This is a genomic window from Flavobacterium flavipallidum, from assembly GCF_038289905.1.
Lineage (GTDB): Bacteria > Bacteroidota > Bacteroidia > Flavobacteriales > Flavobacteriaceae > Flavobacterium > Flavobacterium flavipallidum.
Genome location: NZ_JBBYHU010000011.1, coordinates 1 through 57,671, shown reverse-complemented (window position 1 = coordinate 57,671; position 57,671 = coordinate 1). Strand labels below are relative to the sequence as shown.

Annotated in this window: 43 protein-coding genes, 3 tRNA genes and 1 pseudogene (1 of these 47 running past the window's edge); 9 read left to right on the top strand and 38 right to left on the bottom strand. The window is 34.3% G+C overall.

The features are described 5' to 3' along the window. Both AAEO59_RS07610 and AAEO59_RS07605 read right to left on the bottom strand, forming a co-directional pair. On the bottom strand, positions 1-48 hold the 5' portion of the coding sequence (locus AAEO59_RS07610; RefSeq protein ID WP_341700136.1) for a right-handed parallel beta-helix repeat-containing protein. 1,296 nt of this gene lie to the left of the window's left edge; the window shows 48 of its 1,344 coding nt (coding positions 1-48); it begins with the start codon at positions 46-48; its stop codon lies off the left edge, out of view. A 99-nt stretch (positions 49-147) separates the two neighbouring features. Then, a complete protein-coding gene (locus AAEO59_RS07605) occupies positions 148-1,272 on the bottom strand; it encodes a glycoside hydrolase family 88/105 protein (protein WP_341700135.1) in 1,125 nt (374 codons plus the stop codon). Between the two features lie 302 nt (positions 1,273-1,574). Between AAEO59_RS07605 and AAEO59_RS07600 the strand changes: the two genes are divergently transcribed. Then, positions 1,575-3,152, top strand: coding sequence for a glycoside hydrolase family 28 protein (locus AAEO59_RS07600; RefSeq protein WP_341700134.1), 1,578 nt, complete (start codon positions 1,575-1,577; stop codon positions 3,150-3,152). 84 nt (positions 3,153-3,236) lie between these two features. Here the strand turns inward: AAEO59_RS07600 and AAEO59_RS07595 are convergent, their stop codons facing one another. Next, complete coding sequence (locus AAEO59_RS07595; protein ID WP_341700133.1) at positions 3,237-5,975, bottom strand: glycosyl hydrolase; 2,739 nt, start codon at positions 5,973-5,975, stop codon at positions 3,237-3,239. 179 nt (positions 5,976-6,154) lie between these two features. Beyond that, positions 6,155-6,236, bottom strand: a tRNA-Leu gene (locus AAEO59_RS07590). Positions 6,237-6,349: 113 nt separating this feature from the next. Between AAEO59_RS07590 and AAEO59_RS07585 the strand changes: the two genes are divergently transcribed. Continuing rightward, the gene (locus AAEO59_RS07585; protein WP_341700132.1) at positions 6,350-7,738 is read left to right on the top strand and encodes a dipeptidase; all 1,389 of its coding nucleotides are present in this window, start codon (positions 6,350-6,352) and stop codon (positions 7,736-7,738) included. Between the two features lie 154 nt (positions 7,739-7,892). Then, positions 7,893-8,639, top strand: coding sequence for an energy transducer TonB (locus AAEO59_RS07580; RefSeq protein WP_341700131.1), 747 nt, complete (start codon positions 7,893-7,895; stop codon positions 8,637-8,639). Positions 8,640-8,683: 44 nt separating this feature from the next. On the opposite strand, the gene AAEO59_RS07575 is transcribed toward AAEO59_RS07580, so the two are convergent. Further along, positions 8,684-10,042 carry a saccharopine dehydrogenase family protein gene (locus tag AAEO59_RS07575; RefSeq protein ID WP_341700130.1) on the bottom strand — a complete coding sequence of 453 codons (1,359 nt, stop codon included), beginning with the start codon at positions 10,040-10,042 and terminating at the stop codon, positions 8,684-8,686. Between the two features lie 458 nt (positions 10,043-10,500). Between AAEO59_RS07575 and AAEO59_RS07570 the strand changes: the two genes are divergently transcribed. The 3 genes from AAEO59_RS07570 to AAEO59_RS07560 all read left to right on the top strand — a co-directional run bounded on the left by AAEO59_RS07570 (position 10,501) and on the right by AAEO59_RS07560 (position 14,229). Continuing rightward, positions 10,501-10,887 carry a DUF423 domain-containing protein gene (locus AAEO59_RS07570; RefSeq protein ID WP_341700129.1) on the top strand — a complete coding sequence of 129 codons (387 nt, stop codon included), beginning with the start codon at positions 10,501-10,503 and terminating at the stop codon, positions 10,885-10,887. A 79-nt stretch (positions 10,888-10,966) separates the two neighbouring features. Beyond that, complete coding sequence (gene pckA, locus AAEO59_RS07565) at positions 10,967-12,568, top strand: phosphoenolpyruvate carboxykinase (ATP) (protein ID WP_341700128.1); 1,602 nt, start codon at positions 10,967-10,969, stop codon at positions 12,566-12,568. 560 nt (positions 12,569-13,128) lie between these two features. Continuing rightward, positions 13,129-14,229 (top strand): DUF4407 domain-containing protein, encoded by a 1,101-nt coding sequence (locus tag AAEO59_RS07560; RefSeq protein ID WP_341700127.1) that lies wholly within the window; start codon positions 13,129-13,131, stop codon positions 14,227-14,229. A 121-nt stretch (positions 14,230-14,350) separates the two neighbouring features. Here the strand turns inward: AAEO59_RS07560 and AAEO59_RS07555 are convergent, their stop codons facing one another. The 24 genes from AAEO59_RS07555 to ruvC form a co-directional block, all read right to left on the bottom strand. Next, entirely contained in the window at positions 14,351-15,205 is an 855-nt protein-coding gene (locus tag AAEO59_RS07555) for a tetratricopeptide repeat protein (protein WP_341700126.1), read from the bottom strand. A gap of 445 nt (positions 15,206-15,650) precedes the next feature. Continuing rightward, entirely contained in the window at positions 15,651-16,709 is a 1,059-nt protein-coding gene (locus AAEO59_RS07550) for a phytase (RefSeq protein WP_341700125.1), read from the bottom strand. A 221-nt stretch (positions 16,710-16,930) separates the two neighbouring features. Next, positions 16,931-19,744, bottom strand: a complete 2,814-nt coding sequence (locus AAEO59_RS07545; RefSeq protein ID WP_341700124.1) for a TonB-dependent receptor — start codon at positions 19,742-19,744, stop codon at positions 16,931-16,933. 203 nt (positions 19,745-19,947) lie between these two features. Further along, the gene (locus AAEO59_RS07540) at positions 19,948-20,631 is read right to left on the bottom strand and encodes a PH domain-containing protein (RefSeq protein WP_341700123.1); all 684 of its coding nucleotides are present in this window, start codon (positions 20,629-20,631) and stop codon (positions 19,948-19,950) included. A gap of 330 nt (positions 20,632-20,961) precedes the next feature. Beyond that, positions 20,962-21,273, bottom strand: a complete 312-nt coding sequence (locus AAEO59_RS07535; protein ID WP_341700122.1) for a response regulator — start codon at positions 21,271-21,273, stop codon at positions 20,962-20,964. Positions 21,274-21,315: 42 nt separating this feature from the next. After that, the gene (locus AAEO59_RS07530; RefSeq protein WP_341700121.1) at positions 21,316-21,606 is read right to left on the bottom strand and encodes a hypothetical protein; all 291 of its coding nucleotides are present in this window, start codon (positions 21,604-21,606) and stop codon (positions 21,316-21,318) included. 502 nt (positions 21,607-22,108) lie between these two features. Then, positions 22,109-22,546 (bottom strand): glycerol-3-phosphate cytidylyltransferase, encoded by a 438-nt coding sequence (locus AAEO59_RS07525; RefSeq protein WP_341700120.1) that lies wholly within the window; start codon positions 22,544-22,546, stop codon positions 22,109-22,111. A gap of 309 nt (positions 22,547-22,855) precedes the next feature. Then, complete coding sequence (locus tag AAEO59_RS07520) at positions 22,856-23,578, bottom strand: LytR/AlgR family response regulator transcription factor (RefSeq protein ID WP_341700119.1); 723 nt, start codon at positions 23,576-23,578, stop codon at positions 22,856-22,858. Between the two features lie 11 nt (positions 23,579-23,589). After that, a complete protein-coding gene (locus AAEO59_RS07515) occupies positions 23,590-23,907 on the bottom strand; it encodes an Hpt domain-containing protein (RefSeq protein ID WP_341700118.1) in 318 nt (105 codons plus the stop codon). Next, positions 23,907-24,932 (bottom strand): sensor histidine kinase, encoded by a 1,026-nt coding sequence (locus tag AAEO59_RS07510; protein ID WP_341700117.1) that lies wholly within the window; start codon positions 24,930-24,932, stop codon positions 23,907-23,909. Before AAEO59_RS07510 ends, AAEO59_RS07515 begins: the two co-directional genes overlap by 1 nt. Next, complete coding sequence (locus AAEO59_RS07505; protein ID WP_341700116.1) at positions 24,932-26,059, bottom strand: FIST signal transduction protein; 1,128 nt, start codon at positions 26,057-26,059, stop codon at positions 24,932-24,934. Before AAEO59_RS07505 ends, AAEO59_RS07510 begins: the two co-directional genes overlap by 1 nt. 3 nt (positions 26,060-26,062) lie before the next feature. Next, positions 26,063-28,360 carry a PAS domain S-box protein gene (locus tag AAEO59_RS07500; RefSeq protein ID WP_341700115.1) on the bottom strand — a complete coding sequence of 766 codons (2,298 nt, stop codon included), beginning with the start codon at positions 28,358-28,360 and terminating at the stop codon, positions 26,063-26,065. Between the two features lie 3 nt (positions 28,361-28,363). Further along, a complete protein-coding gene (locus tag AAEO59_RS07495) occupies positions 28,364-28,906 on the bottom strand; it encodes a heme NO-binding domain-containing protein (protein ID WP_341700114.1) in 543 nt (180 codons plus the stop codon). Positions 28,907-28,915: 9 nt separating this feature from the next. Then, the gene (locus AAEO59_RS07490) at positions 28,916-29,329 is read right to left on the bottom strand and encodes a response regulator (RefSeq protein ID WP_341700113.1); all 414 of its coding nucleotides are present in this window, start codon (positions 29,327-29,329) and stop codon (positions 28,916-28,918) included. Positions 29,330-29,533: 204 nt separating this feature from the next. Further along, complete coding sequence (locus tag AAEO59_RS07485) at positions 29,534-31,105, bottom strand: sodium:solute symporter (RefSeq protein WP_341700112.1); 1,572 nt, start codon at positions 31,103-31,105, stop codon at positions 29,534-29,536. 11 nt (positions 31,106-31,116) lie between these two features. After that, positions 31,117-32,262, bottom strand: coding sequence for a four-carbon acid sugar kinase family protein (locus AAEO59_RS07480; RefSeq protein WP_341700111.1), 1,146 nt, complete (start codon positions 32,260-32,262; stop codon positions 31,117-31,119). 5 nt (positions 32,263-32,267) lie between these two features. Beyond that, entirely contained in the window at positions 32,268-33,311 is a 1,044-nt protein-coding gene (gene pdxA, locus AAEO59_RS07475) for a 4-hydroxythreonine-4-phosphate dehydrogenase PdxA (protein WP_341700110.1), read from the bottom strand. After that, positions 33,311-34,240, bottom strand: a complete 930-nt coding sequence (locus AAEO59_RS07470; protein WP_341700109.1) for a dihydrodipicolinate synthase family protein — start codon at positions 34,238-34,240, stop codon at positions 33,311-33,313. The genes pdxA and AAEO59_RS07470 overlap by 1 nt, the downstream gene beginning before the upstream one ends. Before the next feature lie 9 nt (positions 34,241-34,249). After that, positions 34,250-35,392, bottom strand: a complete 1,143-nt coding sequence (locus AAEO59_RS07465; RefSeq protein ID WP_341700108.1) for an iron-containing alcohol dehydrogenase — start codon at positions 35,390-35,392, stop codon at positions 34,250-34,252. A 101-nt stretch (positions 35,393-35,493) separates the two neighbouring features. After that, positions 35,494-36,501: a LacI family DNA-binding transcriptional regulator gene (locus AAEO59_RS07460; protein ID WP_341700107.1), complete on the bottom strand. Its 1,008-nt coding sequence runs from the start codon at positions 36,499-36,501 to the stop codon at positions 35,494-35,496. Between the two features lie 133 nt (positions 36,502-36,634). Beyond that, complete coding sequence (locus AAEO59_RS07455; RefSeq protein WP_341700106.1) at positions 36,635-37,003, bottom strand: MmcQ/YjbR family DNA-binding protein; 369 nt, start codon at positions 37,001-37,003, stop codon at positions 36,635-36,637. Continuing rightward, complete coding sequence (locus AAEO59_RS07450) at positions 37,003-37,401, bottom strand: GNAT family N-acetyltransferase (protein WP_341700105.1); 399 nt, start codon at positions 37,399-37,401, stop codon at positions 37,003-37,005. Before AAEO59_RS07450 ends, AAEO59_RS07455 begins: the two co-directional genes overlap by 1 nt. A gap of 413 nt (positions 37,402-37,814) precedes the next feature. Then, positions 37,815-38,963 (bottom strand): radical SAM family heme chaperone HemW, encoded by a 1,149-nt coding sequence (gene hemW / locus AAEO59_RS07445; protein WP_341700104.1) that lies wholly within the window; start codon positions 38,961-38,963, stop codon positions 37,815-37,817. A gap of 64 nt (positions 38,964-39,027) precedes the next feature. Continuing rightward, the gene (ruvC, locus tag AAEO59_RS07440; RefSeq protein WP_341700103.1) at positions 39,028-39,582 is read right to left on the bottom strand and encodes a crossover junction endodeoxyribonuclease RuvC; all 555 of its coding nucleotides are present in this window, start codon (positions 39,580-39,582) and stop codon (positions 39,028-39,030) included. Positions 39,583-39,638: 56 nt separating this feature from the next. Here ruvC and AAEO59_RS07435 point away from each other — a divergent pair. Together AAEO59_RS07435 and AAEO59_RS07430 are read left to right on the top strand one after the other, a co-directional pair. Then, positions 39,639-40,581: pseudogene (locus AAEO59_RS07435) on the top strand (hypothetical protein). Continuing rightward, positions 40,581-41,672 (top strand): glycosyltransferase family 2 protein, encoded by a 1,092-nt coding sequence (locus AAEO59_RS07430; RefSeq protein WP_341700102.1) that lies wholly within the window; start codon positions 40,581-40,583, stop codon positions 41,670-41,672. Before AAEO59_RS07435 ends, AAEO59_RS07430 begins: the two are co-directional and overlap by 1 nt. 132 nt (positions 41,673-41,804) lie before the next feature. Here AAEO59_RS07430 and AAEO59_RS07425 read toward each other — a convergent pair whose 3' ends face one another. The 7 genes from AAEO59_RS07425 to dnaE form a co-directional block, all read right to left on the bottom strand. Further along, entirely contained in the window at positions 41,805-42,281 is a 477-nt protein-coding gene (locus AAEO59_RS07425) for a hypothetical protein (RefSeq protein ID WP_341700101.1), read from the bottom strand. 153 nt (positions 42,282-42,434) lie between these two features. Then, positions 42,435-42,508: transfer RNA gene (locus tag AAEO59_RS07420), tRNA-Asp, on the bottom strand. A 267-nt stretch (positions 42,509-42,775) separates the two neighbouring features. Continuing rightward, a tRNA-Asp gene (locus AAEO59_RS07415) sits at positions 42,776-42,849 on the bottom strand. Between the two features lie 86 nt (positions 42,850-42,935). Next, entirely contained in the window at positions 42,936-43,862 is a 927-nt protein-coding gene (locus AAEO59_RS07410; RefSeq protein WP_341700100.1) for a DUF58 domain-containing protein, read from the bottom strand. Then, on the bottom strand, positions 43,859-46,429 hold the full coding sequence (locus AAEO59_RS07405) for a M1 family aminopeptidase (RefSeq protein WP_341700099.1): 2,571 nt from the start codon (positions 46,427-46,429) through the stop codon (positions 43,859-43,861). Before AAEO59_RS07405 ends, AAEO59_RS07410 begins: the two co-directional genes overlap by 4 nt. Before the next feature lie 82 nt (positions 46,430-46,511). Further along, positions 46,512-46,829: a thioredoxin gene (gene trxA / locus AAEO59_RS07400; protein ID WP_026708908.1), complete on the bottom strand. Its 318-nt coding sequence runs from the start codon at positions 46,827-46,829 to the stop codon at positions 46,512-46,514. A 334-nt stretch (positions 46,830-47,163) separates the two neighbouring features. Continuing rightward, entirely contained in the window at positions 47,164-51,702 is a 4,539-nt protein-coding gene (dnaE, locus tag AAEO59_RS07395; RefSeq protein WP_341700098.1) for a DNA polymerase III subunit alpha, read from the bottom strand. Between the two features lie 308 nt (positions 51,703-52,010). Here dnaE and AAEO59_RS07390 point away from each other — a divergent pair, with 308 nt between their 5' ends. Beyond that, on the top strand, positions 52,011-53,225 hold the full coding sequence (locus tag AAEO59_RS07390) for a S8 family serine peptidase (RefSeq protein WP_341700097.1): 1,215 nt from the start codon (positions 52,011-52,013) through the stop codon (positions 53,223-53,225). Between the two features lie 65 nt (positions 53,226-53,290). Here the strand turns inward: AAEO59_RS07390 and AAEO59_RS07385 are convergent, their stop codons facing one another. Then, on the bottom strand, positions 53,291-54,112 hold the full coding sequence (locus AAEO59_RS07385; protein ID WP_341700096.1) for an outer membrane beta-barrel protein: 822 nt from the start codon (positions 54,110-54,112) through the stop codon (positions 53,291-53,293). Positions 54,113-54,187: 75 nt separating this feature from the next. Continuing rightward, positions 54,188-57,671 (bottom strand): MBG domain-containing protein (locus AAEO59_RS07380; protein ID WP_341700095.1); only part of this gene is annotated, 3,484 nt, incomplete at its 5' end.

Genomic DNA, 57,671 nt, shown 5'->3' with positions numbered 1-57,671 from the left:
AAGAATGCTATTTAAAAAAATGAAGACGAGTAAAATTCTATATTTCATAATCATACGAATTAATAACATGGAGATTATTTTTCATTAAAAAGGGAAGTTTTCACAACCTCCCTTTTTAATCTCAATTCTCTTGCTTAGAAAACCGTTTTATTTCATCTTATAAATTTCAGATCCTGCTAACAAGAAACACCCCAATCCATAATCTTCAAAATCAGGGATTTTATCATACGATAAAGGTTGTCCGTCTTTTGGTTCTTTCCCTGTAGATTGTAAAAATCCTAAAAAACCATCTTTATGTAAACTCTCTGTCGTTAATGCTTTCCAAGCTTTTTCAATAACTGGTAAATATGTCTTTTTATCTAAAATACCATTGTTAATTCCGTAAGCAATTCCATAAACAAACAATGCTGTTCCAGAAGCTTCCTTCTCTCCAAAGTTAGTTGGATCATGCAAACTCACATTCCAGAAACCATCTGCACGTTGAATAGGCACTAAAGCTTTTGCCATTGCTTTTAAATCTTTTACATATTGTTCTCTGTGCGGTGCATTTTCAGGAATAATGGTTAATACTTTGGCCAATGCAGCAATTACCCAACCATTCCCGCGGCTCCAGTAACAATCTTCTCCGTTTGGTTCTTTGTAAGGAGGATCAAAGTCAGCATCACGCCACCATAAACCGTCTTTTGGATTAAACAATCCGTGGTCTCCATGGTTATTTCTGGAATACATATACATCTCGTACATTTTCTCAAAATAACGATTGTCTTTCTCTAAAACTCCCATTTTTGCAAAAACAGGCATCCCCATCTGAATGGCGTCAATCCATGACCAATCATCGTTTTGAGGTGTATTCAACAACATATTGATACACTGCTTGGTGTTTTTTAACTTCTTAGCATCTGGTTCAATATTGTACAAATCAATATAAGTTTGAGCTGCACAATAATCATCAGCATTTCTATTAGCATTCCCATTTCTAAAACCCCATTTATGGAATTCTGACCAGGAATAAGCATAATCATAATAAGCTTGTTTTGGATAAATTTCATGCAAAGCCATTAATCCTTCATAATACACACCACGTGTCCAAATATTACTTGGACGCTCTTTATTGGTCACAATTGTTTTACCAGTATCCGGCCATTTGTCCATGAAATATTTATTAGCCAATTCCATTTGCGACAAAACCTGCTTTTTATCAAAAGTGCTTTGTGCGTTCAAAACAGAATTAGATAACAACACAGCTGTAAAAATTAAAAGCAATTTTTTCATTATATCTTCTTTTTATATTAACAATATTTTCTCAATTTAAATTCAAAATAAAAAACAATCTGGTAAAAATAACTTTGAAAAGCCTATTTCCCATCCTGTTGCATCCTGCTAAATTAAAATTAATAATTAGTTTTTAAAGCCAGTACTGGATTGCTTAATATTTTATCAAATAAGCCCAACATAAAAACCACTTGAAATCAAACATTTGAGCAATTAATTTATAAAATAGTATTTTTACCTCAAATAAATTAGCATGCTTTTTGTGAATCAGAAAAAACATAAAAAGAATCAAATTCAATTAAATGAAATTAAAAACGATAACCGCAACAAGTTTAGCAATTCTAACATTATGGAGTTGTAAAACCAATAAAAACACAACCCCAACACACAAAGTAGCAATCCCTACCACAAACGAAGTAGGAGTAAAAATGCTTCCTGACGAAATCAAAGCTGTAAAAGCTCCTTTTAAAACAATCAATTTTACAAAACCTACATTCCCTTCCGAAAAAGTTGTACTAACATTATCAGCTACTGAATTAAACACAATCCGAATTCAAAAAACTATAGACGAATTAAGTGCTAAAGGCGGCGGAACTATTGTTGTCCCAAATGGAAAATGGATGACCGGAAGAATCCAATTGAAAAGCAACATTAATTTTCATTTGGAAAACGATGCTCAGTTAGTTTTCAGTGGCGAAATAAAAGATTTCCTTCCTGTGGTTTTTACCCGTATTGAAGGAATCGAAGTAATGTCGTTAGGCGCCTGTATTTATGCAAATAGTGCCACAAACATTGGCATAACCGGAAATGGGAAATTGATTGGCCCTCAAAAAGGTTCCATCCGTGATAATATTTTAACAAAAGATTTGATTGACAATGTTATTAATCCCAATACTCCTGTAACCGAACGAATTGTTGACGGAAAGCAACAAAACTGGATTTTTCCTCCTATGTTTATTTCGCCTATCAATTGTACAAAAGTGTACATCGAAGGAGTTTCATTAGAAAATTCGGCTTTTTGGAATGTTGTCCCTATTTATTGCGACAATGTAATTATCCGTGGTATAACCGTGAATTCGGTCAACACGCAACGTGGCGATGGAATTGACATTGAATCCAGCAAAAATGTATTAATCGAATACTGTAATTTAAGCACCGGAGATGATTGTTTTACCATGAAAGCAGGAAGAGGTGAAGACGGCATCAGAGTTAACAAAGCTACCGAAAACGTTGTGGTTCGTTATTGCTTAGCTCTAAAAGGACATGGCGGAATTACCTGCGGAAGTGAAACAGCCGGAATGATTCGTAATCTTTACGTTCATGACTGTGTATTTAACGATTCAGGTGTTGGTATCCGATTCAAAACCCGAAGATCTCGCGGTGGTGGCGGCGAAAACCTAATTTACGAGCGAATCAGAATGAATCTTGACCAAACAGCCATTAAATGGGACATGCTGGGCTCTTCAGGCAGTGTAGGTGACCTTGCCGAACGTTTACCGGCCAGAGCTATCAATAAACTGACACCAAAATTTAGCAACATTAGCATCAAAGATATTATTATTGAAAATTGCACGACTTTTGTAAAAGTTTTTGGAATTCCTGAAACCCCGGTAACTAATTTAACCATTGAAAACGCTACTGTAAATTGCAGCGAATTATTTAATGCTCAGGATCTTCAAAACGCCACTTTCAAAAACATAGACATTACGTCCAAAGACGCTACTTTATATTTCCTGGATGCGCGAAATATTGTTTTTGACCAAATCAATTTCAACACAAAAACCGCTCCGCAACTGGACGTTAAAGGCGACTTATCTAATTCCATTGTTGTTCGTTCGAGCAAAAACATGAAAGACACAAAATGGTTTAAAAAAGACTAATATTTTAAAAAGAAAAACTTCCTAAGCGACTCCATTCACAAGAGTACTTAGGAAGTTTTTTATTGTAAAAAATCAAAAGACAACTTAATTCTTATCGTTCTTTAAAGGCGTAATCGTAACCGGACCTTTTAATCCCGAAGGCATTGGAGCCCATTTAGTAGCATCAAATTTATTGTAATCTTTGTCTACCATATTGATTTCATAGAAAATCTTCCATTCTTTTCCGTGCATTTCCATATCACGGACTCTGTTAGCCGAAAGATTCGTTACCTGAATTTTTAATTCGTTATTTCTACTTTTCAATTTCCCTAATTCGATTGAAAATGGCACTGACCAAGCCGGACCAATGTATTTTCCATTCAGCCAAACTTTAGCACTTTCTCTCACATCACCTAAGTTTAGTTGCCAGTTTTTAGCTGCTACTTTTGGCTTATCAAATTGTAAAATATAAGTTGCCGTTCCCGAAAAAGCTTCGGCTTCCGGGCTTATTTTAGTCCAGGAATCTAACTTAGTTACTTTTGCAGAAGCTGGTAAAGCAGGCCCTCCTTTTTCAAAAGTTAAATTCCACTCTCCAGTCAAAGCAATAGGTTCCGATTGTGCTGTATAATAGTTCCAAGGTTTTTCTGAAGCGGTATTTTCTGTCTTAAGAAATAACGATTTCCCAGACTCTATCTTCACTTTAACCATGGTAATAGCTTCTTGTTTTTGAACTACCGCATTACCCGTTTTTCTGGTCAACGGATCTAAAATCAACACTTCTTTATTGGCCACAGCCAAAGGAATAAAACCTTCAATAGTTTTGGCAGTATGATTTACCAAATAGTAAATTTTCTCTCCGTTTAAATCTCTCTTAATAAATTTCAAACCAGTATTTACCAATGTTTCCGGCATTTCATTGGCTTCCGCCAAAGCCTTAAAGACATCGCTTACCGGCTCAACCATCATTGTATTAGAAGCAATCAAGTTGGCTAACTTTTGGTTTTGAGCTACATAATCTTTTAATCCCGGAACTGATTCTGGTAGACCTTCAAAAATCACCTTTGCTCCAGCTTTTTTCAAAGCAATTAATTTTTCTAAAGTAGCCAAAGGCATTTTATCACAATTAGGAACTACTAAGGTTTTATAGCTGTTCCCCGGCAAAACAATCAAACCATCCTTAACAGTAGCCTGAGCAATAAAGCTGTCGGAAATAAAATCTACTCCAAAGCCTTTTTCCATTAGCTTTTCGGTTGTATCATAAAATGAAGTTCCGTATAACCACTCTTTTAAAGAATGTATTTTGAACTGAAAAAATAAATTTCCTTCAAAACTTTTCCCCCAGGTATCATAAACCGGATAATACAACAAGGTACTATTATCAGGCTTTCCGGCTTGCAATAAAGATTGACAATTAGCAATATAAGAGAATAAGCCCGGAGCATCTTCCCAAATTGAATTATTCGCATTAAAATTTACCGAAGCATAGAATTTCCATCCCGGCCATTGGGCTTTTTTAGGAGAATAAGTTGAACCGTGTAGAAAAATATGGTTGATTCCGTTCAATAACAAATCTTCTGCTTCCGGTTTACATTGCGATAAAGCTGTTTTAAAGTGATCTCTCAACCAGGTAAAAGTTTCTGATGAAGTCAACGGCTTACCTGAAATATGAGCCGCCGAAGAAGAAAATTTCAACATCACCGGATCAGCATCACCATCTCGAATATCCTCTATTTCACGTCTAAATCCCGGGATATCATAAGGCATGGAGCCAAAAGTTTCACACTCAGGAATATCAGCCGAAGCATACAAATCAATCAAATTCCCAGGCGAACCATGAGCCTGCAACTTGGTTTTAAAATTTTTAGCATTCGCCCATTTGGTCCAAGGCACGTCAAATTTATTCAACAATAAATCAGAAATGGTTTCTCTGTAATCGCTTTTTACTCTGTTACCAATTTCCGATTCTTCTTTAACTAACAACTCTGGCAGGTATTTTTTCAAATCATAACCGCGACGTTTCTCAAATTCCTGTAAAAATAATGGAGTAAAATCGGTACCATAAACTTCAAAACTATCATTAAAAATGGCTCGCAACTTTCCTTCAAATCCCGTCAAGGCTTTATCAAAAGGAACCACATAAGCTTTAAGTGCTTCCTCTGAATAATGGTCTAAAGTATAGCCTTTCCCTCCAGGTGCAGCACGTTTTACCTGCTGCCCCGTTTTTCCGGCAAAAACAGCATACAAAGTATAAGATGTATTTAATGCTTCCCAATTCAATATATTCCCATTCAACTGTTTGGTTAAATCCACATAAGAACCATCAGCTCCAAAAGCCGTAACCGCTAGCAATTGTGCCGGTATTTTCTCTTTTTCCGGATTAGCTTTTATCTCTTTATTAAAAACTTCCTCTTTTTTAACATCATATTTTTCTACAACTAATTTAGTTGCTGCATAAGGAAGTGTTACCTGCGGACCTCCATAAGGCCATCCCGTACCCAGAACCATATCTACCTGTAATCCTAAACTATCAGCGGTTTTAATCGTATAGTTTAACATATCCATGTACTTAGGCGACAAATAATCGATAAAATTATTCTCTTCTCCTTTTACTCCATATATAGGCGTAATTTCCACTCCACCAATACCTACTTTTTGAAAATCAATCAAACTGGATTTTAAATTCGGTTTGTCTACCGCACTTCCCATCCACCACCATCTAGCCCATGGTTTATTTACATTTTTGATTTCCGGCCAGGCCGAACTAACTTCCTTTGATTGTGCAGTGGCATTTAAAGAAAATAGAACTCCAATAAAAAACGGGAAATAATGACTTTTAATCTTCATTGATTATATATTAAATGATATCGAACTGTAAATCATTTCAAAACAAAATACAGCTATCTGTTATAAATTTATTTAGCTTATAAAATTATTAAACGAGACTTTATCAAGTATCCTGTCCCGTCCTGTTAAAACCTGAAAAATAAAGGTATAAAAAAAGCCTCTCGATTGAGAGGCTTTTGTGCGGATAATAGGACTCGAACCTACACGCCTTGCGGCACCAGATCCTAAGTCTGGCACGTCTACCAATTTCGCCATATCCGCGCGTTATTGTGGGTGCAAATATAAGGATACTTTCGAATATTCAAAGCAAAAAATTAAAAAAAATTATAATTCTGTTTTTTGTATTTTTGAAACTATAAAACACATCTAAATCGATGAAAGAAATTAAAAATTTTATACACCAAAACAAAGAACGTTTAATCAACGAATTAATCGAATTACTTAAAATCCCATCCGTAAGTGCCGACACAGCTTACTCTCAAGATGTCATCGACACTTCTGAAGCGGTAAAACTAAGCCTTGAAAAAGCTGGCTGTGACAAAGTTGAAATATGTGAAACCGATGGTTACCCAATTGTTTATGGCGAAAAAATTATAGATCCTAATTTACCAACCGTTCTGGTTTATGGACATTACGATGTACAACCACCGGATCCTATCGAATTATGGACCTCACCTCCTTTTGAACCCGTAATCAAAACAACCGAACTTCATCCTGAAGGAGCCATTTTTGCCCGTGGTGCCTGTGACGACAAAGGTCAGATGTACATGCATGTCAAAGCCGTAGAATACATGATTGCTAACAACTGCCTACCTTGTAATGTAAAATTCATGATTGAAGGCGAAGAAGAAGTAGGAAGCGTGAACCTCAAAACTTTTGTAGAAAACAATACTGAAAAACTCAAAAACGATGTCATTCTGATTTCTGATACCGGAATGATTTCTAACCAACAACCTTCTATCACTACCGGTTTACGTGGTTTAAGTTATGTAGAAGTAGAAGTTACCGGACCTAACCGCGACTTACATTCCGGATTGTATGGTGGTGCGGTAGCTAATCCTATTAATATTTTAAGCAAAATGATTGCTTCATTGCACGATGAAAACAACCATATTACTATTCCGGGATTTTATGATAAAGTAGAAGAATTATCAATGGAAGAAAGAGCCGAAATGGCCAAAGCTCCTTTTGATATCGAAGAATACAAAAAAGCATTAGACTTAAATGATGTTTATGGAGAAGCAGGCTATGTTACCAATGAAAGAAATGCCATTCGCCCAACACTTGATGTGAATGGAATTTGGGGAGGTTACACCGGTGAAGGCGCTAAAACCGTTATTCCATCTAAGGCTTTCGCCAAAATTTCGATGCGTTTGGTCCCTAATCAGGACTGGGAGGAAATAACTGAATTATTTACCAAACACTTTCTGACAATTGCTCCTAAAGGCGTAAAAGTAAAAGTAACACCGCATCACGGTGGTCAGGGATATGTAACCCCTATAGACAGCATTGGCTACAAAGCTGCTAATATGGCTTACACCGAAACTTTTGGTATTCCTGCCATTCCGGTTCGCTCAGGCGGAAGTATTCCTATTGTGGCTTTATTCGAAAAAGAACTCAAAAGCAAAATCATCCTAATGGGATTTGGTTTGGATAGTGATGCCATTCACTCACCAAATGAGCATTTTGGAGTATTTAATTACCTGAAAGGAATTGAAACCATTCCTTTGTTTTATAAATATTTTGTAGAACTTTCAAAATAACACACTGTCAAATCGAGCGCAGTCGAGATTCATCATAGATTCAAAATCCGTTTATTCTTTTTAAGAGTAAGCGGATTTTTTTAATTCTTAAAAATAATTTTTTGTTGTTTTATTTGTTAAAATTGCAACTACAAATCCAATCAAAACCATAACAATGAAAACGGGAAAACTTATATTCAAAATCTTTTTTCTACTATCCATCTTACTAAGTTCTAAAAATACAATTGCACAATCTGACGATGTATTATACAGTACTGCCGGAATAGAAGTAAAACCAACCTTCCCAGGTGGAATAAACGAATTCTACCAATTCATTGGAAAAAATTTCCGAACACCTAAAGTTGAAGGACTACAAGGAAAAGTATATGTAACTTTTATTATCGAAAAAGATGGTTCAGTGACTGACATCAAAATTTTAAGAGACATCGGATACGGTACGGGTGAAGAAGCTGTTCGCGTACTTAAAGAATGCCCGAAATGGAATCCCGGCTTCCAAAACGGAAAAGCCGTTAGAGTTTTGTATTCATTACCTATAGCAATAAACACTGCAAACGAGACATCAACTAAGGGCCCCATCTACAATAAAGCTGGTATCGAATCACAACCTAATTTTATTGGAGGCGAGAAAAAACTAAACGAATACGTTAAACAAAATTTCAAAGTACCATCAGGTTGTCCTGAAGGCAAAATACCAGTAACTTTTGTAGTTGAACAAGACGGCTCATTATCAGACATCAAAATCTTATGGAATCTTGGAGTTGGTACAGGCGAAGAAGCTATTCGTGTACTTAAAAACAGCCCTAAATGGAATCCCGGATTAAAAAACAATCAAACAGTTAGAGTATTATATCATTTGATGATAACTGTAAAAGGAACTAAAACAACAACAACAATCTTTTAAAAAACAAAATCCGTTTATTCAATTGAGTAAACGGATTTGTTTTATCAACTATACTTATACCCCAAATACGGCATTGGCGTTTCTTTGAAGTGAATACCGTATTGTTCTAATTCCTTCAATACGGGTACATAGACTTCTTTACGTATCGGAATTTGAACGCCTGTAGTTTTTATTTTTCCGTTCAGGATTAATAAAGTTGCAATAGCAACCGGCAATCCTACGGTTTTAGCCATGGCAGTATAGGTTTGATCTTGTCCTATGCAAACCATTTGGGAATCCATTTGGACTTTTTTGCCGTCCAATTCATACCCAAACTTATGATACATCACAATCATGTCCTTGTCATCAGGCTGTAGTGTCCAACTATCGCCGAGTATTTTTTCTAAAATCTGAGCCGGAGTGGCATCTTTCAATCCTACGATTTTGTTATCATTGAATAAATCCAATTCCAATAATTTGTCCCACATAATATCGTCCTGATCGATTTTGAGTAACAAACGGGTTTTGATTTCTACGGAATCCGTAGGATGGTAAGGCAAAAAAGAATTCATAAACTGGCGGTAACTCATATTTTCGGAATTTTCCATTACATAAGAATCATCCGTCATGCCTAGTTGTACAAACATATTCCAAGCTTTAGAAAAACCTACTCTACGAATCGTACCGCGATAGAGTGTAAGCACATCGTCTAATCCATAAACACTTCGATATTTTAAAGAATCACGATTCGAGTAAGCTTCAAATTTCCCATAGCCTTCAACCTCTAAAAATTCGGTACGGCGAAACAAACTAGTGTACGGAATGTATTTATACGTACCTTCCTGAATAAATTTGGCTACTCCTCCCTGCCCTGCTAACACCACATTGCGCGGCGCCCAAGTAAATTTGTAATTCCAAAGATTCGTATCCGATTCGGGAGCTACGAGTCCGCCACAAAAGGATTCAAACAACAGCATTTTTCCGCCTTTTTCCCGGATTTCGTCAATCACTTTCATTGCGCTCATATGGTCGATTCCGGGGTCCAATCCTATTTCGTTCATGAAAATCAAATTGTTCTTTTTCACCTCTGTATCAAGCCCATGCATGGCATCGCTTATGTATGAAGCTGTCACTAAGTTTTTCTTAAAGTGAAGACAATCTTTGGCAATTTCGATATGCAAATGAGTTGGCAACATCGAAATGACAATAGTCGCTTTTTCAACTATAGCTCTTCGTTCTTTTTCATTAAAGATATCCAAAGCAATTGCAGTCGCATTAGGATGATTACTGGTTTTCTTTTGTGCCAGTTCCAAAGATAAATCGGCAATTACAAGATGCAATTGTTCTTCAGCTGATTTATTCAAAAGATACTGAATCAGCGAAGAAGCAGAACGACCGGCACCGATAATTAAAATCTGTCTCATAGCGGAAAAATTTAACTCAAAAATAGGGAAATGTTTATCGGAAGACAAATAACAATCATTTAAACTAATTTCCATCTATTAAACATCTAAAAAAAAATGGCTTAATTATTTTCTTTTTTGCTTGATCAAAAAAGAAACAAAAAAATCAAGTCTTACACTTCCTCGTCGGTCAAATAAGTTTTCGAAAGCTAAAAGAAAAGAACTGTTCATGAGTTAATATTTATTTTTTGGTATTCACGAATCTTCGATTTCGCTATCGCTCAAACAGCTTTTCTTTTTACGCATTCTTCAAACATTTGACACTCGACTGCGAAAGCTAAGGACGGCAGATATCATTTCAATTAATTTTCAAAAAAAATTCACAAAACTTTAGCATAATAACACCTAAACTAACCTCTGAAAAACTTTCGGATTCCTTTGATTTCAAATACATTTGTAGGTAACACAAACTTTAAAAAATGGACAAAAAAATATTTCAAACAGCGGCTTTATTAGGAATGATTGCAATTATTTTAGGTGCTTTTGGCGCACATGCATTAAAAGCTTTATTAAGCCAGGAACAATTAGCAACTTTCGAAACTGGTGTTCGCTACCAAATGTATCATGCTTTATTTTTACTACTCATAGGTAACATAACCACCATATCTGAAAAGACTAAAAAGCAAATCTACACTTTAGCGCTCACAGGGGTAATTTTATTCTCGGGCTCCATCTATTTATTAGCCACAAACTCACTAACACCTATCGATTTTAAAATTATTGGATTCGTAACACCTATAGGTGGTTTATTGCTAATTCTTTCATGGACTCGATTTTTTACGCATTTTTTTAACAAAAAATCATAAAATTGATTTTTTTACAACTTCAATAGTGTTGAAATAGCTACCTTTGTAGTACTAAAAACAAAACACATAAACAAGAACTATGGACAATAGCACTCTTTTCACGAAAACGATTTCGTTAAAAAATATCGGAATCGAAAACGCAAACGTTCATTATCAGTTAAGCGCTGATGAATTACATCAAATAACCATTGAAAAAGGTCAGGGAATCGAATCTTCAACAGGAGCTTTAGCCATCAATACAGGTGAGTTTACAGGTCGTTCGCCTCAAGACCGATTTATTGTTAAAGATGCTATTACGGAAAATGAAGTTTGGTGGGGAAATATCAACATTCCCTTTTCACCGGAAGCATTTGACAAATTATACAACAAGGTATGTTCCTATCTTACTAACAAAGATGTTTATGTAAGAGATTCTTATGTTTGTGCCGATTCTAATTACCGTTTAAATGTTCGTGTTGTAACAGAAACGGCTTGGGCAAATTTATTTTGCTACAATATGTTCTTAAGACCTGACGAAAATGAACTAGCCAATTTCACACCGGAATGGACCGTAATTTGTGTTCCAAGTTTCATAGCTGATCCTGCTGTTGACGGAACAAGACAAGGAAATTTTGCTATTTTAAATTTCACCAAAAAAGTAGCCCTTATTGGAGGAACAGGATATACAGGAGAAATGAAAAAGGGAATTTTTTCGGCTTTGAATTTCATTTTACCTGTTTTCAAAAATACGCTTCCTATGCACTGTAGTGCTAATGTGGGCAAAGATGGTGAAACTGCAATTTTCTTTGGACTTTCAGGAACTGGAAAAACCACGCTTTCTGCTGATCCAAACCGAAAACTAATAGGAGATGACGAGCACGGATGGACTAATGAAAATACCGTTTTCAACTTTGAAGGAGGTTGCTATGCCAAAGTGGTGAACTTAAGCGAAGAAAACGAACCGGATATTTTCAGAGCCATTAAAAAAGGAGCGCTTTTAGAAAATATTGTTTTCAAAGAAGCTTCTAATGAAGTGGATTATACTGATATTTCTATCACTCCTAATACTCGTGTGAGTTACCCAATTGACCATATCGACAATATCCAACCAGGATCTATAGGACAAAATCCTAAGAATATCTTTTTCTTAACTGCAGATTCTTTTGGAATCTTGCCTCCAATTGCCCGTTTAACACCAGGCCAGGCAGCTTATCACTTCATATCAGGATATACTGCTAAAGTTGCAGGAACTGAAGCAGGTGTAACAGAACCTCAACCTAACTTCTCAGCTTGTTTTGGAGCACCATTTATGCCGTTGCACCCAACAAGGTATGCAGAAATGTTAAGCAAAAAAATGAAAGAAGCTAACGTAAAAGTGTGGTTAATCAACACCGGTTGGACCGGAGGTCCTTATGGAACTGGTAGCCGTATGAAATTAAAATACACACGCGCTATGATAACCGCTGCTTTGAATGGAGAATTAGACCATGTGGAATATGAAAACCATAAAGTATTTGGAATTGCAAAACCACAAAGTTGTTCTAATGTACCTAGCGAAATCTTAAATCCAAGAGACACTTGGGAAGACAAAGATTTGTATGATATTAAAGCTGTAGAATTGGCACAAAAATTCAAAGCCAACTTTGCAAAATTTGAATCTTATGCAAATGATGAAATTTTAGAAGGCGCTCCGGAATTTTGAAATAACTTTTTGGATGAAATTATCAAAACGTCAGTTCGAGTGAATTTTCAGAAAATGCCATAGCTTTTTCTGAAAATTTGTATCGAGAACCATTTTTAAATAAAAATACCAATGGTAATTTTTTTCGCATAATGAAGTAGAGAGAAAAATTAGATTTATTAATTTTCTTTTTTGCTTGATCAAAAAAGAAACAAAAAAATATTCATACTTTATTATTGTTTTTTGGTATTTATGAATCTTCGATTTCAAGTCTTGCGCTTTCTCGTCGGTCAAATTAGTTTTCGAATGCTAAAAGAAAAGAACTGTTCATGAGTTAATATTTATTTTTTGGTATTCACGAATCTTCGATTTCGCTATCGCTCAAACAACTTTTCTTTTTACGCATTCTTCAAACATTTGACACTCGACTGCGGAAGCTAAGGACACACGAAAATTATCATCGAAAACAATAACAACTTTTCTCACCCAAAACACCATAACCAAATACATATCAATAATTTACACCAATATTCATTTTTTGGCGTTAAATTTGTAATCAATACAAAGCTAAAAAATCAATCATGTTAAAATCATTTTTCATCCTCTGCTCTGGAGCTGACAAAAACCTTCTTGAAGGCTGCTCTGAAGGGGAACAAACCAAATATGTAGGTATTGGTGCCACCGTATTTTTTACTGCAGTTATGGCTTTTTTGGCAAGTGCATATGCGCTGTTTACGGTATTTGAGAGTATTTATCCGGCTATAGCTTTTGGAATCGTTTGGTCTTTGCTCATATTCAATCTCGACCGATTTATTGTATCTACCATTCGGAAAAGAGAAAGTTTTAAAAGCGAATTGCTGCAGGCAAGTCCACGTATTGTATTGGCTATAATTATTGCTATCGTAATTTCAAAACCTTTAGAAATTAAAATTTTCGAAAAAGAAATCAATACGGTTTTGCTGAAAGAAAAAAACGCCATGGCTTTGAACAATAAAAAAGAAGTAGCCAATTATTTCAAAACGGATTTGGACAAAAACAAGGCGGACATCGACAGTTTGAAATCAGAAATTAGCAAAAAAGAAAAAGAAGTCAACGCCTTATACGAAACTTATATTGCAGAAGCCGAAGGAACGAAAGGCACGATGAAACTGGGTAAAGGTCCTGTTTTTAAGGAAAAAATTGCTAAGCATAATTTGGCTTCCGCCGAATTAGATACTATTCGAAAAAACAATTTGGCGAAAATTGCTGAAAAAGAACTGCTAAACAAACAACTCCAAGCCGATTTAGATAAAAAAGTAACCGAAACCCAACCCATCATTGATGGTTTTGATGGTTTGATGGCACGAATTAATGCTTTGAGCAAACTACCCTCATTGCCATCTGTATTCATTATGCTGTTATTCCTTGCTATTGAAACTTCACCTATTATTGCGAAACTATTATCACCAAAAGGTGAATACGATTTCAAATTGGAAGATTTAGAAACCGCTTTAAAAACAACTTTAGAACAGGATAAATACCAACGCAGTTTACTTGTAAAAACAAGCGCTGAAATGCACGATAAAGTATATGCTGACATTGCTAACGACAAGCAATTATATGATTTGCAACGAAAAAATGCCTCTGATTTACTCGAAATGCAATCCAACAATTTCTTAGAAAAACAAAAGAAAACTTTATAAAACACAGAACCCGATAACTGGAAAGTTTCGGGTTTTGTGGTTTTAGTTGTTTTTATTAGGATCGAACGCGAAAGGATTCGCGCACGAGCGGGGAAACTCTAGCTGTTTTGGGCAGTTTTTCTTATATACAATGTTCATTTATTCGTTCTTTTGCATATTCCGCACCGTTTTCAAATGCTTTATTCCAATTTTCACAAGCTCTCTTTTTGTCATTTAGGTTATAGTATGTGTTTCCTAAGTTAAAATAAGCTTGTTGTATTTCTTCTGCGTCTAATTTGTCAAGTTTTAAAACTGTTTCATAATCAGCAATTGCTCCTTGATAATCTCCATTTTCGTCTTTAAGACCACCGCGATTTATTAAAGCGCTTACAAATTTCGGAGCAATTTCTATTGCTTTATCATAGTCTTTGAGTGCAGATTTCCAAGTGTAAAGTTCGTTTTTGACTATGGCTCTTGAATAATAAGCATTTGGGTCTGTTGGGTCAATTTGGATTGTCAAAGTCCAATTAAATATTGCACCGCTTAAATCTCCATTATTGTAGCATTCTAATCCTTTGTCAAAATAGTAATCTGCTTTTGAAGAGTCAATTTCAGGGAATTTTTGGTCTTTCGGGTCAAAAGGACCACCATAAGCGTCAAGTTTTGCGTCAAACTCGTAACCTCGTTTATACATATCTAAACCCCAATAAAGTAGGTTGTCCGCTGTCATTGGAATTTCATTTGTCTCTCCATTTATTTCCCATAATTTTCCATATTTCTTTACTTCTTGAACACTGTATGGATAATGCGATTTAATAAATTCTCCAAGTTTTTGTAAGTTCTCTTTTTTGTCAGAGATGAAAGTGAAATCCATTTTGGTTAAGCAATTGTCTTTAAGTCCGCTTTTTACCATATTATCAAAAACGTCTTCGGCAGAAACCATTTCTTTGCCAAAACCGTCAACAAAATTGTCCCAAGTAAAAAATTTCTGTTCCATTTTCTTTTGTCCGCAAGCTGTTAATGTTGTTAGTAGAAGTAAAAAAATAAATATGCTGTTTTTCATTCGTGGTGTCGGTTTTTAAAATGGCTTATAACTCTTTTATACTACTGACACAATCAGACTTATCACCCTAATTTTGGGTGGATAGGTCTGACAAACGTCAGACTTTTATTTTTTCAAATATATAAATAAATCTTACAAAAAATACAGTTTATTTCAATTGCGTCTGGCTTTCGCCAGATGATGATAATTTGCAAAACAAAAGGCTTTAGCCAAATCCTTATTTAGATTTTGGCTAAAGCCTATGGAAAACTTTAATTTTAAAATGGCTTAAAAGCCATTTCTATTGATTTTTATAAAAGACTTTGTAGGTATTTAAATTTATAGAAACAGACCTACAAGGTTCTAAAAACCTTGCAGGAGTTCAAAAAGATAAAACAACTTACTTTTTAGCTGCATCAATCAACTGCTGAATACTATTCCAGCTATAATAATGAAAAGTTCTGCCGTTGCTCATCGCAACAAAAAGTCCGTTTTGAAATGCTCCTCCTAAGTTTACACTGGTTACATCAGCTCCATCACATTCTATGGTTGATGTTGGAATTTCGGATAGTAACGGATAGCTATTGGGATTCCCATTTACACCTTCTCTTGGATACACCATAAAGGTATTCGCCTGCTGATTGGATACTAAAATATAACCTTTACCATTTTCTTTTTTATAAATAGCAATCCCTTCATGGTCGGACTTGAAATCATTTTGACCAAAAAGCGCTAACTCCGCATTATCGTTTTCATCCGGATTGGCTTTGTATTTCCTGATTCCGAATTGCTCATCACAATAAATAATAGTTCCCAATTCGTTATCCACCGCAATTGCTTCTATTTCTTTTTTGCCACTGTAATTTCCAAATTTACGAACGACTTTACCGCCCACATTTCCGTTTCCGGCATCGGTCAATTCGTATTGCCATAAATAACTTCCAGAAGGTCCGTTCTTTCTTCCTACAACAGCAAATATTTTTTTGTCACTTGGACGAGTATACAATGCAATTCCCATTGGGTCGCGCATTGTTTCTCCTTCAAAAACCGGAATTCCTCCGTTATCAATAGGTTCTAAATCCGGCAGACTAAACACTCTTATTTTGTTATTTTCTCTTTCGGTAGTTACGGCAACATCCACTTTTTTACCGTTAATTATTAATCCGTAAGCGATATCAACATTGTTTGGTCTTTGTAAAGAAATTGATTTTTTTAAAATTTTTCCCTGCAAATCAAAAGCAAACAAGCCACCATCTGTTTCTTTATCTGTACCAATAATAATGCTTTTTGCAGCGTCTGTTGGATTTATCCAAATAGCGGGATCATCGGTATCATGGGCTGTTTTTTGCGTAACTGTAATCGGTTTTATAGCATCTTTGCGAACAGGTGCTAACGAACTTCCGCAAGAATTTAATGTCAATGCTGCTGTTACAGCTACAATGGTATATATAGTTTTCATTTTATTTCTTTTAAACGAAAAAGTGACAGGATAAAACTATCCTGCCAACTTTATCTTAAATTATTTATTTGTTATCCGTTGGGTGTAATTAATTTTTGATGATAATTTTTCGTCAGTTCGAGTGATTTTCGATAGAAAATCGTATCGAGAACAAGAAAAATTTCTTTAAAAACGGTTCTCGAAACTGACGTTTTTAATAATTACATCCAATGTATTTGTTTCTAAAAATCAAATTTTAATCCAAAATTAAAACGTGCCTGATAGTATTCTACCTGTTTGGTGTTGGATTCAATTCCCTGATAATAACGTAACGGTTGATTCGTTAAGTTATTTGCTTCCGCAAAAAGACGAATGTTTGGCGTGATTTTGAAAGCAGCATTAGCATCTAAGAAAAATTGTTTGTCATAATAGCTGTCCTGATAGCTATCTGCACCTAATTCATCTAAATAATCGGCTGCAAAGTTAGTAGAAACTCTGGCAGAGAAACGTTTGTTTTCCCAAGATAAAGAACCGTTAAACATGTGAGGTGCAGTTCCTGGAAGACTTACATTATCTCTTTCGTTTCCATCTTCATCAGCTATTCCCTTCGCTTTCGATTTGGTATAAGTATAATTTAAATAGATTCCGAAACCTTTTAAGAATTTACCTGGTAAGAAATCCAACCTGCGTTGTAAAGCTACTTCAAATCCGTAAACATCAACACTTTTTCCGTTTCTGGATTGTACAAATGACCAGTTTTCACCTGTTGGGATTGGGTTAAGCTGATTAGGAAAATCAGCAGCAAATTTTGCATCTGTGTATTGGTTATCGCTATAATTGTAGATAAAATCATTTAATCTTTTGTAAAAAACACCTCCTGAAAGTAAACCCACCGATTTGAAATAATTCTCAGCCATAAAATCATAATTGTGGGAATAAGTAGCTTTCAAATCCGGATTTCCGGCTGTAATTTCCTTATCAGATGCAATATTATTTACATACGGTGCTAAGGCATAATAATTAGGTCTTGCTAAAGCTGTAGTTGCTGCAGCTCTTAATATTAAATTGTCAGTAGCATTGTATTGCAATGAGATACTTGGCAAAACATTCGTATAGGTATTTTTTGTATTGATTTCTCCTTCTAATTCTTCTTCGTCTAATACGCGATTTCCGGTGTAATCGATGCGTGTAGTTTCTGAACGGAAACCTAAAACCATCGATAATTTATCATTAAAATCCTGATCCCATCTTATGTAAGCAGCGTAAATATTTTCTTTAGCATTATAATTTACTGCTAAATATTCGGCTGGGTCAGCTTCTTTGTCAAATAAAGTCGCATTATTTAAATCCAAATTCCCTAAGAAATTAGCTGATGCAAAAGTTCCCGGCACATATTTATCCCCCGGATTAAATCCTTTTCCATCAAAAAAACTAGTTGGAACATCCGATAATAAAGCCATATCATCATTGATTGATTCGTAAGTAAAGAAATTATTATTTCTCATTTTCTCTTTCATACGCAATCTAAGACCTGTTCTTAACCTTCCTTTTTCAGTTGGAATAATAGTAAAAGGAATACGAATATTTACTTTAGCACCAAATTCACTTTCTGAAGTATCATCAGTATTCTCAGTAACCGAATCAAATTTTAATTTATCTAATGATTCACCATCTGAAGTTACCAAAGGAAATTTGTTTTCTGAAAAATCCTGAAAAATATCTAATCCTTTTTGACGGTACTCGATATAACGCTCTCCCGGACGGTATTCTCTGGCTTTTGAATAATTAGCTGACCAGTCTAAGTCTAATTTGGAATTGATTAGGTGTTCTCCACGAAGGGAATAATTTTGAACTCTTTGATCTTCTAATCTTCTTCCTTTGTTTCGGTTGTTATCTACTCCACCTTTAGTCTGACGTTTTACACGACCTTCAAAGCCAATAATATCTTCCCCATCATAAATAGCTTCGATATCATCATAAGTCGTTCTGAAACGGTTTTCTCTATCGTCTCTCCAATTGTAAATCGCATTAGCAAAAATCGTATTGTTTGCATCAAATTTATAGTCCAAAGCAACCGAAGCACTACGACGAATACGTTGTACGTCGTATTTTCTGATTTCGGCAGCTTGTAAAAATTGGTTACCAAAATCATCTTTAGTCCATTCATTTTCTACGTTGTCTGAACCATAATCCACATTATTGTATGAACCACTAACTACAGCTCCGAATTTGTTTTTAAAAAAACGATTTCCATAAACCAATCCTGCAGTATAAGAGGCTTTCTCACGAATAGGCAAATAGCCACCTGCCACAGTTGCCGAAATTCTTTCGCCATTTGGAGTTGCCCTGGTAATTAAATTTACCGAACCTCCAATCGCATCGGCATCCATATCAGATGTTAAGGTTTTATTGACTTCGATAGTCGAAATCATATCAGACGGAATTAAATCCATTTGTACATTACGGTTATCTCCTTCAGCCGATGGAATACGGTCACCATTCAAAGTTACAGAGTTCAATGATGGTGCTAAACCTCTAATAATGATGTTTCGGGCTTCACCCTGATCATTTTGCATTGTGATACCAGGAACACGTTTTAAAGCATCTCCGATATTCGCATCCGGAAAACGCCCCACCTGATCAGATGAGATTATGTTAGTAATATTTTTATTGTGTTTTTGCTGACTTAAAGCTTTGGCCTGACCTTTTAAAACATCTCCAACAACAACTTCGTTTAATTCTGTTCCGGCTGTTTTAAGGTTAAAATTAACAACTGTATTTTTTCCCGCAACAACAGTTGCATTGTCAGTTGACGGACTATATCCGATATAACGGATTTCAATTTGATAAGAACCCGGAACTACATTTAAAAATTCATATCGCCCATTAGCATCTGAAATGGTGTATTTATTTTGACCTGCAATTTGTACCATTGCTCCCGGCAAAGGAAATTTATCTGCAGCGTCTAAAATTTTTCCTGAAATAACTCCTCCTTTTTGTGCATAACTCATTAGTGTTATTAAAAAAAGAAATAGTACTAAATAATTTTTTTTCATCGTTTTTTAATTTTTACGATGCAAAACTAGACCGTCAGTATTACTTTAGCCATGATTAAAAATTAAGATACTGTTACTTTTTATATAAAAAGACTTACTTATTAACACTTTAATAATGGTGAGAAAACATTAAAAACCAAAAAAAACAAAGCCCTAGAAAATAACCTCCTAAGGCTTTGCTTATTACGGATTTTAAAATAAGTTTACATCAAACTCAAAATCTCTTTCTTGAAAGCATCATACTCTCCTTGAAGTATCAATCCATTATCGAGTAATTTCTTGTAATTCTGTAATTTTTCAAATAACTCATCCTGTGTAAGTCCTGCTAATCCGTTATCCTTAGCCACCGGAATTGGGTTATGAAATTCCTCTTTTTCTAAAGAGAAATCAGGAACTGAAGCTGGAATGATTTCGGCAAAATTAGTCACTTCTTCTGTTTCTATTTCTTCCACTTCTTCTTCCGTGACTGAAGAAACTATAGATGAATTATTTTGTTTCAATAAATCCAATTGTTCTTTGGCAAAAGTATAAATCTTTCTGGCTTGAATCTTTGGAATATAATCAATAGAAACGGTCAAATCGGTTTTGGTCGAAAAAGAAAATTCAGAACCTAAAATATTTTCTTTTACAAAAGTACCTTCAACCTGATCCCAGGTATAATCAGTAAAATCCATCGAAAGTCCTAAATTCTTAGGCTGACAGATGATGATTCTTTTATTGGTCAAAACGATACTGTCAGGAAAAACAGTAAGAGCGGGTTTCTTTTGTACTCCAATATATCCAATTTCCTCATTCTTCATCAATAAGTCATTGAGCTTAGAGGTGATTTTTTCGATAGCCTTAGGATCTTGTTCTTCGTTTAAAAACTTCTTGATTTGGTCTTTCATTGTATTTTAATTTTATTCTGACAACTTCAAATTTAACTTTCTGATTTACATAACCTATTTAGTGCCTAATTTATTATTTTAATCTTTACAAAAAACATTTTTACATAAAATTGTATATTAATTACAAACAAAAAAAGGAGGTATTCTCTTGCAAGAACCCCTCCTTTCTCCTAACTAAATGTAACAACTTATTTATATACGCAGCAATCTGCCTTATTTATCCAATATTTCAATAATTAGTTTACGGATTAACTTTTTAGATCTGTTTTAATTTCACTTCTAAACTCAATGACTTTTTTACAACAGCAACCATTCCTAATTATAATCTTTTTAAAATAAATCTACATCGGTATTCACTCGAGATTCATTAATGTGATCGCGTTTTATAATATTTCTTATGCTTTTTACAATTTCTAAACCAGCTTCTATGTCATTTGTAGTAAAAGGCAATTCAGTTGAATTAACATCCATCAACATTGGCATATTAATATCAGTAATAACAAGATGAGTTCTAAGTGTATCATAATGAGCAAGTGCATCAAAGACATTGTTAGCAGTGGTTACTTCGTATCCTATATCTTTCAAACATTTTTCTAACAGAAGTCGTACTAGTTCCTGATCGTCTACAATTAGAATCTTCATATTGTTATTTTTTAAGAATACAGTTTTTTCTTCAAAAAGTGATTAAAGTAATATTTCACCCGAATTCAAAGCTTCAAACTGATGGTTTACCTTAGCGTTTTCACTCCCAATAATATAGAATAAACGATCAGAAGACATTGCTCGCTGATACAATTCTACAATTTTTTTAACTGCATAATTATCTATATCCAAGACTTTATTTAAAGTGATTACAACTCCTTTTGAATGTTGCATTAAAGTTTCAAAATGGGAAGTTAACGCATCACTATTTTGAGAATTCAAAAAACCTTTAATTTCATAAACACCACCGTTGTATTTGATTTCGATTGCCATAACTTTAATATTTAGTTGTTAATGATGATACAAATATCATAAGTCTATAAGCTATTTGTGAAGTTTTTCGTTGAATTGCAATTTACTGTAGATGAAACATAGGCTCTTTGTATTTAACCTGCAGTCTAAAACCAATAGCAAAACAATCATTGTTTATTACTATTTATTTTAAAACAAAAAAAGACTGTCCGGTTAAGACAGTCTTATAACAATGATAGCATTGTTTACTAATTAGGGTTTGAATTAGTCGTGCGGTTAGTGTGTATTAATTTGTTTTTGGTGGTATATATTTTAAAATTTAATTTAATCAGTGAGAATGCTTTATTATCTAAGTTCTCGTTACTCAAATAACAATTATTCCCATTTTCCACTTCCATTTCTCCTCTTCAAATGGGGTTGTGTTTTACAGTCAATCGAATAATGATTTTCCAACAAAATTCATGAATTATTTGAGCTAACTTTTGAGCAACAATAACCAAAAAGGAATTTTACCTTATCATGTTTATATAACAGCCGTACATTTTTGAGTTTTCAATTTAGCTGACATTGATTTTTTGTTCAATTCAGTGGGCCGATTTGGGACAAAACACACCTCAATTCCATGCTTCAAACAAAAATTCCTTTTTAGAAAATCTTCTTCATCATTTTCATTAAAATCGATGTAAACATCAACTTTAAAATCTTGAAAAATATTGATTAATCCATTTTCAGTAACATAGGGAACTACTTCATCAACATTTTCAAAGTTTTTTATTTTAAGAAATATTTCTGCTAAGTTTAAGGAGTCCGAATTATGATCAGATTCCATTTCGGGATTTACTTGTAACGCCACAATCAAATAATCACAATGTTTTTTAGCTTCTTTAAACAACAAAACATGTTCATCATTAAAAGGATTAAAAGTACCCGAAACTACTCCTGTTTTTTTATCTAAGCTCATAACTAATAACAATTTAATTAGACAACTACTTTTTCCTTTTGAATTAGGAAAATTTTCTAAAGGAATCACAATTGGTCACTCTGGAGCATTTACAGAAAATTGTACTCATAAGCTATTATTGGGTTTTCAGTAGTTTTTTTAATACTCTTGAAAACTATGATAAATTGCTCTTGATGTAACAAACGCTTTTTATGACTATTTTTCCTTTTGTATAGATCAAAAATAGGATGAGAAAGCGAGTTTAAAATTTATATTCGATTATCCCGAATTAAGTGTAGACGAATGGTAATAATATAATGATGAAACGTTTTATAAAAGATTTAATCTTTTCATTAATTCTGGTCGGTTAGAACGACTTACTGGAATTACATCTTTGCCTATCAAAACGCTATTATCCTCAATATCAACAATTTTTTTAGTATTGATAATATAGGAACGATGCACCTTTAGGAACAAATCTGTTGGAAGTTTGTCTTCAATTTTTTTAAGAGTAGAGTGAACAATATAATTCTTATGTTCGGTTTTTATATGAATATAATCGCCTTTGGCTTCGACTATATTAACGGAAGCTATTTCAATTTTGATTAAACGCCTGTCAATGTTGATATAAAATTCATTTTTATTATCCTCTGTCTGCACTTTAGTTTCTAAAGGTTTAGACAATGAAGTTGAGGTTGTCGTTGAAGTCGTACATACCTTTTGAATGGCTTTTAAAAAACGATCTTGGGTAATAGGTTTCACTAAATAATCCACGATACATTCGTATTCAAATGCTTCGATGGCAAAGTTTTTATCTGAAGTGACCAAAATAATTTTTGGTGGATTTTTTATTGTTTGAATAAAATCAAAACCTGTAAAATCAGGCATATGAATATCTAAAAAAATTAAATCGGTTTCATTTTGATTTAAAAATTTGATTGCACCCATTGCATTTGAAAACTCACCGTCTATAACTAAATCAGTATTTTTAGTTATAAACTGAGCAATAATTGCTCTGGCCATTTCTTCATCGTCAATAATTATGCAATTCATAAGCACATCTATTATAATTGAATTACAAATTCTTGCATCACTTTTAAAATATTTTCAAATTCAGATTGCAATTTTGTAGTTTTATTCTTTAAATTTAATTCGTATTCTTCTGCAATATAATAACTTTTTTCTAAACCAAGTACGGTAATTTTATGTTTTAATTTATGCACCATTTGATACATTTGGTCATAATTTGCTTGTTCTTTATAATCAGTATATTGCTTAATTTCTTCAGGAAGTTCGGCTTTTAAAATCGAAATGATTCGGTTTTTGAAAGCTACACTATCTCCTGATAATTCATTAATGTAGCTCATATTTGCTTCTTCCATTATTTTTTAGGTAAGGTGAAATAAAAAGTTGTACCTACTTTTTCCTGACTTTCCAGCCAAATTTTTCCTTTATAAAAATCAATGATTTTTTTTACTATAGACAAGCCTATACCGGAAGAATTATTATTGTTTTCTAGTTTTGTAAAAATTTTAAAAATTTTATCGTGATAAATTTCTGCAATTCCTTTACCATTATCTTTTACATAAAATTCAAATTCAGCTTCAGCTTCCTTCACTCCTACTTCAATTAACCCATTCTCTTTGTCATTATGGTTAATGGCGTTTTGTATCAAATTTTGAAAAAGTTGTTTAAATCTGGAACTGTTTCCGTATACTTTAGGCATATCAGTACTTATAGCAACTTCCATGTTTTTTGGGATAAAAACCATGCGTTTGACCTCATCTAATAGATAATTAAAATCAACCAGTCTGTCCTCGGTTTCTACTTTACCAATGGTAGAATAATCTAAAATTCCTTTTATGAGTAAATCCATTTTTTCTACATTAAACAATACTAGATTTAGTGACTGTAGACAATCTTCGGAGAATTTATCTTTATTATCATCAACAACCCAATTTATAAGCGTATCAATATTTCTGAGAGGCGCTTTTAAATCATGAGAAACCATATGAGCATATTCATTGAGCTCCTGGTTTTGTAATTCTAAATTTTGTAAAAGAATTTCACGTTGTTTATTAATTGAAACAATTTCAAGCGATTGATTTTTTATATATTCAACAGGATCAAAATCTTTTTGTTCAGAAAGTTTCAAAACCGACAAATTCATGGAGTTTAATATATCTTCTAAATTTTTATTAATCTCTTTCAAACTTGTGGCTTCCTCTCTTAATTTGTTATTAGCCGCAAAAAGTTCATCTGAACTTATTTGCATTGCTCTTTGTAACAAAGCAATTTGATTTTCATAATTTAGATACGAATCACTTATGGCGTTTAAGAAAACTTCCATATCTGCAGTTCCGTTTTTTAAATGTTTTGCTATTTGCCTTTTTAAAAGTGAATTCATTATTCGCTAATTAAAGTTAGAGTCATTGTTTGATTGTGAAGCTCGCAACTCGTGTTTTCATTAAATGGAGCCATTTCACCATAAGAATAAAACCCGGTTACTGCTGCATTATTACCGATGATCTCTTTGACTTGTTCAATTTCTTCTTCAACTCTTTGATTCATGACCAATTTTCGACCAATACAACTTACTAAAATAGCTAACTGAGGGGATTCTTTTCGTTTTCCCATGGCTATTTCGGCTGCTTTTAAGGCTCCGTCTGCAATTCCGTCAACTGATGCCATCATCAATTGTACAATAGCACCGGCAGGCACATCTCCAGCAAGAATCATGGATTGATTCTCATTATCAATTCCTAAAATGGTTCTAACAGTGGGTTCGCTTTTACCTTCAGGTGTTACGTTTAACGGATAAAAAAGTGATGCTTGCGGAAGTTCATTGGCTCTTTCGCCTAAATAGTTCTTATATAAATTCAATGCGGGCTGACCATCAATTTCATGTAAAATATTTCCTTCTGATTTTGTAATAACTCGGGCCGGCCCAAAAGGTATCCATCCGCCAAAACTGGCAAATGAAACTTCTAAATCTTCACCGTATAATCCAATTAAAACAACTTCCCCCTCTTTGGGATTTTCTTTATAAGAAGCAATGGTTTTTTCAAATCGGGCATCGTCACCACACATTCCTCCGGTAATTGAAATCTCGATTCCTTTTTCTAATCCTCTGATTAAATCGCTTCCATTAACAAAACTCCCTTCTGAAAGCACAAATAAATGTTTCAACCCCTCTTTTGGTATCTTTTTGCACAATACTTCTCCTAATAATGCAGCATCTTTGTGATGTGCTAAAATATTCTCGGTTTGAACTACAAAAGTACTTTTATCAAAATCTATTGCTGTAACAGAAATGGTATTCTCATTGACACTCTCCCCCATTATTTCACCTGAACTGGAACCAAAAATGATGTCTTCATAAGGAAATTCCTTTCTAATTTCAGCAATCATATCTTCCTTTTCTAACAAATATCTGTTTCCAAAAACTAAAACCAACGGTTTTCTTAGTTTTTTATTTTCCTGGAGATAGCTCCATTTTTTATTCTCATCTACAAAAGCCTGTACAATTTCCATACACTACTTATTTAATTTTATAAAAAACGTTGTTCCTTTTGTCAATTCACTTTCTATCCAAATTTCTCCCTGATAGCTTTCAACCACTTTCTTAACGATAGATAGTCCTAATCCGGTAGATTTTTCATCTTTTGAATAAGACTGAAAAATAGTAAAAATCCCTTGCTGTTGTTCTTTAGAAATTCCAGGACCATTATCTTTTATTGTAAAAATATAATTTTCGTTTGATTCTTTGCAATCAATTTCTATCAAACATTGTGCTTTATCATTATGATTAATAGCATTGCTAATTAAATTTTGAAATAATTGTTGCACCCTGAAGCGGTCTCCTCTAATAATTGGCAATTTATTATTAATAACAACCTGGGCGTTTTCCGGAATATCGATAATCTGAATAATATTTTCTATAATTTCATTACTGTCAATTTTTTCATTTGTAATGTGTATTTTATCGATTTTGGCATAAGTTAAAATCCCTTCGATCAAATAATCCATTTTCTCAACTTTGTTTTCAATCATAGAAAAATAACTCAATGTTTGCGGAGAAAACTCTTTATCATTATCCTCTTTAATCCAAGACAACAGGGAATGAATACTACGCAAAGGCGATTTTAAATCATGAGAAACAATATGTGCGTAATCTTCTAGTTCTTTATTACTAACTGCCAAACTCTCTAATAATTCTTCACGCAGTTCTTCTAATTCTTTCCTGCTTGTAATATTTTCAATTATAGCAAATGATTTAATAATTTCATTTTCTTTATTATACAATGATTGTCCATTAATACTTACCCATTGTTTTTCACCATATTTTGTATAGTGCTTAATTTCACAACTAAAAGGTAAGCCTTCTATTATACAATTCTTTAAATATTCTAAAGTCTCCGGATTTGTTTCAGGTCCATTTAATAAAGCACCTGGATATTGACCTATTAATTCATTCAATGAATAGCCCGTCATTTCTAAAAAGCTGGAATTTGCCCATTCAATTCTTCCTATTTTATCACAAACTAAAACACCATTTAAGTTTTTTTCGGCAATTAAAGAAAGTAAATACAGTTGTTCTTCTTGCTTTTTTTGATCAGTGATATCTAAATGAATTCCTATTGAGCCTACAACTTCTCCATTGATTCCATAATTTGGCGCGCCACTAATTAACAAATGCCTCTTCTCACCATTTTTATTAATTACATTCAGCTCATAGGTATCTGAAATTCCTTGTTTTCTGTTTTCAATTCTAGTATTTAACTCCTTGTTTTCGGCATCAATTTTCAATAATTTAGGAGCATTTCTTCCTATGAGTTCTTCCTGCGTATAGCCACTCATTTTGCAAAAACTATTATTAGCCAGAATGATATTCTCATTTTGATCAACTTCAACCAAGCCCAAATTCATATTCGCAATAATACTGCTATATTTTTCTTTTTCTTTTTTGAGACTTTCTTCGTAATGCTTTTTTAAAGTTATGTCTTCAATTATGGCAAAATATTCCGTTACATTTCCAAAACTATCTACAATAGGCTGCCCTTTTGTTCTGGTCCAAAAATAAGTTCCGTCTTTTTTAGCATGAACAATTTCTAGGTCAAAAATTGATCCTTCAAAAAAGAGTTCAGCCATGGTCCTTAATGATTCTCTATCAGTAAATTCGGTTCGCCCCACTTCAATAGGCGTTTTCCCAATAACATCTTCTTTAGAAAAACCAGTTAATTTCATATAGGCTTCATTACACCAAAATATTGTTCCATCTGGTTTTGTAAAAAGTACGCCATTTTCATTAGTACTGGCTACTAGTGAAAGTCTTTTTAATTCTTCTGATTTATTTTCGAGTCTTTTACTTTGTTCTTTTATAGTGATAAGAGACTCTTTTAATTCCTGAGTAGTATTGTTTTGATTGTTTAATACATGAAGTAAATCCAATAAGGGATCATTCAAGGCAAAATCGTGTATGGTAAGTTTACGATCTAAAACCTGTTCCATTGAAACAAACCAAGGTGTTCCTACAAAAAGCAAATTTTGATCTAATGATTCTAATTGTCCTCTTAGTACAATTTCATCATTCTTAAGTTTTAAAATAATAAGCTGATTTTGATTTTCAACTAAAGTAGTATACGACAACTCTTCAAGGTAAGGCCTTACGATAGAAAAATGATTGAAAAAAGAATCTGTAATTTGAATCTGAGGTGCAATTTTGGCTAGACTTTTACCTATACCTTGAATTGATAAATTGGGATCAATTAGAATAAAAAATGGAAAAAATTTATTAAAACTAAGCTCTCCAAAATTAAATTCCAATTTATGCATGATTTACCAATTTATTTTAAAAACATCGTGTGTGTTTCCCTGTTGCCGATTTTCAAGTAACTCAATACCAACAGGAGTATTGTACAATTTACCAATTCCTTGCAATAACCCTCTGACAAATTCTTGCAAACCTTGTCTTGCCGAATAATAATGTAAATGAACACTATTCTCTTCAATATGACTAAGTTTAAATTCAGGCGGAGTCAATTTAGGATAAATCAACATCACTCTATTATGAAACACAGGTAAATTTAACAAAAATTCTTTTAGATTTACACCTCCTGCACTCATTAATCCAGGATATTTTTCAGAAGTAGTTTTTACAATCCACCATTCCCCAAAAGCAACTAATACCTCTTCTATTGACATTTGCATTTCTTCGGCAGCAGCCTGAGCCAATTTAAAAGTAATGGAATCATCATAGGCCTCGCTACTAATAAAAAAATCAACATCTATACCGCTACGAGACTTAATATTTTCCCACTTCTCTTTTCCAAAGTTGGTAATTATTAAATCTTCGATAGATTTATTAACAACACCGTACATAGCTTTTTTTTATTGAGAAATCAATTCATTCACACTCCAGTATTCCAGTAGTTTTTTTATTCTATCAGTGTAATCTTCGTATTTAAGAGGTTTCAATACATAACCTGCAATACCAATTTTATAACATTCTAACACATCGGTATGATTATTTGAAGTAGTCAAAATGATGGCTGGAATATATTTTAAATAATCGTCTTTCTTTAAAATTCCAAGAAACTCAATTCCATTAATTTTTGGCATATTTAAATCTAAAACGATAATATCAGGTATTACCTCTTTTACCTTTAAAATATCCAATGCAACTTCACCGTTATTGGCTTCAATAACTTTATGATTATACTCTAGAGTTTTTATAACCCTGTTGAATTTCATAACTTCTATTGCATCATCTTCTATAAGAAGTATATTAAGTGATCTGGACATTGCAGTTCTTTTTATAAATTATTAACTAAATTATTCAATAAAACAAAGCCCTTCTTTTTTAATTCGATTATCCAGTATTTAGTGTCGACGAATGGAAAAAAAGTGTCGTTGAACGGTAAAGAGGTATAAAAGTGTATTTTATAAAAAAAGCCTTAATTGTCTTTTAAAAAAACAACCAAGGCTTATCTTAAAATAAATTAGCAATTAGACCAATCCTTTTCTTTTTTTCTCTAAGTAACCATAATAGGTAAGATGACTTGGCACATCTACTTTAGGAAAAAAATAACTAGCAATCCATCCCACAAAAAACAATACAAAATGACTATAAACACCTAACATATAGCGATGATGAGTATAGTTGTATGCTCCAAAATCCAGAATAAGATGTTTTTGATCACCTGATCCTGTTGTAGTGGAAGTCAAGACAGCATATCCTGTAAACAAAATACAAGCCACAATTCCTACGCTCAATCCTTTTTTATTTGCCCGATTTACAAACAAGCCTAACAAAAGCATCCCTGCAATTCCACCTGAAAAGATAGCATACAACATAAATACCGTAGACAAGATCCCATCATTTTCACCAGCATAAACATAAAAACTGGCAATTAAAATAGCTGCCAAACCAGCTACTACAACCAAAATTTTCCCCATTCGAAGTTGTTGCAATCCTGAACTATTAGGGTTTAATCTTTTATAATAATCATCCACACCTACAGCCGCTAGACAGTTCAAATCAGCATCCAAACTGGAAATAGCCGCAGCTATTAATGCTGATAAAATCAAACCTATTAAGCCTGGAGGCAGTTGAGTTGTTATAAAGTGAGGAAACACCGCATCTGATTTTATTCCTTCGGGCAAAGCAATCTCAGGATGCAAACCATAAAAAGAAAACAATGCCGTACCTATAAACATAAATGCAATCCATACAGGAACCGTAATCCCTATACCTAAAATCGAGGCTTTTATAGCATCTTTATCTGATTTTGCGGTAAGATATCGCTGCACTATGGTTTGATCAGCTCCATATTTTTGAATAGCATAAAAAATACCATTGATAGCCATCACACAAAAAGTAAGATTCACAAAATCCAAATCATAAGGTCCAAATCCTATTTTATCATTTGCTACTGCATAATCTACAATAGCTCCTAATCCGCCATCCGTTTTTAAAAGAATAACTGCAATAGCAACGATTCCTCCTAAGATCAATAAAAAGCCCTGAATAACATCTAACCAAATTACAGCTTCCATTCCTCCAAAGAGAGTTATAAAAACAATGGCAATTCCAATTATCCAAATTATAGTTAAAGTATCCACTCCCGTCATTGAAGACAAGGCTAAAGCCAAAAGAAATAATACTGAACCCATTTTAGAAAAATGAGCAAAAATAAAGCCTAGCGAGCCATAGACTCTAGCCAGGTATCCAAACCTTTTTTCGAAATATTCATAAGCACTTAAACCTATAACATTTCTATACAAAGGCACAATAAAACGTATAGAAAATAACAAAACAACAGGCACCATAAACCCCTGAATAAGAAGAATCCAATTGGATTTATAACCTTCTCCAGGATAAGCCAAAAATGTTACACTACTTATTAAAGTAGCAAATATGGACATTCCAACAGCCCATGCAGGAATATTTCCTCCTGCTGCAAAATATTGTTCCGTATTGGTATTCTTTTTTGAGAATCGGACTCCAAACCAAAAAGTAATAACAAGAGATAAAACAATAATTAAATAATCAATAAAATGCAATGATGATTCATTCATAACTTAAAGGATTAAAATTTCCAGATAGACTCAGTCCATTGATAACTCCCTGGCTTTAGGGTTAAATACATTTCTTTTTGTTGCTCAATTCTCATTCTAATTACCCCTTGCGCTAATTCCTGCTCAGGGTAAAACTTTTTATATTCTAAATACTCAATTATAGAATAAGCTGTTGCCCCACCTTCTATCAATAATTCTTCCAATTGTACTTTTTCAAGCACTTTTTTTATTACTCTGGCAAATGTTTCTCTTATCCTTTCTGAAAGAACTTTTAGATCCTTACACACTAAGGTATCAACAGCTATTATTATTTTATCTTTTTTTTCAATTGCATCACTAATTTGCTCCGACCATTCGACTATTAATCGCTCTGCATTTTCTTCACAAAGTATGGCTTTAGGCATATACAAAACACTGCCACCCGCTTCTTTTACTTTCCTAACCACCTCCCTACTTGGGGTATAATTACTTCCGCATACATACAAGGCTTTTTTTCCAAAATTAAATGTATTGGATTTAACCTCCTTTTTAATTTTGGCTAAAATAGCATTAAAAAAACCTGCACCTCCTGCTGGCAATACAGTTTCATCTATTGCACTAGCCCACCCCATGAGATCTTCATTTGTTGGTGTATTTCCAATAATAAAACCTTCACAAGGCATTTCCTGACCCAATGAAACCGAAAATGATTGCTCTTTATAATCATTACCAATCAAATCAATAACATTAGAAGTACAGCCCTGATCAAATTCATCTTCAAAAAGACCCGATTCCATCAAAGGAATTTTATTTATATAATAAACCCCGTCTACTATAGTCCGATTCAGAGATGGATTAGCAGGAACTAACAATACTTTTTTCTTACCAGAAACGTGTAACTGCACATCTAATTCATCTCCAACTCTCCCTCTAAGCAAGGAATCGGTTTTTTTATAAATAAAATCGGGGCGTAATTTAAGTAATTCTTCTGTAACCTTTTTAATTTCTTTTTGTGCTTCCGTTTTGCATAAAGATCTTGTATCGGTTGCAATTACCAAAATATCACAGTCATAATCTGTATTTACGCTAGTGTCTATTGTAACGGTAAAACCGTTACGAAGACCTATTCCGCCTATTTCGGCAGCACCTGTAAAATCATCTGATATAACCGCTATCATCACTACTAATTATTGAGCTGTTTGTTTATATGTAATTTAGCTGCATACTCTATTGCTAGCACCATCGCGTCAGGACTGGCAATACCCTTACCGGCAATTTCCATTGCGGTACCATGATCTACAGAAGTTCTAATAATAGGCAGCCCTAAGGTAATGTTAACCCCTCTTACACTTTTCATTTGACCTTTAGTCTGATCCCAATTAAAACCTACTGTTTTAAAAGGAATATGACCCTGATCGTGGTACATAGCCACACAACCATCATAAACACCTCCAATTGCTTTTGGAAAAAGAGTATCAGCAGGAATTGGTCCTTCTACATTAAAACCTCTTTTTAAAGCTTCCTGAACAGCTGGTAAAATTTCCTGTTCTTCTTCCCAACCAAATAATCCTCCGTCACTAGCATGCGGATTTAATCCTGCTACACCTATTTTTGGATTAGCTACACCCAGTTTTTTACAGGCGTCATCTATAAGAAAAATAGTGTCGAGAATTCGGTCTTTTTTTACTAAATCGCAGGCTTGTCTAAGAGAAACATGTGTTGAAACATGCACTACTCTTAAATTTTCTTCCACTAATAACATTCCGTATTTTTTGGTATCGGTATAATGCGCATAGATTTCGGTATGCCCAGCAAAAATGTGTCCTGCTTTTTGGATAGACTCTTTGTTTATAGGTCCTGTAACCGTACCGTCAATTTCACCCGCTAAGGCCAATTCGATATTTCTAACTACGGTTCTAAAAGACACATCACCTGCTTCGGCAGTAATTTCGCCCATCTTTAAATCGGCGATATTCATATAATTTAAGTCAAAAACATCTGCAGTACCTTTTTCAAATTTGGCCTCTGCGATTTTTGAAATACGATTTACTTTTAAATCCAAACCACAAAAAGCGATAGCTTGCTCAAAAACATCTGCTTCACCCACTAAAACGGGACGACTTACCTCATAAACTTTTGAATCTAACAAAGCTTTTACAGCTACTTCTGGCCCTATACTGGCAGGATCACCCATTGTGATTCCTAAGATTGGTTTATTATTTTCCATTATGAAATACTGTTTAAGCTTTTTAAATCGTTTCCGTAGTTATTCATTTTTTCTAATGCAATTTTCTCATCAGCTTCGTTAATAGCAATCATAGGCAATAAAACTTCTTTTGTACAAAGATTGTTTTTAGACAATAAACATTTCAGAATTGGAATAGCATTTACCAATACTTGATTTTCCTGATAAATTTTAGAAATAGCATCACTTTTATCCTGTGCTGCTTTTGCCGAAGAATCATCACCAGCTAGCACTGCATTGTAAATAGTACTATACAATTCAGGAGTTAAATTTCCGGTACTTGGCACCAAACCATCTGCTCCAAATTTCATAGCTTCATAAGATTTAGCCGCCCAACCTAACAGATAAGAGAAATCAGCTCTGTCTTTCCACAATCCGATAGCTTTGGTCATACGCTCTTCACCTCTTTCGGATTCTTTGTATCCAACAATATTAGGATGCTTACTCAATTCATCAGCCGTTTCTAAATCAATTGACATATTGGTTGTCATTGGCATATTATAAACAATCAACGGCAATGCAACTGCTGATGCCAATTGTTGGAAATAATTCAAAATATGATTTTGATTCAAAGGATAATAATAGGGAACGTGAGCCACTAAAACATCCACTCCTAAATCAGTGTAAACCTTAGCCAGATCTAATGATTCCTGAAAACAATTCCCTGAAATTCCTGCATAAACCATAGCTTTTCCTTTAGCAGCTTCTACTGTTTTTTTAACTAAGGCCACTTTACTTTCGAAAGAAATCGAGCTCGATTCTCCTGTAGTCCCTAAAACAAAAGGATGACATCCACCATCGATTAAGTGATTTACTAAATTGCTAACGGCATCCAGATCAATACTCAAATCAGTCCTAAATGGTGTCACCATCGGAACTACTACTCCATTATACTTTTTTATATTTTTCATGATATCTAACTAAAAAGCCGACTGATAAATGGCAACTGCATCTTCTACGGCAATTTCTCTAATATTATTTTTCAACAAACGTTGCACTTTTATGGCTCCTTCGGCCAATTGAGGAATCGATTCTTCTTTCACCCCGGCCTCACTCAACGTAAGTGGCAAACCACAATCGGCAATTAATTGCTTCATGATTTTTACCCCTTCTAAAGCAGTTTCCTTTGAAGTTGCTTTTTTCTCAGCACCTAAAACTTCGGCGATTCGCTCGTATTTACTAGCATCTGCTTCAATATTATATTCCATGACATAAGGCAACAACAATGCATTCGACAAGCCATGAGGAATATGATATTCTACCCCCAAAGGATACGACAACGCATGAACAGCAGCTGTATTAACAGGCCCCAAACACATGCCACCATACATACTTCCTAAAGCCACCTGTGCTCGGGCTTCTAAATCGGCTCCATTATCACAGGCTCTTTTTAAATATTTCGCAATTAACCGAACACCTTCTAAGGCATATAAATCCACAAAAGGATGGGCAAATTTATTAGTATAAGCTTCTAAACAATGTGTCAAAGCATCAATTCCTGTAGCTGCAGTGATACTTTTTGGTAAAGAAACAGTCAAAACCGGATCAATATAAGCAGCGTCAGGTACTAAATACGGACTAATAATTCCAACTTTTTCTCCCAATTCGTTTACGAAAATAGCATTAGGCGAAACCTCACTACCAGTTCCAGAAGTAGTAGGAATACAGGCCACATAAATTTGTCTTTCTTTAAGATTACCTATTCCTTTGACCTCATCTAAAGTTTGAGTATTCTTTAATTGAGCTGCAATTAATTTTGCAACATCCAATACACTTCCTCCTCCAATACCCACAACACTGTCGGCTCCAAATGCTTTTGCGTCAAGCAAAACTTTATTAAAATCTTCAAAAGTAGGCTCTCCTACTATCGATTCATCAGTAGCAATTTCAATTCCTTGTAATTTCAATTCATCTAAAAAAGGAGCCAAAACACTTCTTAGCTCAACTATGCTTAATAAAAACATACGTTTAAAACCTTTTTCGATAAAATCATTGACAAATCGTTGCATACTTCCCTCCCCGAAAACAACGCGATTAGGATTTAAAATTACAATTTCTTTCATTCTCTATTTTTTCTATAAACCACTATAAAATAATTTTATATCACAAAAAAAGACTTTATATCAATAAATGTAAACGTTTACATTTATTGATATAAAAAAAACTATTCAATACGAATAGTCGATTTTCTAATCATAAGTTCTGTTTCCAAAATAACTTTTTCTTTTTTGCTATTTGGATTCAAAATTCTGTCATACAACATTTCAGCTGCTTTTCGCCCCATATTAAAACCTGGCTGACGTACAGCACTCAATGGCGGATTTAACGAAATGGACCAAGGCATATCATCAAAACCTATTATCGAAATCTCTTCGGGGATTTTGATACTTTTAGCATGTATTGCTTCAAGCGCTCCCAAAGTCAACAGATTATTTCCTGAAAAAATAGCTGTAGGCCTATCATCTAATTCTAAAATTTTATTGGCTATTTCAAATCCACTTTTATAATCAGTATCTCTTGCAAAAACTAGATTTTCATTATAAGGAACTCCGTGTTTAACAAAGGCTTTTTTATAACCATTCAAACGCTCAATATATGTTGGAATTTTAAAATTACCTGAGATAAAAGCAATTCGCTTATGTCCCAGACTGAGTAAATGATCAATAGCATTAAAAGCTCCTTGTTCATTATCTACTTTAACTACATCAACATCAATATCAGTCAAGCCTCGATCAATACAAACTACCGGAATATTTTTTTTGACTAAATTCTCAACTCCTTTATCTTTTCCGTGAATTGGTGCAACTATCAAACCATCGATATTTTCAGACTGCAAAATATCTAAATACAGTTTTTCCTTCTTTTCATCCTGTCCAAAATTGCCAATCATAACCGCAAAATTATTTTGATAAGCATAATCCTCAACACCTCTGACTACATCAACGAAAAAAGGGTTTTGAATATCAGGAATAACCAGCCCTAACAATTTAGTTTTCTTGCTGGTACTTCTTAAACGTTGGGCTACACGATTTGGCTTGTACTCTAAAACAGCAATTGAAGCCTGAACTTTAAGCATAGTCTCTTTACTTACCTTAGGATCGTTATTAATAACCCTAGATACTGTGGCTATAGAAACCTGAGAATGCTCCGCTACTGCTTTTAGATTTGACAATTTGAATAATGTAAACGTTTACATCGCAAATATGAAGAATTTAAATTAAAAAAACAAATTTTGGTAATTTTTACTCAATAATTTCGCAAAAAATAGCTAAAATCCTAAAAATTAAACAATTAATGATTTTATTTTATCCTAAAGCTACAATCTCATTTTGATCTTTCTTAGTTAAACTACTAAAAACCAACACATAAGACTGTTCAATCATTTCTTTTAAAAAAGCATCCGAAACATCCGAATTTATAGTAACCGTGTTCCAATGTTTTTTATTCATGTGAAATCCTGGCTGAATCCCTTCAAACTGAATTCTCCATTCTTTCGCCAAATCTGGATTGCATTTTAAATTCACCGAAGGATTACCAATTTCCCATTGTTTTAAAGATGAAAGCGCAAACATCTTTCCGCCTATCTTAAACACTAAAGTATCCTGATCAAAAGGAAAATGTTCAGTCACTCCTTTTTTAGAAATACAATATTCATAAAACTCCTCTAAATTCATCACAAAACTTTTTCCATTAATTTTTCTGGGTTCGCCAATTCTTTAAAATCAAATTTTCGATATAAAAAATGTGCATCGGTAGTAGCTAATCTCCATATTTTAACTGATTGCAATTTTGGTTCTTTCATCATGGCATCAATCAACAAAGACGAATAACCATTCCCACGATATTTTTCATCAATAAAAACATCCATTAAATAAGCAAAAACCACATAATCAGTAATCACACGGGCAAAACCTATTTGCTTCTCATTCAAATAAATTCCAAAACAAAACGAACTATCAACACAAAGCTGTACTTCTTCAATGGTTCTGGGAGCCGCCCAATAAATATCTTTTAAAAAATCATGAATAAAAGGAATATCTAATTTGCTTTTATCGGTGGAAACAATAATCATATTTATATAAAATGGTTTATAAAAAGGACTTTTAAATTGCCAATTGTTGTTTTTATTTGTGCTGAATTTATTTCAGCATCTCACAATGAGATACATTTATAAACTCAAATATAAATCTTTTAATTCCGGATTTACTAATTTTATTAAATTCAATTTTCAGTCTTTGTGACAGTTTTTTAATTGTTTCTCTCTTTTAAAACCATTGGGATAAGAATCAAATTCTTCAAAATAAATTAATATAGTTGCGTTGTATTTTTTAGTAAAAACAGCACCAGTCCCATTAATATGACAATAATTCTTTTTTTTAAATTTTTGTTGCACCTACGTATAAAACAGTATGATTTTTATTAGTCAATATATATATAAATCCTTTTTCCATAAATATCTGTTTTAAAAATGAACAGATCCTGAAATTAATTCAGGATAAACAAATCACTTGCAATTCCATCTGCTAAAAACTTTCCTTTTAGAGTAGGCTTCAGGACTTCATTTTCTATAAAAAGTAAATCGTCATTAAGAAACTTCTGTGATTGTTTAAGCAAATAATCCAAATAAGTTTGCCCAAATTCAATCTCTATCCTATTAAGAGAAACTCCCCAAATGGTTCGCAATCCTGTCATAATATATTCGTTATAACGATCTTCAACAGAAAGCTTTTCGGTTTCATTGGGCAATTTATCATCCTGAATATTTTTTAAATACAATGAATTATTAGCTATGTTCCAACTTCTTGAAATCCCATCATAGCTATGTGCTGAAGGTCCAATTCCGATGTATTTTTCACCCAACCAATAGGCAGAATTATTTCTGGAAAAATAATCCGGTTTTCCAAAATTTGACAATTCGTAATGCACAAATCCGTTTGCTTCAAGCGTTTCCACCAAAATCATAAAATGTTCCGAAGCTACCTCATCTTTAGGCTCAGCAATTTGCCCTTTTTGAATCAATTTATCCAAAGCCGTCTTAGATTCCACTGTCAAAGCATAACTCGAAATATGCAGGATACCAAAACTCAAAGCGGTTTCTATATTCTGTTTCCACTTGTCGTTACTCATATTCGGAATTCCATAAATCAAATCCAGCGAAATATTGTCAAAATATTTAGTGGCGATTTCCAAACATTTTTTGGCTTCCGCCGAATTATGCGCCCGATTCATCATTTGCAAATCATCTTCAAAAAAAGACTGGATCCCAATAGACAAACGATTAATTCCTAATTGCTTTAATGAAATTAAATACTCTTCAGATAAATCATCTGGGTTAGCTTCTAAGGTAATTTCAGGATTTTTAGAAATGCTGTAATTATCAAAAACGGCATCCATCAGCAATTTCAAATCAGCAATAGACAATCTACTAGGTGTTCCGCCGCCGAAATAAATGGTTTCAACATACTCTTCTTTGCTACTTCGAGCGCAGTCGAGAAACTCACTTTTCCGCATGACAATTTCTTTGGCCAAAGCCAAAACCATTTCGTCTTTCTTCTTCATCGAAGTCGAAAAATGAAAATCACAGTAATGACAAGCTTGCTTGCAGAAAGGTATGTGTATGTAGATCCCTGACATTTATTTTAGTTTACAGTTACAGTCGCAGTTTACAGTACTGAGACTGAATACTGAATACTGACCACTATTTGTTAACTCTCCCTTCATTTTGCTTCACAAAAGCATCCCAACCCGAATAACTTTTACCAGCCACTACTTTTCCGGAATTGAAAAAGTGACAAACCGCAGCAGCCAATCCATCAGTTGAATCGAGGTTTTTAGGTAATTCTTTTAACCCTAAAAGCTGTTGCAGCATTTTAGCTACCTGTTCTTTGCTGGCATTTCCGTTTCCGGTAATTGCCATTTTGATTTTCTTAGGTTCATATTCCGTAATGGGAATTCCACGAGACAAACCAGCAGCCATAGCCACACCCTGTGCACGTCCTAACTTCAACATCGATTGTACATTTTTCCCAAAGAAAGGCGCTTCAATAGCAATTTCATCCGGACAATGAGAATCTATCAACTCAATGGTACGCTCAAAAATGATCTTCAATTTTTGGTAATGATTGTCATATTTAGACAATTGCAATTCGTTCAATTGCACGAACTCCATTTTTTTATTGATAACGCGTATCAAACCAAAACCCATAATAGTTGTTCCAGGGTCAATTCCTAATATGATGCGTTCGTTTGCCAAAAGATTTATTACTAAGATTAAAGTACAAAGTTTAAAGTTTTCGTTTCTTTGTACCAATGATTTCAATTCCTCACAAAACTAAGCAATTCCTTGTACTTCTAATCAAAATTTTGATTGTTGGTGGCGCCTTTTATTTTATTTACAACCAACTAGCAAATAACGACAAACTAGACTGGAATAAATTCACTGTTATATTCCACAAAAACCAGTCTGTTTCAGGAATTCTTTTTATTCTGAGCCTGAGTGTTTTGAATCGTTATTTTGAAATTCTAAAATGGCAAAATGGCGCAACATATCCATAAAATTAATACAGCAGAATCCACAAAACAAGTGTTAGCCGCCTTAACAGCCGGACTCTTCACTCCAAACGGCGTAGGTGAATATGCTGGAAAAGCTTTGTTTTTTAAAAAATCGGATGCTAAAAAAGTGGTTTTCCTAAACCTGATTTGCAACGGAATTCAAATGATACTCACTATCATTTTTGGAATCTTTGGTTTGCTTTATTTCAATTCGCTTTTCAACATCATTACACCTAAAACCGTTTTGATATTGTTTGGAATTTTAAGCACTGTTTTTGCTTTTCTTTTTTCGATAAAAAAATTCGCAATCAAAGGTTATTCTATCGAAAAGTTAATTCATAAGATTAACGAAATTCCAAAATCGATTCACCAAAAAAATTTGCTATTTGGCATTTGCCGTTACCTTGTTTTTTCGCATCAGTATTATTTTTTGTTCTTAGCATTTGATGTTGATTTACCTTATTTCACGTTAATTGCCACCATTAGCAGTGTGTATTTTCTAGCTTCATCCCTACCCACTTTTCAATTTTTGGATTTTGCGGTAAAAGGGAGTGTTGCTATTTATTTCTTTGGAATTCTGGGAGTCAATGAGTGGATTGTCGTTTTTATTGCCACACTCATGTGGTTTCTTAATGTTGTTATTCCAGTTGTAATTGGGAGTTACTATGTTTTGAATTTCAAAACTCAAAAAATTGCATAATGCTTTTTTTAATCATCATATTATCCATTTACTTTACAACTATTTCAATTTTAGTTTATGGATTTTCGAAAGTAAAAACTTTTGATGACTTAAACTTAACACCAAAAACAGCCTTCACAATTGTAGTTCCATTTCGAAACGAAGCCGAGAATCTGCCTTTGCTTTTAGATAGTATTTCCAGATTAAACTATCCAATGGATTTGATTGAAATGATTTTGGTTAATGATGCATCAACAGATAAATTCCAAATTCCAAATTCCAAATTTCAAATTTCAGTTATAAACAATATCCGAATTTCAAATTCTCCAAAAAAAGACGCCATAACAACCGCCATAAAAATGGTAAAAACCAATTGGATCATCACCACTGATGCCGATTGTATTGTCCATAAAAATTGGCTTTTAACTTTAGATAATTACATTCAAAATCACGCAACAAGCATGATAGCCGGAGCGGTGACCTACAATAATAATAATTCATTTTTACATCATTTTCAGCAACTGGATTTAGCCAGTTTACAAGGAGCCACTATCGGTAGTTTCGGCATCGGGAAAGGTTTTATGTGCAATGGTGCAAATCTAGCTTATAAAAAATCACTTTTTCTGGAATTAAATGGTTTTGAAGGAAATGATACTATTGCCAGCGGCGATGATGTTTTTCTTTTGCAAAAAGCCCTCACCAAATTTCCAGACAAAGTACATTATCTAAAATCAGAGAATACCATTGTCACTACAAAAGCTTTAAACGACTGGAAATCCTTATTTTATCAAAGAGTCCGCTGGGCATCAAAAACGAGTTCTTATCAAAGTAATTTTGGTAAAATTTTAGGTTTGGTAGTGTTTTCCGGAAATAGTAGTTTGTTGTTGATTAGTTATTATTTATTGTTTGGAATAGAAGATTTCTATTCCTTATTGTTCTTAATAATTACAAAATTTTTAATTGACTATATATTGATTTATAAAACAAATCAATTCTTAAACAGCAAAATACATTATTTTTTAGCGAGTAGTTTACTTTATCCTATTTTCAGTGTTAGTGTCGCTTTGTATTCCATAACTGGAAAATACGAATGGAAAGGCAGACGTTTTTGATTTTAATATTCGTCTAAAAAACCACCTAATCCCTAGCCCAGACCTGTTTGCCGACTGGCAGGTAGAGCCGATATCCTCATGAAGTGCAACGGAATGAGATAAAGGCGAAAGCTGGAAATAGCTCCAAAAAAACTATTCCACTTTTATAATTACCGGAAGAATAAATTGGGTTTTTACCGGAATTCCTTGTTTTAAAGCTGGATTTACTTTTGGAAAATTAATCAATCGGGCATGGAGAATACTATCAATTTTAATAGTATCATAAGCAACCGAATCTTTAGGAAACTGAGGTTCAAACTGCATTTTAGAATTAGGAAAAACGGTCACTTTAACCTCGATTGTATCCAGTTCCGGATAAAGAGCCGAAAGCGTATCCAACTGTAATTTTTCCTGTATTAGTTGGGTCAGACTATCAAAAAAACATTGCTGGCGTTGGATTTTTTCATCTAGTTTATCACAATCCACAAAAGAAGGATACTCATCGACTTCTTTCCAATTGATGGACTTCAATTCCTTTTGCAACAATTCTTTTTCTGACGGCACTTGTTTTTCAAAGTATTGACAGGAATTGAATATGGTGAAGAGTAAAAAAAAGTAATAATACCTCAAGGCCTTGTTTTTGAATTCGACTAATATTTTATAAAAATACAATGATTTTTTGATTTTTCTAAAGATAAAAAGAAAGGAGGAATAGTTTTTATATTTTCAAATTAATCGAATAAAAAAAGCCTTTCGATTAAGAAAGGCTTTCTTGCAAATTTGCGGTCTGGACGGGACTCGAACCCGCGACCCCATGCGTGACAGGCATGTATTCTAACCAACTGAACTACCAAACCTCTGCTTTATTGCGAGTGCAAATATACAATATAATTTTATTTAAAAACAAGAGCAAAATGAAATTTTTCAAAATTCTTTTATATTCTTATTTTAAGCTTGAATTTAAATCAAAAAAGCCATTCACAATTAAGTGAAAAGCTTTTCATTGGTCTAACTACTAAACCAAGGTTAGCGTTACTAAGGCTAACCAAACAACACAACTAGCTTTCGATACCGTATAGTGGAAAAAAAAGCCTTTCTGTTACGAAAGGCTTTCCCAATATTAGCGGTCTGGACGGGACTCGAACCCGCGACCCCATGCGTGACAGGCATGTATTCTAACCAACTGAACTACCAAACCTCTGCTTTATTGCGGTGGCAAAGATACAACAGATTTCTATTTACACAAGTGTTTTGATTAAAAATAATAAATATTTTTTCAAAGAATCAACCAAAGTTTTGTTTTTCAATCAAATAAGTCAGTAATATTTTTTCAAAATTTTCCCTTACACTCACCGGAACGTACTTAATTTTGTTTTGAGCACAACTTAAAACTAGCTTTTTAATGTAATCATTAGCTTTTTTTGCATATTCTTCTTTGACATTATCAGCAAAAACAACTATCTCTTCACCCGTTTCCACATCGATAAATTTTCGTGGAGCATTATCAAAATCAAAATTTAGCTCAGTTTTATCATCTGTAACATGAAACAAAACTACTTTATGTTTATTATGTTTTAAATGTTGTAAGGCACTCAATAAACGTTCTTCATCAGCAGTTTGAAACATATCCGTAAAGAGTACAATCATAGAACGACGATGTATCTTTTCGGCTATTTGATGTAAAAAAGTAATAGTATCGGTACTTTTCTTCTCTTTTGGCTCATCCAATAAATTTTCCAGCGCATTTAATACCATCCTATGATGACGATCACTTCCTTTTTCAGGCGCATAATATTCATAAGTATCTGAAAACACACTTAAACCCACCGCATCTCTTTGTTTTTTTAAAAGATTCATCAAAACGGCCGAAGTTAAAACAGAAAAACCTATTTTATTTTCATAAAAATTTTGAGTCGTTTTCAATTTAGGATAATGCATCGACGAAGAATTATCAATAATGATATGACAACGCAAGTTGGTTTCTTCTTCAAATTGTTTGGTATACAAACGATCGGTTTTTGCAAACAATTTCCAATCAATATGCTTGGTACTTTCTCCCGTATTATAAACTTTATGCTCGGCAAACTCAGCCGAAAATCCATGAAACGGACTTTTGTGCATCCCTGAAATAAAACCTTCCACCACTTGATTAGCAAGCAACTCTAAATGTTGGAAACTGGAAATTTTCCCTATTTGAGATTCTATTTTCATAGCTCGTCTTTTTTTATTTTTTGCGCTCTGTATAAAGCATCTGTAGCCTGCAACAATTTCCGTTTAAGCATTGGGTTCATATTTGGATTTTCACTTAAATAGGATTCCACAATCTCTAGAGCATAAGTCGAAGTGTAATTACCAATAGTAACACTTAACCAACTTTTAGGAAAAAACAAATCCCCAGTTCGTTGTACTTCAGGCAACATGTCTAAGCACAGTCTTAAATCTTTTTGCGCATTTTGCTGGCGCAAAGGATGATTCATATAACTCAACGCAGTAATCACCCAGTTACCATGAACTCTGTTTTTTTCATCTTTAAACGACTGCATAAACGCATCGCGAACAGCAACATCATTGGACAGCGCCGGCATTAAAAATTCCAATCGGTTTTTACGATCCGGATTTTTAGTTTCTGCCAATGTTTGAGCAAGGATCTCAACCGCTTTAGGATGTTGATACAAAGATAACAGCATGGCCATTTTTTCGTAATCATCTTCATTAAGCCTCAACGCTTCTATTTTATCTGTTTTATTCCAAATGCCATACAAACGCTCTTTCCCAGAATCTGAATAAGCAACCGATGCAAAAAGATTAAACAAAATCTTTTTGACATTTGAAGTTTTATCTGTTTGCAACAACGCATAACAACCTTCCTCTATTTTATTCTGAAATTGCTGTTGTTGCTTTATGGTTAAATAATCCCAAAAATTAGCACGAATATTCCCTGCCAACTCCTGTACAATTAACTCATTCGATTCAACAGCTATATCTTTCAGCAAAACAGTTAAAACCTTCGTTGGAGCAACAGAAGCTGCCTGAACATTTTCATTTAAATTGATATAAGCAGCAGCTCTTGCTACGTCATCTTTAATAGATGCAATTTTATCTATTTCTGCCTCGTTAAGTGGAAAAACGCCATATCCATAACCATTGTAATTATAAATAATAAAATTCGGTTTTAAAAGACCATTCAATGCACTAAGTGACAATTTCTTAGTATTCAAATCCACCTTTTGCACTTTGATTTCATTATCATAAACCAATGCTATTTCAAAAGTTTGTGGCCATAATTTATCAGAACCATCTTCGGCTCGCTGACTGATTTCAAAATTTTTGATATGGTTAGCTGTATCATATTCTACCGTACTACTGATGATTGGCCTACCGGATTCGTTAACCCAAACCTTACTCCATTGTTTCAAATCAACCGGAGTTTCCTGATCTAAAATAGCAACCAATTGATCCCAATCGGCATTATCATTCGCATATTGCTGAATGTATTTTTGAACTCCTTTTTGAAAATTTTCAGCACCAATTAATACCTCCAACTGTTGCATCATAATTGGTGCTTTATTATAGATTATATTTCCATAAAGCGAGCCTGCATCTTTCAAATTTTCTAAGTTTTGACGAATAGGATGTGTCCCCAATGTACGATCTTCATCATACGCATTAGGATAATGAGCTAATAAAAACTGTAAATTATGATTGATCTCCGGAAAAGCTGGATTCATAATTTTAGCAGCCATAAAATTGGCAAAAACCTCTTTCATCCACACATCATCAAACCATTTCATGGTCACCAAATCACCAAACCACATATGAGCCGTTTCATGTCCGATTAATTTTGCCCGACTGAGTTTTTCATTACTTGTTGCACTATTATCTAAAAAAACACTCGACTCCTTATATTGTATTGCACCTACATGCTCCATTCCTCCAAAAGGATGACTAGGAATCGTAGCGAAATCAAATTTTTGAAAAGGAAATTTAACCTTGGTATATTCTTCCAGGAAAGAAAGCGATTTTTCATGTAGATTAAACGCTTCATCAATTGATGCCTTTATTTTAGCCGTATCAGTTTCACGATACAACATAGTGATATCAAAATGTCTAGGATTCTTTTTTACCTCATTAAATTTCCCTGCAATGAAAGAAAACAAATAGGTACTCATTTTATCAGAAGCCCTAAACTTGTAGGTTATCGAATTAGCTTTACGAATTTGTTTTTCAACCGCAGCAGCAGTTTGCACTTTCCAATCACCAGGAGCCGTAATGGTCAAGGTATATTTTGCTTTTAAATCCGGCTGATCAAAACAAGGAAAAAGGGTACTGGCTCTGTCTGGCACTAGCAAAGTATACAAATAATCATCATTTCTATTCAATGACAAATTCCCTGCAATGAAATCAATTGTAATTGTGTTCTTTCCTAATTTCAAATAGTTTGGAGACACGATCAGATGTTGGTTTTTATGCATAACCGGTATCATTTTACCATTTACCTGTACCGATTTTAGATGCTCTTTTTTTTCGTTAAAATCTAAAAATAAAGGATTCAACAAATTAGAAACTTTACATTCTAATTGCAATTTTGACAGAATCTGTTCTGTTTTATTTCTAGGTATAGCAAAAGAAAGCATATAATGCACATCCGAAAGTTGTTGTTTTCTATACACTGCTAATTCTTTAGCTATTCCCGGCACTCCTAATTTATCAGCAACCGTATTATTTTGCGCAAATGCGCAGATACTTAAAAAACAAAATAAATATTTAACTGTTTTCATTTAAAGAACTTTAAAAGGCTAAAAATAGAAAAAGGCTTGACTCTCGCCAAACCTTTTTCTCATATACATCATAATCTTACGATTACAACAATGCGTCTAAACTATCTGCGTAAGTTTGTTTAGGAGCTACTCCTACTTGTTTACCTACGACTTCTCCGTTATGAAAAACCAACACTGTTGGTATGTTTCTTACTCCGTATTTAGCAGCAAACTCTTGGTTTGCATCAACATCAACTTTCCCTACAACAACTTTTCCGTCGTATTCAGTACTTAACTCGTCAATGATTGGTCCAACCATTCTACAAGGCCCACACCATGCTGCCCAAAAATCTACCATAACTGGTTTATCTGATTTCAAAACTACTTCTTCAAAAGTAGCATCTGTAATTGCTAATGCCATATTTCTTTATTTAAAAGTTTATAATCTAAAGTATTTAATTCCTTAAACACTATGCAAATTTAGAAATTAAATACTTACTAAACACCATACCAAAATCAGTTTTAGCTATTAATATATTGTTAATTATTATTATAAAAAACCCGTTGGATGAAATTAGTTTTTGATGGTGATTTTTCGTCAGTTCGAGTGATTTTCGGTAGAAAATCGTATCGAGAACAAGAAAAATTTTATTAAAAACGGTTCTCGATACATTTTTTGTTTCGTTTCACTACACAAAAAACACTCGAACTGACGTTTTTAATAATTTCACCCAACGGGTTATAAAAAAAATACTTTAATTCAATTTAAAATTCACCTGCATTTTTTCTAACTCCTGTAATAATTCATTCGAAATTTTTACTTTAAGCCTTCTGCTCACCATACTTAATTTGGTCACAACTTTTACTTCTTCCACTTCTGTAACCTGCACGGGCTTGCTTTGCGAAGCATCCGCTACTTCAGCATCTTCATTTTCATCATCAAAAACCACTTCTTCAATTTCGTCATCAACCGGAGCAACTTCAATTAATTTTTTAATTTTTTCAAGTTCCATTACCTCAAACGTAACTAGATTATCTCCTTTATTTGCATTGAAAAGATGACTTAGCCTATGTATAAAATCAGGATGCAAATCTTTAATATTCAACAAAACAATGAGTTTTTTAGCAAAAGATTCTAACACATCCTGCAACTGTTTCATTTCAACAAATTGCAATCTAGGCTCTCCTTTCTTACCTGTTTCCTGATTCATCCAGCCTTCTTTTATGGTTACTTTCACAAACATAAAATTGTTCTGAATAAAGAAATGACGAAACTTCAGATACTCCTCTCCAAAAATTCGGAACTCATAACTTTCATCATAACCTTCCAAAGCAAATGAAGCCCATCCTTTACCATTCTTAGCAACACGATGCTGTACATTATTAATAATTCCACCAAAGGTTAGTGTCTTACCCACATAGGCTTCCATTGTTTTTAAAGCTTCTAATTTGGCATTGCAGAAATATTTCATTTCAAATCTAAAATCATCCAGTGGATGTCCCGAAATATAAATACCTACTACTTCTTTTTCCTTAGCCAGTTTTTCCATCGTGCTCCAATCCTCACAAGGCGGAACAACAGGTTCGGCAATTTGCACTTCGGAAGTCTCGCCAAACAAACTTACCTGAGACGAATTTTCATTTTCCTGAAACTTAGAACCATAACGCATGGCTTTTTCATAAAAAGTAATTCCATCTCCTTCATCATGAAAATATTGGGCTCTGTGTGTATCTGCAAAACAGTCAAAACCTCCGGCTAACGCCAAATTTTCAAAAGCTTTTTTATTAGCTGCACGCAAATCAATTCGTTTAGCCAAATCAAAAATTGATTTATACAATCCGTTTTTTCTGTTTTCTACAATAGTTTCTACAGCTCCTGCACCCACTCCCTTAATCGCTCCCATTCCAAAACGAACAGCATAATTATCATTTACCGTAAACTTATAGAACGATTCATTTACCGAAGGTCCTAATACCTGCAAGCCCATTCGCTTACATTCTTCCATAAAAAAGGAAACCTGCTTGATATCATTCATGTTATTCGAAAGAACCGCAGCCATATATTCAGCCGGATAATGTGCTTTCAAATAAGCCGTTTGATAAGCCACCCAGGCATAACAGGTTGAGTGCGATTTATTGAAGGCATAACTCGCAAACGCCTCCCAGTCGGTCCAAATTTTATCTAATTTTTTCTCGTCATGACCATTAGCAACTGCCTGATCAATAAACTTCCCTTTCATTTTATCCAGTACATCCTTCTGCTTTTTACCCATCGCTTTACGAAGTACGTCGGCATCACCCTTAGAAAATCCGGCTAATTTTTGAGACAAAAGCATTACCTGCTCCTGATATACCGTAATTCCATAGGTTTCTCCCAAATATTCTTCACAGGCATCTAAGTCATAGGTGATCTCTTCTTCTCCATTTTTTCGACGAACGAAAGAAGGAATATACTCCAAAGGTCCCGGACGATACAAGGCATTCATCGCAATCAAATCGGCAAAAACCGTTGGTTTTAAATCCTTCATGTATTTCTGCATTCCGGGCGACTCGTATTGGAAAACCCCTACTGTTTCTCCTCTTTGGAACAACTCATAGGTTTTGACATCATCAATTGGGAAATTATCCGGATTGAGTTCAATTCCGGTTCGGTATTTCACCAATTTCACGGTGTCTTTAATCAAAGTCAGGGTCTTCAACCCCAAGAAGTCCATCTTTAACAATCCGGCACTTTCTGCAACCGAGTTATCAAATTGGGTCACATATAAATCCGAATCTTTAGCTGTAGTAACCGGTACGAAATTCGTAATATCATCCGGCGTAATAATCACCCCACAGGCGTGAATTCCGGTATTACGCATCGAACCCTCCAAAATCTTAGCCTGCTGAATGGTTTCTCCTGCTAAATCTTCTTCATTAGCAATGGCAATTAATTCTTTAACTCTATCAAATTCTTCCGAAGACTTCAACGCCTTTTTAACATCATCCTCACTCTCAGAAATAAAACGAGCCAGATTCCATTTCCCAGGCATCATAGCCGGTATCAGTTTGGCAATTCTGTCCGCTTCAAAAAGAGGTAAATCCAGTACACGAGCCGTATCACGAATAGCTGACTTGGTTGCCATTTTACCATAGGTAATAATTTGTGCTACCTGATTGGCTCCGTATTTATTGATTACATAATCCATGACACGACCACGACCCTCATCATCAAAGTCGATATCAATATCGGGCATGGATACACGATCCGGATTCAGGAAACGCTCAAAAAGCAAATCATATTTTATTGGATCAATATTGGTAATCCCTAAACAATAAGCCACCGCTGAACCTGCCGCCGATCCACGACCCGGACCCACCGAAACTCCCATTTTACGCGCTTCGGCAATGAAATCCTGTACAATCAAAAAGTAACCCGGATATCCTGAATTCGAAATAGTCATCAACTCGAAATCCAAACGCTCCCGAACTTCATCTGTAATTGCTTCGTAACGACGTTCTGCTCCTGTATAAGTCAAATGACGCAGATAAGCATTTTCTCCGCGTACTCCGCCATCAGCCAAATCTTCGGCTACTTTAAATTCGTCCGGAATTTCAAATTTTGGAAGCAATACATCACGATACAAAGAGTAAATTTCGACCTTATCAATAATTTCCTGAATATTAATTATCGCTTCCGGCAAGTCGGCAAAGAGATTTTTCATCTCTTCCTCCGACTTATAATAATATTCCTGATTAGGCAATCCATAACGGTAGCCACGACCACGACCAATTGGAGTTGCTTGCTTTTCACCATCTTTCACACACAACAAGATATCGTGTGCATTGGCATCTTCCTTGTTTACGTAATAAGTATTATTAGTCGCAATTAACTTTACATTGTGTTTTTTAGAAAATTCAATCAGGGTTTTATTCACCCTGTTTTCATCTTCCTGATTATGACGCATGATTTCGAGATAAAAATCATCCCCAAACTGAGATTTCCACCAAAGCAAAGCTTCCTCAGCCTGGTTTTCACCAATATTTAAAATTTTACTCGGAATTTCCCCGTAGAGATTTCCGGATAAAACCATGATATCTTCTTTGTATTTTTCAACTACCGAACGATCAATACGAGGCACATAATAAAAACCATCCACATAAGCTATCGAAGCCATTTTAGCCAGATTATGATAACCATTTTTATTTTTAGCCATCAACACCACCTGATATCCGTTGTCTTTTTTGGTTTTATCTTTGTGATTTTCACAAATATTAAACTCACAACCTACAATAGGTTTCACTTCTGTCTCTGTAGGTTCTTCTCCGCTTTCTACTAAGGCTTTATTTTTAGCAGAAGCTCCTTTATTGTGATTCATCACCGCACTCACAAAATGGAAAGCTCCCATCATATTTCCGGTATCGGTCATCGCAACAGCCGGAAATTTATTTTTTACAGTAGCCGCAACTAAAGGACCAATTCCAATAGTTGATTGCAAAACCGAAAACTGTGTATGATTGTGTAAATGAGCAAATTTGGCCTCTTTAAAATCTTTTCTATCTTCATCAGAAATAGACGTCTGTACTACATTGCCTTCTGTTTTTTGAAGTTGCTCACGAATTTTATCCGAAGCCGCTTTCAGGTTAATATGTTTTAACCCGATAAGCTGAATTTCCTGCGGATTTTTAGCCTGAAATTCCTGAAAATAAGAAGCCGGAACATCTAATTCCTCCTTAGTAAAAACTTCTCTTTTAATTAATTCTAAAAAACAACGGGTAGTTGCCTCAACATCGGCAGTAGCATTATGCGCTTCCGCAAAAGGAACGTTGAATAAATATTCGTGCAACTCGGTCAATGTAGGCAATTTGAATTTCCCACCACGACCGCCGGGTAATTTCAATAAATTAGCCGTCACTTCGGTACAAGTATCCAAAACCGGCATGGATGCCATAGGTGAATCCACAGCCATTCGGTGAAATTCACAACCCATAATATTGACATCAAAACCAAGATTTTGACCAACAATAAATTTGGCCTTACCCAAAGCGATATTAAATTTCTCCAAAACCTCAGCCAAAGTGATTCCTTCGGCTTCTGCAAGCTCAGTTGAGATTCCGTGAATACGCTCCGCATCATAGGGAATATTAAAACCATCCGGTTTTACCAGATAATCCTGATGCTCGATGAGTTGCCCCATTTCATCATGCAATTGCCAAGCGATTTGGATACATCTTGGCCAATTGGCTGTATCAGTAATTGGCGCATCCCAACGCTTTGGTAACCCTGTAGTTTCAGTATCGAATATTAAATACATAATTATAAAAAGCCAAATTTAAAAACCCCAAATCCCAACAACATAAACCATTGATTTTATGCACTATAAAAAATAGCACTATAAAAAATCAAGAATTTCAAATTTAGTTTTTTTTAATGCCAATCTAAAGTCAAGTTATCAACAAAAAAACATTAATTTCTACAACTATTTGCCATAAAAAAATTACAAACAAAACTATTTCACAAGAATTCAAGCAAAAACCAACTAACAAACACATTAACAATTGTTTAACTATTATTTTTTAATTAACTTTATTTCTCTAACCAAACCTTTTAAACACCATTCCAATGAAAAACTTTAGCTTACAAATTCGTCGCGTATTCATCTTCATTCTTCCTTCCTTATTCCTAATCACAAGTTGCCAAAACAATGATTTAATCGAGGTTAAAGAATTAAGTCCGCTTGCCAATTATACTATGGAACCTATCGAAGGTCAGTATGTTGTCGTATTGAAAGAAAATGTATCAGGCAAATATGCCAATCAAAAATACACCGAAAGAATGGCGTCCTTAAAAAAGGATTATGTAGCCCGATTTTCCACAATAAAACTCACTTCTGACAAAATTCAGCAAACCTATGGCTATGGCGTTAGTGGATTTGCAGCCCAACTGGATGACGAACAATTATTACATCTAAGACAAGATGACCGAGTTAAATCTATAGAACAAGATTACATTATTACACTTAATCCTGAATTATCTATTTTAAAAGGAAGACCTGGAGGAGGAGGCACAACCCCTGCTGCAGAAGTTATTCCTTGGGGAATAAACCGTGTAGGAGGCGGAATTAGCGGAATAGGAAAAACCGCTTGGATTATAGACACCGGCATTGATTTAGATCACCCCGATTTGAATGTGGATACTAATCGAAGTAAAAGTTTTTTAGGAGGCAAAGATGCAAACAATCCTGACGACGGAAATGGTCACGGAACACATGTAGCAGGGACAGTCGCAGCAATAAATAACGAAATCAACGTAATAGGAGTTGCTGCAGGAGCCACAGTTGTAGCTGTTAGGGTTTTGGACAGTCGTGGCAGCGGTTCCTATTCTGGTGTTATTGCAGGAGTAGAATATGTAGGAGCTAACGGTAATGAAGGCGATGCAGCAAATATGAGTTTGGGAGGACCTTCAAATTCGGCACTTAACGACGCGGTTATTAACGCTTCAATAAAAGTTAAATTTGCAATCGCAGCCGGAAATGATGGCGCTGACGCAAATAATTACTCTCCTGCCAGTGCTAATGGCACTAACATTTATACCGTTTCGGCTATGGACAAAAATGATGTTTTTGCCTATTTTTCAAATTTCGGATCTCCTGTAGACTTTTGTGCTCCGGGCGTATCCATTCAATCATTATGGAAAGGCGGAGGCATGAATACCATAAGCGGAACTTCAATGGCAAGCCCTCATGTATGTGGATTATTGTTATTAGGAACAGTACACACATCAGGAAATGTTTCAGGCGACCCTGACGGCAACCCAGATCCAATTGCACATCATTAAAATATTATTTCAACAAAAAAGGTCCCGATTACTCAGGACCTTTTCTTATTATTTCTATATAAGAATTATTTAAAATTCCATCCCAACGTAACCCCAAAGCCCACTAGACGTAATTTAGCATCTTTATCTTTACTATATAATCCATTCGCTTTTCTATCACTAACAGAAGTTGGATTGTAACCAATAAAAGATTTATCGTCTTTTTGATCCAATATAGAACCATATCCATTCTCTAAAAACATTGCGGCATACAGAGAATTCTTGGCTCCCATATCAAATGTAAATCCTAATTCAAACATACTCATGAACACTCCTTTAGTGTCATACTCTCCCGTTGCTGCATAATTAGTCTGACTTCCAAAACCGTATTGAGGTAAATCATCAATAAATAAATTTACATCCGGATAATATGCTGTTCCCTTTACAGATTCTGCTTTTGCATCAATCTTATATTTTAATGGTAAAAAGTATTTAGCTCCCGCTCTGAAATTAAAATCTATTCCTTTATTGATATTGGTTTTATACTGAAAGAAAACAGGAATCTGCAAAGCATGAAGTGTTTGTTTTTCATTATAACCACTAGTTGTTACTTCATACTGAAAAGCTGATGTAGAAGGATCAACCTCAAAACTGCTTAACTTACCTGAATAGTTCATGAAAGAAGCCTCTTGTTTGTATTGCGAAAATTCCAATCCTGTTCCTACTCCAATATGACTTGTTAACGAATAAATATAGCCTACTTTTAAAGCAGCTCCTAAACGATTAGCTGTTGCTACTCCACTTACATCATGTTGAATATTTCCAATTCCAGATTGAACACCTACATACAATTGAGCAGAAATTCCCTGAGAAATTAAAAACACCAAACCTAAAATTGTTTTTTTCATCTTAAAATTCATTTCTTTTTATTTTAAGACAAACATCCTCTTTAAATCAAGAGGATGTAATGCCTTTGTGATTTCTTAATTTTTAACTAATAGGTTTTTTGTAAAAATCTTGCCATTGGACAAAGTCATTTTCACAATATAAATCCCCTCAACAATTGGCGCTGTCAAGCTAACTACATTTTGACTTGTAACAACATCCTGCATCAGCACTCCACCCATACTATAAACTTCTATATGTGCATTTTGTAATTTTGAAGATGCAACATTGGTTAAAAGTTCATATTTAGCATTTGGATTAACTGGATTTGGTGCAATTTTGATATACTCATCTTCAATAGTTGTAGACAAAATTAAAGGACAAGTAGTAACCACCATCCCATCTAATCTAGTTGCTTTAGCATAATAGATTCCATTTAACAATCCGTTTTCTTTATAATATTGTGAAGTTTGTCCTGGAACCAAAACTCCATCTTTGTACCATGTATAAGACACAAACTGTCTAGAACTGTTATCGAAGAATATAATATCTGCAAACTGTTTTCTAATTAGATTAGGTTGACTATTTGTAACTGTCAATACAACTGCCGTTGCCGGAAAATAATTATTGTTTCCTGCTTGTGAAGCTGTAACTGTTGTAAATCCATAATCATGAACAGCCAATACACTATTTGAAATTGTTGCTATGTTAGTATTAGAAGATGAATAACTTACTGGCAAACCACTACTAGCTGTTGCGGTTAAATTTTTTGAAGATCCTGCATCACAGCCTAACTCTAATGTCTGATTCCAAGTAATAGTCTGATTAGCTTTAGTAATACTAAAATTAGCACCTACATAACTCATTAGGTAATTTGCACCTGCATTTAAACTTCCTTGAGTGATAGCATAAACTCCTACATCTTCACCTATTGCTCTTGATAAAGCTCCTGTAAAAGAATCCCCACTCACTAAACTTGGAGAAACCGTATAAGTATAAACAGGATCAGATGTACCATACACTTTTGTTTGAGAAGCATTAGCAGCAACCGTAATTGGCTTAGCAGTTACAACAAAATCTTTACTAACGAAAGTAATTGTGTAATTTGTACCAGCACTTAAAGTACCTTGTTGAATAGCATACGCCCCTACATTCTCACCTGCTACTCTTGTCAAAGCTCCCGTAAATGAATCTCCACTTATTAAACTTGGAGAAACTGTATAAGCATAAACAGGATTTGAAGCCCCATACACTTTTGTTTGAGAAGCACTAGCCGTTACTGTAACTGGTTTAGCAGTGATAGTAAAATCTTTTGAAACATAAGTAATGGTGTAATTACTTCCTGCACTTAAACTTCCCTGATTAATTGCATAAGTTCCAATATTTTCTCCAGCTGTTCTTGTTAAAGCTCCTGTAAATGAATCACCACTTACTAAACTTGGAGAAACCGTATAAGTATAAACTGGATTAGATGTACCATATACTTTTGTTTGAGAAGCATCAGCAGTTACTGTAATTGGTTTAACAGTAATAGTAAAATCTTTAGAAACATAAGTAATGTTGTAATTACTTCCTGCACTTAAACTTCCTTGATTAATTGCGTAAGCTCCAATGTTTTCTCCAGCCGTTCTTGCTAAAGCTCCTGTAAATGAATCACCACTTACTAAACTTGGAGAAACCGTATAAGTATAAACTGGATTAGAAGCTCCATATACTTTTGTTTGCGAAGCATCAGCTGTGACTGTAATTGGTTTAGCAGTAATAGTAAAATCTTTAGAAACATAAGTAATGTTGTAATTACTTCCTGCACTTAAACTTCCTTGATTAATTGCGTAAGCTCCAATGTTTTCTCCAGCCGTTCTTGCTAAAGCTCCTGAAAATGAATCACCACTTACTAAACTTGGAGAAACCGTATAAGTATAAACTGGATTAGAAGCTCCATATACCTTTGTTTGCGAAGCATCAGCAGTTACTGTAATTGGTTTAGCAGTAATAGTAAAATCTTTAGAAACATAAGTAATGTTGTAATTACTTCCTGCACTTAAACTTCCTTGATTAATTGCGTAAGCTCCAATGTTTTCTCCAGCCGTTCTTGCTAAAGCTCCTGAAAATGAATCACCACTTACTAAACTTGGAGAAACCGTATAAGTATAAACTGGATTAGAAGCTCCATATACCTTTGTTTGCGAAGCATCAGCAGTTACTGTAATTGGTTTAGCAGTAATAGTAAAATCTTTAGAAACATAAGTAATGTTGTAATTACTTCCTGCACTTAAACTTCCCTGATTAATTGCGTAAGCTCCAATGTTTTCTCCAGCCGTTCTTGTTAAAGCTCCTGTAAATGAATCACCACTTACTAAACTTGGAGAAACCGTATAAGTATAAACTGGATCAACTGTTCCATATACTTTAGTTTGCGAAGCATCAGCTGTGACTGTAATTGGTTTAGCAGTAATAGTAAAATCTTTAGAAACATAAGTAATGTTGTAATTACTTCCTGCACTTAAACTTCCTTGATTAATTGCGTAAGCTCCAATGTTTTCTCCAACCGTTCTTGCTAAAGTTCCTGTAAATGAATCACCACTTACTAAACTTGGAGAAACCGTATAAGTATAAACTGGATTAGAAGCTCCATATACTTTTGTTTGCGAAGCATCAGCTGTGACTGTAATTGGTTTAGCAGTAATAGTAAAATCTTTAGAAACGAAAGTAATCAAATATTTATTCCCAGCAGAAAGATCTCCTTGATTGATAGCATAAGAAGAACCTACATTTTCGCCTGTAGATCGACTCAAAGCACCTGTAAATGAATCACCTGTCAATAATGCAGGAGTTACAGTATAAGTTAATACAGGATCTGATGAGCCATAAACTTTTGCTTGAGAAGCATCAGCTGTGACTGTAATTGGTATTTGATTTAATTTTAAAGTGTAGTTATAAGTTGCAGTACAAGCATTTGCATCTGTAGCAGTCACTGTAAAATTACTATCAGCTACCTGCGTAGACGTTCCTGAAATCACCCCTGCAGGAGATAAAGTGAAGCCTGAAGGCAAACTGCCTGAAGTAACTGCGTAAGTTATCGAACCAGTACCTCCAGTTGCTACTACACTCTGACTATAGGAAGTATTATAATCATACCCCGGCAACGAAGTTATAGTGAAACTAATAGCTGTTGGTTGAGTAATAGTAAACGTTTGAGAAGTTGTACATGCATTAGCATCAGTCACGGTACAAGTCCAAGTTCCGGCAGTCAATCCGGTTACCGAAGTTGTTCCGTCACCTGTTGGGTTCCCTGGTGTCCAGTTATAAGTATAGCCACCTGCTCCCCCTGTTGGGGTATTAATTGAAGCAGCTCCATTGGATCCACCATTACAAGAAATGTTGGTTTGTGAAGATGCAGTAGCCACTAAAGCGGTTGGCTGAGTAATTGTGAAATTACGTGTTGCAGTACAACCATTTGCATCGGTCACGGTACAAGTCCATGTTCCAGCAGTTAATCCGGTTACCGAAGTAGTGCCATCTCCTGTTGGGTTCCCTGGTGTCCAATTATAAGTATATCCGCCTGCTCCACCAGTTGCTGCG

What these genes read in the sequence shown, in the direction of transcription:
- AAEO59_RS07605 (WP_341700135.1), bottom strand. Translation starts at nt 1,272, where the DNA reads ATGAAAAAATTGCTTTTAATTTTTACAGCTGTGTTGTTATCTAATTCT.
- AAEO59_RS07600 (WP_341700134.1), top strand. Translation starts at nt 1,575, where the DNA reads ATGAAATTAAAAACGATAACCGCAACAAGTTTAGCAATTCTAACATTA.
- AAEO59_RS07595 (WP_341700133.1), bottom strand. Translation starts at nt 5,975, where the DNA reads ATGAAGATTAAAAGTCATTATTTCCCGTTTTTTATTGGAGTTCTATTT.
- AAEO59_RS07585 (WP_341700132.1), top strand. Translation starts at nt 6,350, where the DNA reads ATGAAAGAAATTAAAAATTTTATACACCAAAACAAAGAACGTTTAATC.
- AAEO59_RS07580 (WP_341700131.1), top strand. Translation starts at nt 7,893, where the DNA reads ATGAAAACGGGAAAACTTATATTCAAAATCTTTTTTCTACTATCCATC.
- AAEO59_RS07575 (WP_341700130.1), bottom strand. Translation starts at nt 10,042, where the DNA reads ATGAGACAGATTTTAATTATCGGTGCCGGTCGTTCTGCTTCTTCGCTG.
- AAEO59_RS07570 (WP_341700129.1), top strand. Translation starts at nt 10,501, where the DNA reads ATGGACAAAAAAATATTTCAAACAGCGGCTTTATTAGGAATGATTGCA.
- pckA (WP_341700128.1), top strand. Translation starts at nt 10,967, where the DNA reads ATGGACAATAGCACTCTTTTCACGAAAACGATTTCGTTAAAAAATATC.
- AAEO59_RS07560 (WP_341700127.1), top strand. Translation starts at nt 13,129, where the DNA reads ATGTTAAAATCATTTTTCATCCTCTGCTCTGGAGCTGACAAAAACCTT.
- AAEO59_RS07555 (WP_341700126.1), bottom strand. Translation starts at nt 15,205, where the DNA reads ATGGAACAGAAATTTTTTACTTGGGACAATTTTGTTGACGGTTTTGGC.
- AAEO59_RS07550 (WP_341700125.1), bottom strand. Translation starts at nt 16,709, where the DNA reads ATGAAAACTATATATACCATTGTAGCTGTAACAGCAGCATTGACATTA.
- AAEO59_RS07545 (WP_341700124.1), bottom strand. Translation starts at nt 19,744, where the DNA reads ATGAAAAAAAATTATTTAGTACTATTTCTTTTTTTAATAACACTAATG.
- AAEO59_RS07540 (WP_341700123.1), bottom strand. Translation starts at nt 20,631, where the DNA reads ATGAAAGACCAAATCAAGAAGTTTTTAAACGAAGAACAAGATCCTAAG.
- AAEO59_RS07535 (WP_341700122.1), bottom strand. Translation starts at nt 21,273, where the DNA reads ATGAAGATTCTAATTGTAGACGATCAGGAACTAGTACGACTTCTGTTA.
- AAEO59_RS07530 (WP_341700121.1), bottom strand. Translation starts at nt 21,606, where the DNA reads ATGGCAATCGAAATCAAATACAACGGTGGTGTTTATGAAATTAAAGGT.
- AAEO59_RS07525 (WP_341700120.1), bottom strand. Translation starts at nt 22,546, where the DNA reads ATGAGCTTAGATAAAAAAACAGGAGTAGTTTCGGGTACTTTTAATCCT.
- AAEO59_RS07520 (WP_341700119.1), bottom strand. Translation starts at nt 23,578, where the DNA reads ATGAATTGCATAATTATTGACGATGAAGAAATGGCCAGAGCAATTATT.
- AAEO59_RS07515 (WP_341700118.1), bottom strand. Translation starts at nt 23,907, where the DNA reads ATGGAAGAAGCAAATATGAGCTACATTAATGAATTATCAGGAGATAGT.
- AAEO59_RS07510 (WP_341700117.1), bottom strand. Translation starts at nt 24,932, where the DNA reads ATGAATTCACTTTTAAAAAGGCAAATAGCAAAACATTTAAAAAACGGA.
- AAEO59_RS07505 (WP_341700116.1), bottom strand. Translation starts at nt 26,059, where the DNA reads ATGGAAATTGTACAGGCTTTTGTAGATGAGAATAAAAAATGGAGCTAT.
- AAEO59_RS07500 (WP_341700115.1), bottom strand. Translation starts at nt 28,360, where the DNA reads ATGCATAAATTGGAATTTAATTTTGGAGAGCTTAGTTTTAATAAATTT.
- AAEO59_RS07495 (WP_341700114.1), bottom strand. Translation starts at nt 28,906, where the DNA reads ATGTACGGTGTTGTTAATAAATCTATCGAAGATTTAATAATTACCAAC.
- AAEO59_RS07490 (WP_341700113.1), bottom strand. Translation starts at nt 29,329, where the DNA reads ATGTCCAGATCACTTAATATACTTCTTATAGAAGATGATGCAATAGAA.
- AAEO59_RS07485 (WP_341700112.1), bottom strand. Translation starts at nt 31,105, where the DNA reads ATGAATGAATCATCATTGCATTTTATTGATTATTTAATTATTGTTTTA.
- AAEO59_RS07480 (WP_341700111.1), bottom strand. Translation starts at nt 32,262, where the DNA reads ATGATAGCGGTTATATCAGATGATTTTACAGGTGCTGCCGAAATAGGC.
- pdxA (WP_341700110.1), bottom strand. Translation starts at nt 33,311, where the DNA reads ATGGAAAATAATAAACCAATCTTAGGAATCACAATGGGTGATCCTGCC.
- AAEO59_RS07470 (WP_341700109.1), bottom strand. Translation starts at nt 34,240, where the DNA reads ATGAAAAATATAAAAAAGTATAATGGAGTAGTAGTTCCGATGGTGACA.
- AAEO59_RS07465 (WP_341700108.1), bottom strand. Translation starts at nt 35,392, where the DNA reads ATGAAAGAAATTGTAATTTTAAATCCTAATCGCGTTGTTTTCGGGGAG.
- AAEO59_RS07455 (WP_341700106.1), bottom strand. Translation starts at nt 37,003, where the DNA reads ATGAATTTAGAGGAGTTTTATGAATATTGTATTTCTAAAAAAGGAGTG.
- AAEO59_RS07450 (WP_341700105.1), bottom strand. Translation starts at nt 37,401, where the DNA reads ATGATTATTGTTTCCACCGATAAAAGCAAATTAGATATTCCTTTTATT.
- hemW (WP_341700104.1), bottom strand. Translation starts at nt 38,963, where the DNA reads ATGTCAGGGATCTACATACACATACCTTTCTGCAAGCAAGCTTGTCAT.
- AAEO59_RS07430 (WP_341700102.1), top strand. Translation starts at nt 40,581, where the DNA reads ATGCTTTTTTTAATCATCATATTATCCATTTACTTTACAACTATTTCA.
- AAEO59_RS07410 (WP_341700100.1), bottom strand. Translation starts at nt 43,862, where the DNA reads ATGAAAATAGAATCTCAAATAGGGAAAATTTCCAGTTTCCAACATTTA.
- AAEO59_RS07405 (WP_341700099.1), bottom strand. Translation starts at nt 46,429, where the DNA reads ATGAAAACAGTTAAATATTTATTTTGTTTTTTAAGTATCTGCGCATTT.
- trxA (WP_026708908.1), bottom strand. Translation starts at nt 46,829, where the DNA reads ATGGCATTAGCAATTACAGATGCTACTTTTGAAGAAGTAGTTTTGAAA.
- dnaE (WP_341700098.1), bottom strand. Translation starts at nt 51,702, where the DNA reads ATGTATTTAATATTCGATACTGAAACTACAGGGTTACCAAAGCGTTGG.
- AAEO59_RS07390 (WP_341700097.1), top strand. Translation starts at nt 52,011, where the DNA reads ATGAAAAACTTTAGCTTACAAATTCGTCGCGTATTCATCTTCATTCTT.
- AAEO59_RS07385 (WP_341700096.1), bottom strand. Translation starts at nt 54,112, where the DNA reads ATGAAAAAAACAATTTTAGGTTTGGTGTTTTTAATTTCTCAGGGAATT.